This is a genomic window from Pantoea sp. Mb-10 (genome assembly GCF_021272205.1).
GTDB lineage: Bacteria > Pseudomonadota > Gammaproteobacteria > Enterobacterales > Enterobacteriaceae > Pantoea.
Map to the genome: position 1 here is coordinate 401,333 of NZ_JAJSDX010000003.1, position 57,671 is coordinate 459,003.

A 57,671-nucleotide genomic window follows, 5' to 3' on the forward strand; every position below is an offset into this window, starting at 1 on the left:
GGTCAGCGCAAAAACGTCCTGCATCAGCGTTCTGGCCATCTCTCCCAGCGGGGAGGCCAGCCGGGAAGGTGGCAGCTCAACGCACATCGGCGATCCGCATCGTTCCGGATCTTCGCCGACCATATCCAGATTAATCACCGCAAGCGGGCCCGGCAGATGGCGTCGTTGATACTGCATGGCCGCCACGCCCAAAAACTCCGGTCCCCAGATCACCCGAAGCGGATAGCGCAGCGTGTTAGACCGTGCCGTGAGATGCTGCACCAGCCTCGCGACCTCCAGCGCAGCGCTCACGCCGGAGGCATTGTCGTTCGCCCCGGCGCGCGAATGGCACAGATGGGCGGTGATCCAGATCTCCCGTTCACCCGGCATACCGGGGATCGACGCGCTCACCACGGGCATGATCGCTTCATCATCAATCACAATTTCAACGTCCGCCGCGATGTCGGCGCGCGCCAGATCGCGCAGCTCGTCCGGCAGCACGCTGAACGCGAATAAGCGACAGCCGGGCGGCAGTTCCAGACGCCCACGCCAGTAACGACCACTGTGCGGGTCAAAACGGGCAAACGCATCGGTGATCACGCCCGCTGCGCCCCGCTGCTCAAGGTGCGCCAGCAGACCGGCGGTCGGATAGTCTGCCGCCGGAATCAGAACAATTTTCCCGTTAAGATCGGTGGCCGCATCCAGCCACACCAGCGGGAACGCACCGCAGGCTGCCGCCGAATAGGTGGCGAGCGTAAACGGCTCACGCTGGTGATCCAGCGTGCAGGCCGGATGACGTAGCGACAACGTCGCCTTGACCGGCGTCCAGGCCATCGGGGCCTGGAAATCCCACCAGCGCTGGGCCCCATCCGCCGCGAAAGTCTGTATCTCGACGTCGCGCATCCCTCGCGCTTCCGCCGCCCGTGCCACCACCGTTGCCGCTGCCATAATGCCTTTTGAGGCTTGGTAACGGTCAAATGCCCCCAGCGCATGGATCACGTCAAACATCTCGCCTCCACTGCTCACCCTCAACGCCCATTCCAGCCAGTTCTGCGTCATGCTTCGCCTCGTGGTCAGTAATTGTCCGAGAGTTTTTCCTGCATGCTGAGTGCGCTGGAGGCCAGCAGCACCAGGGTGCCTGACACAAACAGCGCTCCCATCACGCCCAGCACCATGCCGGTCGAGACCTGATTGCCCCACAGGGCATACAGCCCCAGTGACACAGGAATGAACATTTTGAAAATGCTGCCGGTGATCCCATTGATCTTGCCGAGATCCTCTGCGGGGGCCACCACCAGGCGGTAAGTGCGCACGCAGACGATATAAAGAGAGAACAGGAAGGATTCACAAAACAGCATGGCACCCAAGGTGACGGGCGTAACGTGCAGACTGGTGAACAGGTAGGCGACGCCAATCAGCGGGATGCTGTAGGCCAGCACCCGAATCACGCCGACGCGTTGCTCAATATATTCTGACAGCCAGGAGCCGCTGAGGGCCCCCAATCCGCCAACGGCGAACAGCAGCCCCACCTGAAAATCCGTGAACGCAAAGCTGGATTTCGCGCAGTACATCACCACCACTTCAGACACCACGATCACGGCATTGGCAAAAGCCGTCCACCACGACAGCACCCACAGATTACGCAGGCGGTAGAGCGCGCGGAAGCCGTAGACTACATCGGGGATAAACGGCTTTTTTGCCCTGACAGGCGGACGCCGAAAGGTCGCCATGCCCAGCAGCAGGGCCGCCGACAGCAGCACCCAAGAGACGTGCAGCGCCTGGGTGTAACTCAACAGCAGCAACAGCGCCCCAATGATGGCCGGCCCGGCGCTCTCCATGACGTTGGTCACCATATTGGTATAGCGGTTGTAGGCAATCAGTCGGTTATCGGGCAAGGCGGTGCGCGACTGCACAATCAGTGCGTTGTTGGCAAAGTAGGTCATGCCCATCAGCATGAACACCAGCAGGAAAAGCAGATGCGGGGCGGGCGCACCGTATCCCGCCAGCAGCACCAGCACCGCCGCCTGCCCCAGCGTCCCGAAGGTAAACCCCCGGCGACTGCCGACCCTGTCCACCAAGGCACCAATAATGAACCCCAGCACCATAAACGGCAGGTATTCAAACAGCCGCACGTAGCTCATCAAATCATTGGATTGCGTCTGCTGAAAGGCCCAGAGCGGCAAAATAAAATTGCTGATTTTCTCCGCAACGGCTTTCAGCATGGCAATGATGATCAGCACGGTCATGACGCAGCGCTGTCCCGCATAAAATGGGCCACAAACGCACGGTCTTCCATAAACACGGGGAGATCGGCCTGGCCGAGCAGTTCGCTCACCTCATGGCGCAAAGGCGTGTCCGGCATCGCCTGGCAAACCGAGCGCAGAAAGGCGAAAAAGCGCCCCTCCCCGTCCAGCATGGCGATGCGCCCGCGCGTGACAATGGCCCGCTGCGGGAACGTCAGCGGCGTTTCAATGCCCTCCTGCAGCGTCATTCTTTTCCATACGCCGCGCAGATCCACCAGCGGCTCCGCTTTAATGGCAATGCCAAGGCTTATCATTTGAAACATCATTGATTGATACATAACCGCTCCTCCACCGCCTGTTCGTCGCGATACACCGCATACACTTCATCCTGCATGTCGTAAAACAGGAAATTGAGATACGCCATGTCATCCAGAATTTCATTCTGCTGCTCGTGGGTAAGCAGTGAGATTTCCGAGAAGTAATGACGTGAGAAATCGGCGTGATCGCCCTGCACATTGATGCGGGCATGGGCCAGATGGCTGTCACGTATCCGACGGAAACCCGGAATATCGGGAATACGCTCGGAGAACATCAGCATATCTTCGTCATCCCCTTCATAGAAAAACAGGCTGGCAAAGAACGAATGCGGCCGACGGAAGGCAATATCCTTGAGGAAATCCATATAGGCTTGAGTTGAAGGAAGCGGGCGCGAGGCAAACACCTGGGCTTCATCCCACGGCGTATCCAGAAACGCTTTGGCCATGATGCGCTCATGGAACAGCTCCTCTTTGACAAAATCGCGGGCCAGTCCGGCGAGGGCTGGCGAGAAATTGTGCCCCAGAATCCCAATCAGTGAGGTGATGGCCAGATGGGTGACGTGGAAATATTCCAGCGTCCAGCCCAGCAGCAGACCGCGGTGCTTTTCCGGCTCCAGCAACGCCACGGCCAGGGGAGTTTCGCCTCGCTCTAACAACCATTTATTATTGACGATGTTAAACAGCCGGTTATAAAACGCATTTCCGGTGCTCCCCAGCGCACTAACGGGAGCAAAATCGGCGGTATGTTCAAAAACCAGATTGTTTTCCAATAGATATTCGCAAAATGGCGTTGAATCACGATCGGCGCGTCCTGTATTCACTAACGTATTCGCTAACTGCTGTGCAGCAATAAACTGCGCGTCATCATCGAAGCTTATTTCGAATACCTGTTCGAAAACATGAAATAAAAAAACACGACCGCGGAATTGAATTTTGACATCGGAGGGTAAATAGATCATCAGCAGCCCCTAATAAAAGGCAACAACGGAAATATTCAGTAATAATTAATGGCACAAATCCCTGTGCCACTAATCCGCGTTAATAGCTATTACAACGCTGCACTACCACGACGTACTTTTTTCAGTTTCTTCGTATTCATAACGACTCTCCTTAAAAGATATTCAGGTTTATGCATTACGTTCCGTTCATTCACGCTGAGGAGAATGAACTGAGGTTAGTCTTATCACACCCAAAACAAATGTCAAACGAAAGTTACTAACCAGTATCACCTAACACCAAGAGCGGCCTCTGCACCTCTCGCAGTTGACGGCTTTATGCAAAAAGCATGCTAAACACGGGCAGCAAGCCCGCGCCGCATAGGGGCGCTCGAAATCTCGCGCAATGATACTAAGTAGTAACATTCATGCTTGACAAAGTATTTGGAAGGGATATAACTAGCCTTGCTACGTAAATGTTAACGGTTGTTTATCATACGTGGCTTAACAGGTATTCCACTTTCAAATGAGGATGTGAGAATGAAAACTGCTTTAAAACAGAACCCAAGCAATAATTTCAACCTGAAAAATGAAGCTGTAAACCTGATCGGCCATGGTGCACAACATCAGATTGCCGATCTTTCCGTAAGCGAGCTGGAATCAATGCGTGCCAACCGCGCATTTATTCCGGCTTCCCGATACGGGATTGAAACCATTTGCGGTGCAAGCTGCGAAACCGGCGCACAGTAAATAGCAAAGGCCACATTTCTGTGGCCTTATTTCCATTACACATATCAATCGAGAATTAAATAATCCTATAACGACTTACTCTTCAGGGTAATGCGAGGTGATGTCATGTCAGCAAATTTATCGTTAAATTCAGAGGGGCCGTCAATCTCTGTTATCACGGCGCACGGTCGTCAACAGCTTATTAGTAATAAAGATGAGCGCTTAATTGACGTCCTGAATCGCAATAATGTTCCGTGGTCGGCGGTCTCTATTTACCAGCGTAATGAAGATGACGAGACGCTGCACCTTTGCTCCGGCCTGGAGAAGAGAATGGCTGAGTTTGATGCGGACGAGCTGTTGCTTTACTTCAACCGTAACGTGAACCCGTTTAAGTTCTCCCCTGAAAACTTCCGCATTGTGCCCGCGTCTGAAGGCGAGCAGCAGTCCACGGAGTACATCTATCAGGATTTGCAAAACAGCGACGCCAGTGCGCAAAGCTACCTGAAAAAACTGACGCCGGAAGAGTGCCAGACCATCATTGCCCAACGGGTTGCCGATACCATCAAAGCGCATTTGCCGGAAGGCGCGCACCTGGTGGTCGGCGTCAGCGGTGGCGGTGACAGCAATGCCATGCTGCACGGCCTGAGCCTGATCCGCGACTACGTACACGTTCATCCCGTGATCATCATGGGGATCCCAGACTGGGATAAAGGCGTGCCGCGCGCAAAAGCGCTCTGCGAGAAATACCAACTCGACCTCAAAGTGTTTGATGAAACCGAAGTGAAAGCGCTGCTGGGGATCCCGTCAGACGGAGAAAGTCTGATTGACCGCTTTGAGCGCCATTTTGTGGGCGACGATTTTGAGTTCCTCGGCACGCTGCTGATACGCCTGTCGCTGACACGCTATGCGCGCGAGTTAAATACCACGTTCATCAGCACCGGTCTGAATCTGGAAGATGTGCTGTGCGAAAACCTCTATCGCATGACCACCGGCTTAAAGCCTGCGTCCAGCCCGGCGCGTAAAATTGGCGATATGACGCTGGTGATGCCGCTGTGGATGTGTCCCAAACGGATCATCGACGGCTGCTTCCCGAAATACTCCCTCGACAACTACGAAGCACGCTATCCCTGTTTTTCGCTGGGTCGCAACCTCTACTACAGCGTCATTTACACCTTGCAATCGGGCTACCCCGGTTTTCCTGAGCAGATGGCTCGCGGGCTCTCCCTGCTGGCGGAGCACGATCCGGTGGAATACCACCTCGATGAACAGCTCGGTTTTTACGTTGAACGGCTGGTCCCGCTCGCGTTACGCCATCAGTTCAAAAAAATGCTTAACGATGCCCAAGGCGCGAGCCTGGACGAACAGGCAGAAGGCATTCTGCGCACGCAGCCCTGATCCCCGCCCCGACGCACCGCGTCGGGACAACATCACCCTGAGGTTTCTATGTTGATTAATCTGCTGGGTTGCGATGGCTGTGGTAAATCAACCCAACTGCGTCAGGTCATCCCCTGGCTGGAAGCCCACTACGATCGGCCCGTTCGGTCATTGGCCAAGCGGGATGCGCTTAACCTCGCGGCGATCCCGGAGGCGCGCTACTTTGGCTGCGACTATCGCACCCTTATGTACGAGATCCTGCCGGAGATGCGTGGGGCCAGCCGGGCGCTGTTTCTCTTTAACCTGCTTGCCATTCCGCTTTGTCACCAGCCGGTACAACCCGATGAGATTGTTATCCTGGACGGCGGCTGGCAGAAACATGTGGCCACCGAGATGGCGCTGGGCCTAGATGAGCACTGGCTTACGCAGCTGATCAGCATTTTTCCCCAACCGGATCTGACGATTTTTCTCGATGTCGAACCCGCCACCATCCTCGGCTGGCGCAGGCACAACCACGAGACCCACGCCCCCTATGAGTGTGGCAACCAGCCAGACTGCAGCGACGCCCGTTTTCTGGCGCACATGAACAAGGTCTACCGCATTTTGCACAGGCAGAGCCAGGAACAAAACTGGACGCGAATCGACGGCAAGCAACCCGCGACGGCGGTGTTTGAGGCGATCACCCGCACCCTCGCCGCCACCTTTGAACCCACACGCTGACAGCGTGATATTGATCAGGAGTCAGTTATGGATATTGAAGTCTCGTTAAGCGGCGAACTCCCCGACGCGCGTATTTACGAAGAGGTCTCGGCGGTGGGCCTGCTCCGCGGTGAATATATTTTTCGCCGCGCCGGAAAATACCTGACCGCCCCCGACGGGCGTCAGATCATGGAAGAGTATATTGAGAACGTTCTGCGCACCTTCCCGGATAAAGATGTCTGGTACCGTTTCGTGGATGCGCCAGCCAATGAAATCAATATGCTGGAAGGCTACGACGAATATGTCTTGGAAGAGTTCCCCACCATCGGCTTGCGCGGCATGCGTCGCGCGATGGAACTGCCCCGCACTTTCGATCTGGAATTCGACGTGATCACCACGCTCGCCAGAAAACATAAAAATCTGCACATCATGTTCCCCTACATCTGCGAAATGTCAGAAATTGAATTTGGCATGGATTATGTGCGTCGCTTTCAATTCCCCAACAAAGTCTCCTGCATGATGGAAACCCCGGCCGCCCTGTGGCACGCCAAAGATATCCAGCGGCTCGGTCTGGAGAACTTCTTGGTGGGCATGAACGATCTCAGCAGTCTGGTGGTGGGAGCCAGCCGCGGCAGCGGTTTCGATCGCCATAACCATCCGGCCATTATTGGCCTACTGAAAACGCTGCGCCAGACGCTCAGTGACGGACGTCTCAGCATCGCCGGCTATATGAAGCCTGAATTTCTGGATATCGCTAAAGAGACCGGGATGGATGCCATTACCGTGCATTACTCCTCTTTCCCGGCCTTTTTTGGCGACCGCTTTGCTGACTATCAAGACATGGACTTCATGCTGAACTTCAAAAAGCAGGATAACCGCAAGCGTCTGAGATTGTGGGCGCAGTCTCTGCTGGATGTCGCTAATGACACCAGTTCCATGACGATTCAGGGTCTGCACTGGCATAAAAAAGCCAAATCGTAACGGCTGGGAGGCGTATGGATAACGTGGTGGTGGCCATCGTCGGCGGCGGTCCTCGCGCAGTGTACGCCCTGGAGCGTCTGCTGGCGCTCTTGACGCGCCATCCGCCTGCCCATCGGCTTGCGATACATGTTTTTGATAACACAGGACGCTTTGGCGCAGGGATGGCGCACAGCGATCGGCAGAGTAAAAGCTGCTATCTCAATCGCCCGGTTGATCAGATTGCCTTTGCCGCCGATGAATCGGTCAGTGCGGCCAACGCCCTGCTTCCCGCGTCGTTGCGCCGCAATTTTTATCACTGGTGTCGCCAGCGTTTTTACGCCACAGGCGATGCGCGCTTCAATTTACAGCCCCATGATATGCCGCATCGTTATTTACACGGCCTGGCGCTGCGTGACTATTTCGAGACTTACGCTAACGCGCTGCGGGCGCTGCCTGGCGTCGAATTGACAACCCATGCTGAAGCGGTGATGGGTGTCACGCGCGCCTCCCCTTTCTTTCAGCTGCATACCCGTCAGTACCCGAGCGGTTTACGTGCCGACTATGCGCTCTTTGTGACCGGACATACGCCCTGTCGGCCCCACTGGCAAACGGCGGAAGCGCGTTATCAGCGCGGCTTGCGCTATCACGCTTACGCCTATCCGCTAGATCGGCTGGACAGCGTGCGCGCCGGGAGCCGGCTCGCCCTCAGCGGGATGGGCCTGACCGCCATCGATATCTGCCTGCATGTCACGGAGGGGCGCGGCGGACGGTTTGTGCGGGATGAGCAGGGAACCTTGCATTATCACGCCAGCGGCAATGAGCCGGCCCACATTATCGCGATCAGCCGAAGCGGCCAGTTGTACACCGCCCGCGCGCGCAATCAAAAAAGCGCCGCGGATTTACACCGACCGCGCTTTTTTAGTGAAGAGGCAATAGCCACACTGCGGCGTCACCGCGGCCGCGCCACCACGCTCCGCGATGGCAGCGTTTGCCGGCAGCTCGACTTCCGGCAGGATATCTTTCCGCTGATCGTGCTGGAGATGGCGTGGATCTACTACCGCACGCTGCTGGGCGAGCGCTTCGTGCAGGATGCCAGTGCAAGGCTCGCCCCGCTTTATCAGGCATTTTTAACGGCCTCGGTCTCAGCATCGGTAAGAGAGAATGCTATCGATACGCTGATGGCGTGCTGGCAGGACGCGTTTCGCCAAATGGCCAACGCGCTGAACCAGGCTATTCAGGGCAGTGTCACTCCAGGCCCGGCGGTACAGGCCGCCGCCGCCGCATTTGTGCGTACGCTGACGGACGAGACGATCGCCCCCGAGCACGCGGTTGATCGGCTGCGATCCCTTACGCCGTCGGCGATCAAATGGCGCCACGACCCGACGATTTTTCACCATCAATTCCACTGGCAGACGCTGTTTTATCCCCGCATGCGAGGGCATCGGCCTGGCAAAGCAGCACACCTGGAGGCCCTTGCGCGCGATCTGGCGTATGCCGCACAGGGCAATCTCGCGAATCCGCTGAAAGCGGCCTGCGACGGCGTCTGGCGCGATCTGCGCGCCGTGTTCTCCGCGGCCACCGATTTCGGCGGGCTGACGCCGGCCTCGCAGCAGGATTTTATGCGCCACTGGCTTTCACACTATAACCGTTTGTCCAATGGCGCCGGGCCAGACGCGATGGAAAAGCTGGGCAGCCTGATCGCCAGTGGACGGGTAATTATCGCCCCGGGCGGAACCCGCGTCAGCGCCTGCGGCCCCCTGCGCGGGTATCGGCTCACCGGTCGGCACTTTCGGCAGCAGGTTGATCACCTGTGCTGCGCTCGGTTACATCCGTTTGACGCGCGTCGCCAGCGTGATCCGCTCTACCCGTCCCTGATCGCATCAGGGCTGGTGCGCCTGTGGGAAAACCGCGGCGCAGACGGCGCGCGCTTTACGCCCGGTGCCCTGGATTTAACGCGCGACTTTCACCCGGTAGATAACCAAGGCCACGTCGAGCGACGCCTCACCTTTCTGGGCGCGCCGGCTGAGGGACTCTGTTTTTTCCAGAACGCCGCCGCCCGTCCCGACACCAACAGCGCCATTCTCAGCGCCGTTAACCACTGGGCAACGGATCTGCTGGCGCAGATAGCAGCCCGCACCCAGCCGATCACAGCAACGGAGCGACTATGACGGCGAACCCAGCATCATGTTCAAGCCAACGGCAGTTTCGTGAGCGCCTCCGGGCGCGCCTGGCGCGAAACACCCATCAGATTGTGTTTGCGCTGGATGGCATCCCCGGTCATCTGGTGGAGACGCTGTGGAACACGCCGGTGATTGAGCGCTGGCGCGCGGTTTTTCCCACAACCTCCACCACCGGATGGCTCAGTAGCCTCACCGGACTCAGCGTGAAAGCGCACGGTATTCCCGGCGTGGTGTTCCGCGCCAGCAACCAGCCGGATTCGCTGATCAATCTCTGCCAGTATCAGGGGGAAGCGCTGGACATCCCCACCGAGAACATTTTCCATGATGCGCGCCGCAGCGGTTACTTATCGCAGGCCGTGATAGGCGATCTGCTGCCGATAGAAGGGGCCTGGACGCGGGCATTACTGGACGGCGCAGCGATCCTCGACCGGACCGCATTTTTTACGGCGCCGCCGCAGTCGGTTCAGGCGCGTCTCGACGCACTTGACGCAGCCATTGAACGCGCACTCCAGCGCGCCGCGACGCCGACTGTGGTCTGGGTGTTTATCGACGTGGATCAGTACATTCACACCCACGGCTATGACGCGCACGTTCTCGCCTTTTTGCGCGGCGTTGAAACGCGCGCCGTCGCGCTGGCGCAGCGGGGCATTGATGCCATCGCCCATTCCGATCATGGCCTGGTGCCCGTGATCCACGACGCGCAGATCGCCCACCACATTGCCCGATTGTGTCACACCTTCGACGCCACCATGGGGGGCGCCGGGCTGACGCGCTGGTTCTACGTTCCCGCACCTCACCTCACCGCCTTCCAGCGTGCCCTGACGGCGTGCCTCGGCGAGGTGGCCGACGTTATTCCTGCCGCAGAACTGGATGACGTGCCCGCCCGCGCGGGCGATCTGTTTCTGATTGCGCGGGGTGAACGCTTTATCGCCCCGCCGCACTACCGGTATGAGCATGGCGCACGCCAGCCGGATGAACTGGACGTCTTTTATGCCGTATGGGAGGCACCATGCTAACGCGGGCCATTGATTCCTATCGCGATCTCAAGCTTGACGATACGTCAGCGCAGCTAAATCTGGCCTGGACCCAGGATGAGCGGGAGTGGATCACCCCTTCGCTGCACGGCGTGATTACGCGCAGCCTGGAAGCGGAAATCCAGGGCCAGCTGCCTGCCACGTGGCATTACGCCGTGGATGATCCCTGGGGAGAGCAGCGTCTTGCGCCTGCCATTGCCCACTACTTTGGCCTTCCGGCGCAGGCGTTTTCCCTGACCTGCGGTGCGGGCGTGATTCAGCTGTTGAGCGTGTTACCCACGTTGAGTGCCGGGCGGCACGTTGCCATCGCAGGCGAGGTCTATCCGGACTTTCCGTGGTGGTTACGCCAATCCGGACGGCATGCCGAACGTCTCACCGTCGAAACCGTGGCAGAACGCGTCCAGCAGGCTCGTCGGCTGGCGTGCGATCTCTTCTTCATGGAGCGGCCTGTACTCATGGACGGTGCCGTGATGACGCTGGAGAGCGTGTATGAACTTGGCGAGGCGCTGGCGCGTGCGGGGATCACGCTGCTGATTGATGAATCCAATGCCAACTACCTTCCGCCTGCCGCGAGCGCGGTGCATCTGCTGAGCAGTCTGCCTAACCTGATTGTGCTGCGCGGCGTGTCAAAAGCCTGGGGTTTGGGGTCACTGCGCATGGGGTTGTGTCTTTCCTCTCCCGCGCTCAGGAACAGGCTGCGGCAGCGGATTCCCCCCCTGCTTAATCCCTCTTTGACGCTGCGTATTGTCTACGAGGTGCTGATGGCCGGAGACAGTACCGCCGCACTGCGGGCGCGCATTCAGCAACAGAAGCACCGCGCGATCGCGCTCTTCGCTGGCTGGCCCGTGATCCCCTCCTGCGAGGCGATGCCCTATCTCTTTCTTCCCCCTTGCCAAGCGGCGGCGCTGCAAACGCGGGGAATCAACGGAAAACTGCACCATTTCTGGCGGGAAGCCGACACCTCCACCTCCCTGCTGCGCCTCAGTGTTCCGCTGGAGGCCAGCAGAATGCAGCGGCTGGAAAAAGCCCTAAAGGAAGACACGCGATGACAGACACGCAAGCTGACCTGGATCACCTTTTATGCTGTTTTTTGTTTGCCCCACAGCAGGCCAGAGAACGGGCGCAAACGCTCACGGCCGAGCAGTGGCAGCACTGCCTTGAACGCGCCGTCAGCCATAAAATTCTGCCGGATATTGCAGCGTACTATCAGCAGTATCAGCCCTTGCCGCTGCCGGCGCGCTATCAGGCGATTCTGCGTACCCATACGGTTGAGCGCGCCAGTTGGCTCACGGCCCTGCGGCTTGCCGCGCCGTTTAGCCAACGCGCCCAAGCCATGTTAATGAAAGGGTTTGGTCATGAAATCCTCTACCCGGAAAAACGGGAACGGTTCGCAAAAGATCTGGATGTGGTGGTGGCGGATTTCCCTGCCTTCTGCGAGATCGCAGCCCACTTGTTGAGGCATGGCTTCCATATGCCCTTTATGGCGCAGTTGATCTGGCGTAAGAAAGCCCGCTGCTGGGAGGGGTTGGCCCGCTTTATTCACCACGAGGGCAACGACGACGGCGGCGTGGAGCTGCATATCGGTGAGTTTGTGGTGGATGAACACCACAAACTTCGTTGGCCTGCGCTGCGCGCGCAGGCTACCGACGCCCACATTGACGACATTCCGCTCTGCGTGCCGGATACGCCCATGATGCTCACTGTTTTCTTCATGGAGCTGGCCACGCGCCCGGAATGCATGCTGCGGGATCTCTACGACGGCTACTGTCTGGGCATGACGCTCACCGATCGGAATCAACACACCGCCCTGGCGGCTGCCTTAAACCGTGAGGGACTGGGCGACCAGGTGAGCAAACTGATGGCGGCGTTCGCGCGCTTCCACCTCACTCCCCCCGATGGGCTGGTACAGCTTGCGGAACAGGTTCATCACACAGGGACCCCGACCACCTCCGGCTGGCGCGATCGGTTACGCAAACGTCTCGATGCGGCTTGTCAGCACGCCCCCGGTTTACTGCGGGTATTCAGTCTTCTCGATCGCCCCTGGGCCATTGGAGTGGCGATGCAGTTTGCCATCCCGATTTACGGGATTTTGATCGCGTCGGATCCGCAACCTTTGCACCTGCAGAAAATAGGACGTTACCGGCTACTGATGACGCCTGCTGGCACCTTTTTGCTGGGCGGTGTGGGCTTATTCAGCGATGAAGAGATCGCGTATTTAGAGTCGGTGATTGCCTCGTCGCCCTTGCCGCTTACCCCAGAGCCGGAGCCCTGATATGCAACCTGCCAATGCCATGATGAAATTGGGTGCGTTCTGGTATCCCACCGGTTACCACATCGCCGCCTGGCGACACCCGGACGTGCCCGCCAACGCGGGCGTGAATATCGACCACTGTATGGCCTTTGCGCGCCAGGCCGAGCAGGCCGCGTTTGATTTTATTTTTTTGGCGGATAGCCTGGCAGTCAAAGGCGACGATTGGGAGACACTGAGCAAAGGCGCGCACCGCTATGTCGGGCAGTTTGAGCCGCTGACGCTGCTCTCGGCGTTGAGTGCCGTCACCACACGCATCGGGCTGGTGGCTTCCGCCACCACAACCTACAACAGCCCTTACACGCTGGCACGGCAGTTTGCGTCGCTGGCGCATTTGAGCCGAGGAAGAGCGGGCTGGAACCTGATCACCTCACAGAATCCTTTTGAGGCTGGCAATTACGGTCTGGAGCATCATCCTGACCATGCCGATCGCTATCAGCGTGCGGAAGAGTTTTGCGATGTCGTTAAGGGGTTGTGGCACAGCTGGGATGCCTCGGCGTTCTGTTACGACAAGCAGAATGGTCAGTTTTTTGATGTCGCTGGGCTGCATATTCTAAACCACGAGGGTGACCATTTTCGGGTTAAAGGCCCGCTGAACGTGCCCCCTTGCCCGGGCGGCGATCCGGTTATCGTGCAGGCGGGGGCCTCGGACGCCGGGCGCAGGCTTGCCGCGCGCACCAGCGAGGTCATTTTCTCCGCCCAGCATGACTTCTCCTCTGCCCACGCATTTTATCAGGACATCCACGACCGCGCCGCGCAGCTCGGGCGCCCTGCGCCAAAAATTATGACGGGTCTGTTTCCCTTTGTGGGACAAAGCGTTCAAGAGGCGGAGGAGAAACGCGCTCGGTTACAGGCGCTAATCGACGATAACGTCGGGCTTTCCCTGCTTCAGGTGCAACTCGGCGGCGTCGATCTCACAGCCTGCGCCATGGATGCCCCGCTTCCTCCGCTTCCCGCCGGTAACGCCAGCCAGAGCCGCCGTCAATTGTTACTGGAATTGGCCGAGCGTGAGGGCTATACCCTGCGTCAACTTTGCCAACATGTGGCGGGGGCAAGAGGTCACTGGCAGTTAGTGGGGACAGCATCAGACATCGCCGATGAGATGGAGTATTGGTTTCGTCAGCGGGCCACCGATGGGTTTAATATCATGGCCCCCTGGTTACCGGGCGGATTCGATGATTTTACCCGCTGGGTCGTGCCTGAATTAAGGCGGCGGGGCCTGTTTCGCGAGCGCTATACGGGAACAACTCTGCGCGAGCATTTGGCCTAAAGAGAGAAACCCGCCGGGCAGTCCCGGCGGGAAGGGATTACAGGGCTTTTAACGTGCGGAGCACGTTGTCGTAATAATCCTGACAGGTTTGCAAACGTAACCGTGCACCAAAATAGATCTCTTCCATGGCTTGCGGATAGCGTTCAGCCACGGGAACAATCACATTATTAAGCCAGCCATCCGCATGATCGACATCCACAGAAATATGCTCACTGTAATAATGCACATCACGCTCCGACAGGCCAAGGCGACGACTGCCGTTGACGAGCTTTTCGTACTGCGACGGGTCAAGCAATTCCGTCATCGCCATCATGCCAATGAATTTATAATAATGGCTGCGCGTAACGCCGCCCATCATAAACAGGTTATATCCGGCCAGGCCTTGCCAGTCATACAGGTGAGTGTAGTGATCGTCGGGTAGATCGATCCCGCGTCGCTGAAGCAAATCCTTATATAAATTCACATGGGTAAATTCATTGCTCCCTTGTCCGATCTCATCCCACAAATTCTGGCTTATTTCACCACGTGTTTCCGGGAAAGATCCCACCAAGGTCATCGCAACCAGATCGAAGAAAAGTAAATTTAATGCGCTGTCGCTTTTGAAGAAATAATAAAGCTGCTGGCTATTGGCTTCATGTTCGAGGAAATCAAACAGCGCATGGGCGGATACGGCGTGGTTTTTCCACAGCGCCTGAAGTTCTGCCACGATGTTTTTGGGCGAGAGCGAGCCGTGTGCGCTGGCGCGCCGTTTTTCGCTGGCCAGCCATTGTGATTCCAGGAAACTGCGCACCTGTAACAATACGGGATGGTATTGATTTCGACTTGAGCACGACAGCGGCTCGGCAAGGTGTGCGTGGTAAGCGTAGAAAAGCGTCTGATGAACCTGACGGAGCGCCTCCGCATCCTGATGCTCAAAGGCAGCACGGCTTGCGTGTGACGCTAGCTGCATCAACTGTGCAGGCCGCTGCGGATACTGTTGAAGGATTGCATCAATATCATTACTATCAATTAATTGCAGAAACACCGTATCTAACGTCTTTTCGCCTTGTGCGGCCGCTGCCCGGTCAATAACCGATAATTCTTCATGTTGGCTCATCATCATCCCCCCTCACTGTCACAGGGTTTCGACTTTACTCAGGCAGAAACATGCATGCAACACAAATGTTACACACACGTATCGAAGGGTGGAAACGTGCCTGCTGAGGCGGAATGGGTGCGGCAGTCAGAGGGAAACGCCGAACGTCGGGGTATTGTTGCCATTTATACGATAACTGGAGCAATAATCACTCTAACTGACCGCCTTCGGAGTAAATCACGGTTTTTGCTGCCGCCCAGGCCGTCATCGCTGCCGGGTATTCCTTCACCTCTTTATCCATGGTTTGGCTCACTGAAATCGCGCCATCAATCAACATGATGAGAACAAACGCCACGCGTTCAGCGGGCTCAGGCTTCAGGCACGTTTTCAGAATATTCCGTACCACGGCCAATAAGTCACTTTTGAAATCAAAAACGATATGACTTAGCGTCGGCATGCTATTTCCTAATTCCACGACAGCGCGGGAAAACATACAGCCATGAAAAGAGTGGCGGGAAAACCATTCATGATAGAAATTAAAAATCGCAAAAAGTTTATCTTTTGGCGTTTTTTCTTTTTCTGTTATCTCAACAATTTCAGCAATAAACTTTTGGCGTTTATCTTCGAGAATGGCTTTGATGAGTGCCTCTTTATCGTTGAAATAACGATAAAAGGTCATCTTTGATATACCAGCAGATTCAGATATCTTGTCAATACTGGGTAAGACATAGCCTTCAATATTAAAAAGAAGGGCTGATGAATTTATAATATCCTGATATTTAGATTTCATACCCACAACATTTAAAAGGCAAAAACATGTCAATAGAGTATAATTTAAAAAAGCCATGAAGTATAGCGCAGGCTAGATAATGCATGGATTTGCAAGGCTAGCCAGCCACACTATACTTGCAAAATATTATAAGGGTAACGGGAGATGTGCCGCTTGAATAATATAACTTCTACGGAACCTGAATTAGAAAAATGGTCCGCTGTTGACGCCTGGTTTACCGCACTTTTTGCACCCGCAGAGGATATCTTCGAGCGAGTGCTTGCCGCCAACGTCGAGGCCGGTTTGCCCGCACACGATGTCTCGATGATGCAGGGGAAAATGCTCGCGTTTTTTATCACGCTTATGCAAGCCAAAACCATTCTTGAGATAGGGACGCTGGGAGGATTCAGCACCCTGTGGATGGCACGCGCCCTGCCCGCCGAGGGACGCATTACCACCCTGGAAGCTGATGAACAGCATGCGCGGGTAGCGCGGCAAAATATCCATAACGCAGGCCTGAGCGATCGTGTTGATCTGCGCACCGGCAAAGCGCTTGAGGTATTGCCTTCCCTTAGCGGGCCGTTCGATATCATCTTTATTGATGCCGATAAGAAAAATAATCCCGGCTATCTGGATTGGGCCCTGCGGCTCTCCCGCCCCGGCACGCTGATCATTGCTGATAACATCGTGCGCGGCGGCGCGATCCTTGAGGCACAAAGTCCCGACGATAACGTTCAAGGGATCCGCACGTTCCTTTCACGCGTAGCCAACCACCCCCACCTTACAGCGACAGCCCTGCAAACCGTGGGCGCAAAGGGATGGGATGGATTCGCGCTCGCCGTGGTAACCCCTGCTAAAACCTGACGTTACGCCGTGCGAATTGCTACGGCAATCAAGGACAAACGCTTCTTCATCGCCGCATCGTGACCGATTCCTCCCATCTCCCGTCACGATGCGTGCATTAATCTGTGAGCCGCGACCGTGCGGCTTACTTCGCTAGCCGCCTTTCACCCGCGCACCTAACTCACCGCCACAGCGCACGCTATGTGCGTTACACTTAAAAGCATTGCTTATCATTTTAATGCTAAAATCCTTACACGCTTAACGCTGCCTCCATCAATACGTTGCCTTTCAGTACGGAATCATGATGACACACGAAAAAAATCCCCCTTTGGCACTGCTGAAAGCATCGCTGCAGAAAGAAGTCATGATGAACGATAAACCCTTCTCGTGGCGGAGGGTTCTGCATAAGGCGATTAAATGCCCTGAGCGACGTTATCTCTTCTGGTGGCGCATTGCTTCCTATCTCTTTCAGAGCCGAAATAGCGTGGTGAAGAATGTCGCGCGCAGAATCAACCGGAAGTTAATTCAGAAATACGGGGCGGAAATACAATTAGGCGCAGCGATCCAGCCGGGCATGAAAATCACGCATTATCAGGGCCTGATTATCAACAGCGCCGCGAATATAGGCCATTCATTCAAGGTCAGGCAAAACACCACTATTGGCATTACCGGTAATAACACCGCGAACCTGCCTATCTCAATCAACATTGGTAATAATGTCAGCATTGGCGCGAGCAGCTGTATTATTGCCGATCAGATCGAGATTGGTGATAACGTGGTCATCGGCGCCATGTCATTTATTAATAAAGACATCCCCAGCAACAGCACGGTGATAACGGAAAAAACGCTGAGGATTATTTCGCACTCGGCGTAAATTAAGGTAAGCGTAGCGAGTGAATACCGCGTGAACCCTCAGATTGGTTTGCATTCTGTCTCTAACAGAACGCAAACCAACAATGAAAGCGACGCCAACCCGCCACGCAATGGAGGATATCCGCGATAGGTATAGGTATAGGTATAGGTATAGGTATAGGTATAGGTATAGGCTTCCGTTTATATCTTTCGCTGACAGCAACGCAATCACCCTATCTAAACCGGCATGTTTTCCGGGATTTTCGAAGAAAAATCAGGATCTGACGGGGGAGATTTGCGGGTTTTAGGTTCATCTGTGCAGACTCTGATTTTTGGCGCTACCGATATCGAACCACTGGTAACTTCCATTTGCCAGTACGTCGCACCGAATCAGCAAACGAATGCCCTGACCTATACCAAGGCGTTATTCCTTTATTTATGATTAGAACCCTTTCCCTTTTTTCGAGCATTAAAATAGTCAATCGTATCGGAGAGCAAGGCATAAGAAGTCATTGCCGTTCCGCCTACAACACCAAACACCAGCGCCCTTTTCATCTGATAAACCGGTAAAAATAGAAATCCCTTAGTAAACCAAATATAGGCAGCCCCCCCATAAGGAAAAGCATAATAAAACACCGAATAGACACGAAAATATCCACAACTTGAGATAATCAATCATTTTTTATTCTTTTGTTGAGTGTCGCCTGAAGACTGTTGAATTGTTCCACTATCTTTAGGGTACCCGCTGAGATATTCATTACCAAGCGCGCTGGTAGTATCAATGAAAAAGCTAGGTACTTTTTTATTGGTAACTTTGTTTACCCCGAGTGGTAACATATAGCCGTAGAGGACGCCGACAGTAGCGACATCAGCCTTAATCCCCAAGGCTTTAGCATCCGGTCCGTTCGTGAACATCGTGCCGCCCGAAGCGATGCCAAGCTTGGGTAAAAATTCACACCCCGGCGCCAGCGCACCCGTCATAGCTGCAGACGCACTTCCCCAGTAATCCCTAGTTTTCTGCTGATATACAGGCAGACTCTGATTTGTGGCGCTATTGATGTCAAACCACTGTGCAGATACTAAGCCAGGCAGCCCCATAACCACAATCAGCCGTTACACTGTGGGTTGTATCCGAGATTCACGAACGTTTAGCCCCCTTATCCAGCATGGCCTCGGCGAGCAGCTTCTTGAGTCTGGCGTTCTCTTCCTCAAGTGACTTCAGGCGCTTAACCTCAGGCACTTCCATGCCGCCATACTTCTTACGCCAGGTATAAATCGTGGCATCGGAAATGGCGTGCTTACGGCAGAGTTCCCGGGCAGAAACTCCGGCTTCAGCCTCGCGGAGAATACTTGAGATCTGTTCGTTGGAAAAACGCTTCTTCATGGGGATGTCCTCATGTGGCTTATGAAGACATGACTAACATCGCGGTGTATTCATCAATGGGGAGAAGGTCAACACCACCAGAGGCAATGTTAGAGTCCACGAGTAAGGTCTTATCTTGGCGATTGAGCACGGTCAGCTGGTGATCCGGTCAGTGGCTTAGTAATTAATGAAAAAAACCCCGCCACCGAGAGCTGGAATTTATCTAAATCTTAAACACAGCAGATTCTTTTTCTAAGTAATTTTTCCACTTATCCATTAAATGATTAATGTTTTCCATCTGAGAATGCATTGATGGATCATATCCATCAGAAGGAGGCATATACTTAATAAAATCTTCTATTTCAGGAGGATAATCAAAATCAGCATAAATTATTTCAACTTCAGCTAGTGGATCTTCAAAACTCTTACGGTTACTCCAAAGCCAGCTTAGAACAATAAATAACCACTTTTTTTTTATCTTAGAATTGTCTTCCTGTTCAATTTCCGGACATAGCTCCTTCAAAAAAGAAACTACATGAGCTGATTCACCAAGTGTAATGAATGATAATTCAAGCTCTGCTTTTTCATAACTACCTGTTAACACATTATTTTCTGCTTTTCTAATTAGCACATCTGAGGTAATTAGGTTATTTTCATAGCCCCACTTCACATCACACCATGAAAGATGGGCATAGTTTTTAATAAACTCGAAAGGTATTGGATATAAATTCATGTCATTTTACCTTTGATGGTCGTTGGTTAGGAGTACCGGTAACAGTGCCACCTTCAATAAATCTTTGATGTGTTACATTTCCTTTATTATCATAAATATACTCAAATATACCATTTTTATCATTAAAAGAGCCTTCAGCTTGTAATAATTTTCTTTCTATTCCATCACCACCTTTAATAGTGAAAACTTTTCCATCCATTAACTGCTCACGACTCAGATAACTTGCGCTTCTATGAGTAGGATCTGGTTTTAGTCCACTACCAATTCGGTCAGCCTCAAGAATTTTATTAACAACCGAAGATTTTAACGTTGTTTCCACCATATCGGTGGTTTTCGCTACAACCTTCTCCGTCAGTACCGCGCCACCTTTCACCACCCCGGCACCGCCAGCCAGCAGCCCGGCGATGTCCGTGACCAGCTTACCACCCTCAACTCCGGCATTAAAAGATCCGCTGGCTCCGGCTTTCTGGTAATCCGCTTCCATCCGGTCAATGCGGTCAATATAAGACTGCTTCACCGCATCTGAGACGTTACCCAGCACATCACCGCTGTTAAACAGCGATTTCAGCGCCTCATATGTCTCCATCGGGCTGCTGGCCGTTTTCACGATGCCGTCAACGGTGTCATACAGACCCGCCGGAACGCCGGCTATCATCCCTGCCGCAAAGCTGACATCCTGATTCAGGTCAGTCGCCGCCCATATCGCCTGTACCCTGGCTTTACAGGCTGCGTTCTGACAGGCAGCAATTTCTTTATCCTTCTGAGCCTGCTGTTTCTGGCTCAGATAGTTATTCTCAACAACAAAAAACCGGCTCGATGGCCGGTTTAATTTTTGCAGAATCTAAGCTATTTGGTCGGGAAGTAGCGCAATTTGTGAGATGGTATTCCCTTCATCGTCACAAAATTCGACTTCATAGGCTTTCTCCGGTTCCTCATAGATGTCGATAACCACACCTTGCATCCCTCGATACAATTTTTCACCTGGCAAATCGACCCTTAATGTAACAACATCGAACGGTGTAAAGCTCACCTGTGACCTCATTTGTTAACGTATATAGTTGTCATTCGCGGCGTTGTGGATCCTACATCGTAGATCCAGCCAGTCCTCACTATTGCAGTTTTCCCGTTAGGCCCGGTAATCGGCATATCAATTGTCATTCGCTGACCGAATTTATCTGAGGATCCCATTTTAACTGGATTAGATTTCACGCCTTCCTGTACTTTCGCAATCAGATCCGCTGCATTTGACTGGTTATAACCCAGCGCTGATTCAAAAACCTTTGCTTTGTTACCTCCGACAGGATGCTCTGAATTTAGAGCATAGGACGTAACTTTATTAGGATCGATTACAGCCTTATCTGCATTGACCAACCTTCCGGTTGCAGACGTTTGTGCAACAGTTTCAGCGTAAGTATAATTTTTCCAGTTCTCTGTAGGGCCTGAGAGTTTGCCTGAAGATACAGATTCAGCAGTGGCAGCCATTTTATCGGCATTAACAGCCGCTGATTCAGCCTTACCCGCAACCTTAGCAACAACCTTCTCCGTCAGTACCGCGCCACCTTTCACCACCCCGGCACCGCCAGCCAGCAATCCGGCGATATCCGTGACCAGCTTACCACCCTCAACTCCGGCATTAAAAGATCCGCTGGCTCCGGCTTTCTGGTAATTCGCTTCCATCCGGTCAATGCGGTCAATATAAGACTGCTTCACAGCATCTGAGACGTTACCAAGAACATCACCGCTGTTGAACAGGGACTTCAGGGCTTCGTAAGTTTCCTGCGGATCACTGGCCGTTTTCACGATGCCGTCAACGGTGTCATACAGACCCGCCGGAACGCCGGCTATCATTCCCGCTGCATAACTCACATCTTGGGCTGCGCTTGCAACGGCCCACCTTGCCTGAACGCCAGCTTTACAGGTAAGCAGCGCGAGCTGATGGAGCTGATTCAGGTGATGGCGAAGCCGAAGAAGCGAACTGCCAACTAACCGTTAAAGTAAAATCCCGGCGCAATGGCCGGGATTCGTCTTTACGAAAGAAGCTCGAACAGGTCGCTTCTGAGTTGATCTAACTCATCATTTTCAATCAATAACACCTTTCCGTCTCTGTGCAGCACAAGATCGTTTAGAGATCCCATTCCACCATAAAAATTTCGGAAAGCTTGTCTTGTGTTATCAGGATCGATTTCATATTCCTTAGCCAGTTTAATAATACTGACAGACCAGTCTGTATAACCGCCTGATTTTAATAAATCAGCCATACGTTCCATTTTTTCTATAACAATTTCTGTTTTATTTTTCGTCATTTTAATGGCTTAATCTCCACAACTTCAGCGCCTTTAATAGCCCAGGCTTTTGGAATAACGATTTGCTGAGTTCCGCCAGAGTATAAATCGGTTTGGAAATTCACATCTCCCACATAAATTTTAGTACCGGCAGGTATTTTTATCGCTATTGGCGAGGTGCCGCCTTTAGGCCATTTTGGTAATACTGCCTTATCAACTCTGGTTTGCAACACTCCTTGAGGTGGTTCTGAATCGCCACGAGTTTAACAGACACCTCAGAGTGATTTAAGATGACTTAAAAGAGAGGTGCATATGAGCAGTAAGCGTTATCCCTAAGAGTTTAAAATTGAAGCAGTCAAACAGGTTGTTGATCGCGGTCATTCTGTTTCCAGCATTGCAACACGCCTCGATATCACCACCCACAGCCTTTACGCCTCGATAAAGAAGTACGGTCCGGATTCTTCCATTAATAAAGAACAGCCAGATGCTCAGGCCGGGATCCGCCGTCTCCAGAAGGAACTGAAGCGGGTTACCGACGAACGGGACATATTAACTTCGCAAAGCTGTCCGACTGAGGTACGGCTTTATCCGTGACAACGCCCGTTGCTGATTCGCCTGCTCTGTCGGGTTCTGGATGTTCATCCCAGTGGCTTTTACGCCTGGCTTCAGCAGCCGTATTCACAACGCCATCAGTCAGACCTGAGACTGACAAGACAGATTAAACAGTTCTGGCTGGAATCAGGATGCGTCTATGGGTATCGCAAGATCCATCTCGATCTGCGGGACAGCGGGCAACAGTGCGGAGTCAACAGAGTCTGGCGACTGATGAAACGTGCCGGAATAAAGGCTCAGGTCGGCTACCGGAGCCCGCGGGCAAGTAAAGGCGAGGCTAGTATCGTGTCGCCCAACAGGCTCCGGCGACAGTTCAATTCGGATGCTCCGGATGAGCGTTGGATAACGGACATAACTTACATTCGAAACCACGAAGGCTGGCTTTATCTTGCCGTGGTAGTTGATCTGTTCTCACGCAAAATTATTGGCTGGTCAATGCAATCCCGGATGACAAAGGACATTGTCCTGAACGCACTGCTGATGGCTGTATGGCGGCGTAATCCTCAAAAAAGGTGCTGGTTCACTCGGAACAGGGCAGCCAGTACACAAGCCATGAGTGGCAGTCGTTCCTGAAATCACACAGCCTGGAAGGCAGCATGAGCCGTCGCGGTAACTGCCACGATAATGCGGTTGCAGAAAGCTTTTTCCAGTTGCTGAAGCGTGAACGGATAAAGAAAAAGATCTACGGAACAAGGGAAGAAGCCCGCAGCGATATTTTTGATTACATTGAAATGTTTTATAACAGTAAGCGTCGGCATGGTTCTGGCGATCAGATGTCACCGGCAGAATATGAAAACCACTATTATCAACGGCTCGGAAGTGTCTAGATTACCTGTGGCGATTCATTGCGACCGATACGCCGATTACCGTCACCGTTGAGCGCGGACAGCTGGTTGTACGACCTGTTGAGTAATGGATAAAATATCCCGGCTCATATTTGCCGGGATATTTATCAAGGCCCTTGCCATAACAGTCTGGTTCTTAAACTATCAGGGACCATTTTAAATAATGACTTAATATATTCTATGTGCTGATTATAATTAGGTGATATGTCCGCGCTGCATTTCTCAAAATAATATTTTGCTTGGTTATTTAAAAACCATAAGTCATGCTCAACAAAGTCTGAGGTAAGCAGCGTATGCATCAGGTTATGCACCAACTCAGCTTCAAAATAGCATGATATATCTCGCCCCTTGTCTTTCTTCCCCAATGACTGGATATTTCTAATGTAAGGCAGAGCAAGAGATAGCATTTTTACATATATCTCATTCTTTTTCATAGTAATAAACCTCCCCATAAGATCATCACTTTCTTGTCGGCATAGGTTTAGCCCCTACTGGAGCATTCTTTGTCTGAGTCCATGACCCGTTTTGCAGTAATTTATCTATGTAAGATTTATCCCCTGTCTTTTTATATATTTCCTGAGCAGCTACCATACGATGGTTACCTTCCGATATATAATAATTCCCCTTGCTATCTATATATCCAGCGATACGGCCTTCAGGAGCATTAAATCTATAATTTCCTGACGTCATGTCATTTTTTATCTGATCTACTTGCTGAGGGTTTCTCAGACCAGTTTGCATACTCTTTATGCCCGTTGATACTCCACCTTGAGCTATATTCGAAACGGTTGTCTTAGCAAGCTTAAGAATATTTTTGCCCAGTATTCCCAGTGATGCCACTGCTGCCTGGTTCTCGGGATCTGATGCAAACGCCGCAAACTTCGTCCATCCGGGGCTGTTTACATCTATTTTCGCCAGATCCTGACCGTTCCACTGCTGGACGTAAGCTTTGGCTTCTTCGCTGGTCATCACATCCACGCCGGGAAGATTACCTATCCAGCCGGGACGCTCTGCCATGTCATAACCGCCCTGAGCAACTTCCTTATCAATAACCTGTGCTTCCAGTGGGCTATCTTTCAGCTTCTGATCGGTTTCGGCACTCTGCCTGTCACTGACTGCTTTCCATTTATCGATAACGGCCTGACAGTCACCGCCCGATTTCCGGCAATCCGACAGTTCTTTATCGAATGTCAGTGCCTGAGTGCTGCTCAGCGAGTTATTCTCAACCGCATTCTTACCCCCCTGCGCGCCCGCAATCGCGCCGGACGTGCTGTCGCCTGCCACGCCGCCGGCCAGTCCGGCGGCCAGCGTGCTCAGCGCGCTGACGGTCTGCCGCTGCTGCTCGGTCAGATCGCTGCGTTTCACGCCCGGGTACATCTGCTGGGCGATGAATTCACCCGTGGTGGCACCCGCCGCGCCCGCCAGCGCGGAATTGCCCTGCAGCTGCGCCACCACCGCGCCCACCACCGCGTGCGCCATCAGGTTGGCTTCGACGTTAACATGGCCCTGCGCATCGGTGGTCATATTATGGATGACCTCCGCTATATACGGTGCCACGCCGCCCGCAATCGCCGCCTGCATATTCCCGGCGGCAAGGCCCTGCACCGCGGCGGTAGCCGCCTGGATCCCCTGCTGAACCGCGCTGCCGGTTCCCCACTGCTGCTGGGCCGCTTTATAGCTCTCTGTAGCGGTGAGCAGTTGCTGATAATTCGCTTTCCTGGCCGCTGAGTCCGTGGCGGCCGGCTCGTAAATGTTGTGCTTCGCCAGTTCGGCGCGGCTGGCGTTCAGGGCCGCGATATCCCCTTCGGTGCGGGCGATATCGCCCACCTGATTGCCGATCTCCCCGATCAGCTGCGCCTGCTCCAGCCGCTTCTGCTCTTTTTCCTTATCGTTAACCAGATCCGGCGCTACGAAGCCGGATCGGCACAGCCCACGCTGGATGCAGTTATCCGGCTTGCTAAGGTGTTGCGGGTGTCTCTGGACAGTCTGATGTTTGACGACCACGAACGCGGCCCGTCTGACGATCTGGCTTTGCAGTTCGAAGCGGTAAGCGGGATGCCGGAGGGAGAGTGCCGTATTATTAAGGCGTTACTGAACGGAATGATATTGAAGTATCAGGCTAAACAGATTACTGAGCGCGGTTAAAGCAGGCGGCAACCTGCTTTAACCGCTGACCACAACAACTCACAGGAATAGTTGATTATGGCTGACACACATCATAAGCCAGAGAACCGCACGCCCACAACAACAAGGGCTTACACCGTCGGTTACGTCAGCGATGCGAAGTACCAGCCCGTTCCGGCAGTCACGCTTAAAGGACACTGGCTGGCTGAGGCGGGATTTACCACCGGCACACCGCTTGATGTGCGGGTGATGCCGGGTTGTCTGATACTGACGGCACGCGAACCAACATCGCCGCCCGAACCAGAGATTATGCAGACGCTGAGGAAGGTCTGTAAGCTGTCGGCACGCAAACAGCGCCAGGTGACGGAGCTGATCGAGGTGATCAGTAGATCGAAGGACAGGGCTGGTAACTAACTGAAAAAAAGATAAAAAAATCCCGGATTGGTAGCCGGGATCCGTTTTGGTTGATACTTAATAAAAATCGTCTTGTGTGAGCTGTTTACCCATTGGGATAACTTCATCTTTATCAAAGGACAATAGATATTCCTCATCATAAAGCTTTATTGAGTAACCATAAAGTATCCCATCCTCTTCGCTTACTCCCATAACACCACCTTTTTTACCCGCGTATTTCTTATTTTTTTCTTTGCAGTTAGGCGATATTTCCACTTCCTGATAAAAACCGATCTTATTTTCCATAAATACTTACCTTGGTTATTTATGTGTTATTCGCCCATCAAGAGATATATTTAGGTGCGAACCATCTCTTGTTGCCCAGCCAAGTTGAGCTTTACCCTTTGGTGATAACTGTACATCCCATTCAAAAGCCTGTCCTGCGGTACGCGAGGGACCTTTCACCCATTCATTACCGAATTTATCAAGATAGCCGTTATTAGGTCCACGTGGTAATGGATTACTAGGCGAATAATTGCTATCAGGAACAAAGCGGATTTTACCTTGCGTTGGAAGTTCTACATATTTTATGCGACCTTTAGTCGACCATGGTTGTGCAGCACCACCTGTACCCGAAGGATTAAAAGGAGGCTCTTCCACATAAGCAGGGATTTTACCTGTATTTATTACTGCCGATTCAGCCTTACCAGCAACCTTAGCAACCACCTTCTCCGTCAGTACAGCGCCACCTTTGGCAACGCCGGCACCGCCAGCCAGCAATCCGGCGATATCCAGTCAAGGCTTGCTGAGATGATTGAAGTTTTGCCTAGGGTGTATAATCGCTGGGAACGCGGTCACATCGTGCCGCAACTGGATGCGTTGCTTAAGCTGGCCGACGTATTACAGGTTTCTCTGGATGAACTGGTTGGCAGGGTAGATACCAGCAAAGATGTGAAGATCCACAACCACGTTTTGCATGAACTTTGGCGACAGGCAGATTTATTACCGGATGAAGAGCAAAAGGCATTGATCATGGTGATTGACAGTTTTGTCACCAAGACAATGATGGAGAAAGTCGTACTGAAGAGCGCCAAGCGCTGAGATAGCGCGGTTGCCGTGAGTTTGCACCTCACAACAACCGCTGACCACAACCAACTATACAGGAGTTGATTATGGCTGACACGCATCATAAGTCAGAGTCCCGCACGCCCACAACTGTCGCCAGCGAATCGCAGGCGCATTATTACAAAGTGGGATACCGGCCTAATAAGGGCCAGCCGAACCCGCTGCCACAGCTCACTATCAAAGGCCGCTGGCTGGAAGCGCTGGGATTTACGACCGGGCAGAAGATCGAGGTGATAACCGGGCCGGGACAGTTGATTATCCGGCTGGCGACTGAAGGGTAACTGGCTGACCCATAAAGTAAAATCCCGGTAATAAGGCCGGGATTCCTTATTTTAGGATGGGAGCTTAGCCAGTAATTCACTCACTTTATTTGCATCTTCAGGATGGAGTTGCAGATATTTTTCGCAGGCTAAGCGAACATACTGATAACAGGTCTCTTCGCTGACAACGACTGTATCATCTTCTTTTGGCGGATAGCCTATTGCAAATTCAACTCCCTCAAAATGTTCACTCTCATCATAACTATTCATGTCGGGAAAGTTACAATAGGCACCATCAACATTAAACGTCCATTTCCTAGATAATAACTCTATGGCTTCCAATAGGTTATTATCCTCATAAAGCCTGTCAAAATAGGATATAACGATCAGATTTAACCCTGCATCGATATCCTGTTGACTAAATAATTCTCTTTTCATTACAAACCTCAATTAGGATGAAAATTTCGCACTGTTCCAGTAGACTTATCCACGTATATTCTGAAGCTAACGCCATCAACAGTTGCCGTGGCTTGCCCATTTTTACTCGCCATTGCATCTTTATAACCTTTAGCTGATGCTTGTTGTCCAAGCTCTAACATTTTCTGATCAGTGAATATATTAGGATCGTAAATAGTTTTTGTTTCAATAGTGCTCTTATATTCTCCCGTGAGATTCCCTGCGCGATCTTTAGTGGGTATTTGATATTTAATCTCTGTAATGCCTTTCATAGCAGTAGGTGTTTCACTAATAACTTTCACGCCATATTGTTTTACAGCCTCATAAAAAGCGTTTGCATTATGTCCGCCTGATATTCCTGTTTTTTGTGTAAATCCATCAACAGTAGCTAAGTGTTTCGGCTGATCAATCTTAAAGCTAACCCCTGAAGGATAAATATTAGCTTCTTTAACCATCGCGCTGAGTTTATTCGCCGCTGGCGTTCCCAGCACGGGCGACACTGAAGCCGCAACGATCTTCATTCCATCATACGTTGATACGTACTGCTCTGCCGTCGCCTTATCGACCCCAAGCTGAACCATGGCATAGTTCACCATCGCATCTTTCACCTGCTGCTGATTCTGTGCATCAACGCTGGTAATGTTCAGCAGGTTTACTATCTGCCCGTACGCATCCGGGTACATATCGCTGACTTTGTTATTGTAGTTCCCGGTTTCGTACTCACCCCTGGCCGAATAGGCTTCAAGCCTTGCAGAAGCACACCCGGGGCTGGCAGCCCGGCCATTACCACAGGCATTAATAACCTTCAGGTCACGGCTGATATCTTTCTCACGCAGATCATTTATCTTCTGCTGTGCCTGCTCACGCTCTGCCGGGTCATTGCTCCTGAGTTTTTGCTTCGCTATCTCAAGCTCTGTCTTTTCATTAACGTGCAACCAGTTATTCTCAACCGCATTCTTACCCCCCTGCGCGCCCGCCACCGTGCCGGACGTGCTGTCGCCTGCCACGCCGCCCGCCAGCCCGGCGGCCAGCGTGCTCAGGGCGCTGATGGTCTGGCGCTGCTGCTCTGTCAGATCGCTGCGTTTCACGCCCGGGTACATCTGCTGGGCGATGAATTCACCCGTGGTGGCACCCGCCGCACCCGCCAGCGCGGAATTGCCCTGCAACTGTGATCGGTATCATTTCAAGATATAATCGAACTTATCATCGAAGTTTAATTCGATATCCTGCTTTCTTACCCTCTCTAACACTTCCACTATTCGATTAAACCTATCTCCTAAGCGCTGTCGGGTTGTATCTGAGTTCGTCCATACCAGCGTTACTGGCCGCTCGACGTCATTGCTTAATCGATCCCAGAGCGCATTAAGATTTCTTCCATAATAGGGACCAAAATCTAATTTCTCGGATAGAACACCATGAACATCAGATTCGGTATATATGTCTAAACCATCTAAAATGATTTCGCGTTCACTCACTTCCATTTACCTATTGATGTTGCTGTTTCATAGTGGTCAGTAGTGATATACAACAACCCATCACTCGAATATAACAACCTTGTTCCAGGCTCATTGCTTCTCGACATCGTATTATTCAATCCTATATCAGCCTCGCGCCATACTCTTCCTGGTGAAGACGGTAACAGGTTATTTGAATTTTCGAATATATCACCGCCTAATTGCCCACCGGGGTTTGTATTATTCAATGCTTTCCCAGGTTTCCAGCCATTAGCAACAGCTTGGGCCTTATCTACATAATTCGATGGTAATGTTCCGGTAGTCCGCAAGCTATCCACAACATCATTTGCTGCTTGAGTAGTCTGTAAGTCCAATTTTAATCCAGCATAGCTTGCTGCGTTATGGGCTTCATTACCTATAAACCCAGCCGCCGCCGATTCAGCTTTACCCACTACTTTACCCGCAACTTTGGCAACGATCTTCTCCGTTACGCCTGCGGTCACTTTTACCACACCCGTACCACCGGCAAGCAGACCCGCTATATCCGTGACCAGCTTACCACCCTCAACTCCGGCATTAAAAGATCCGCTGGCTCCGGCTTTCTGGTAATTCGCTTCCATCCGGTCAATGCGGTCAATATAAGACTGCTTCACCGCATCTGAGACGTTACCAAGAACATCACCGCTGTTGAACAGGGACTTCAGGGCTTCGTAAGTTTCCTGCGGATTACTGGCCGTTTTCACGATGCCGTCAACGGTGTCATACAGCCCAGCCGGAACGCCGGCTATCATCCCTGCCGCAAAGCTGACATCCTGATTCAGGTCAGTCGCCGCCCATATCGCCTGTACCCTGGCTTTACAGGCTGCGTTCTGACAGGCAGCAATTTCTTTATCCTTCTGAGCCTGCTGTTTCTGGCTCAGATAGTTATTCTCAACAACAACGTCATCCGTTGCGAAGTCAGCCGTCGAACCCACTTTTTCCCTGCGCAGTCAGCCGGTTACAGCCAGTTTTCCCTGAAGCGTTTCGATACCCGGACACCGAAGCCCCGATACGCGGTTTTGGCCCCCGACACGCTACCGCCCTGCCGTGGCTTTCGCCTGCAACACACGCATCATAGCAGCGGCGGCGGCCGCTGCTATCCGGTGTTGGGGTTCAGTTTGGGATTCCATCGCAACCCGTGACGGGGCCACAGCTTGCCTGTGGCGTCGGCGCGGGTTCTACCGGTGCGGACGCCACAGAGTCCGCAAGCGACGCCCTGCGGCGCTCTGTGACTCCGACGGTTAAGGCGAAGAGGCAACTGCATGACCACGCCATACCGGGGCGGGGGCGAAGGCTGCCCGGCACGGGAACGAGCAAGGAGGGAACCGACTGCGAGCCGTGACGGACAGATGCAGCGGGTGGGCATGAAGCCCTTCAGCAGAGGCCCGACGGGCCGACTTCTTTTTTGGGGTGGATGATGAGGATAGCGCAAGGGGGGGGTGATACCGGATGACGTCTGGACTCGACGCCGGTGTTTCCGGCAACACAAGGCGGCCAGGAAGCCGAAGAACGCACACCGCCGCCGACAGCGTAAGGCGCAGCCTTGCGCGCCGCGCCTCACCCGCGATGCCAGTGGCGGGGGCGCAAGACATAATGCGGATTATACGATACGAGCCGCACCTCGCAGCGGGAACGGGCGCTGTCGTTACCCGGCGAGCTTCGTATAATCCCCCGCATTATGTTGAACGGCTGGCTGGTGATTGATACGGAGCTGCGGTTCTGACTGGCAGACAAAAAAATCCCGGCCTGTTAAAGGTCGGGATTTTTTAATTCAACGGACTCATATGGGAGTTCGTCATTAACGAACACCACCCAATTCATTCAAGAACAAATTGAAATTCTTTTCCCTGCCCTTTACCCTGATATCTATCTTTAGTTTTCTCAAATAGTTCAATGATAATATCAAAAGTAACTCCCAGTTTTTCCCGGGAAACGGCTGATTTTTTCCAATGTAAGCACACACCGCAAGCCATCCCTGAACTTAACATATCCCAAAGGGCATCAGTATTGTTACCGTAATATGCCCCAAACTCTAAAGCATTCGCTATTACACGATGAAAATCGTACTCTGAATTTACTTCATCACCATCTATTGTGACATTGTGGCACATACATCCCCCTTATTATTTCCATTTTCCTATTGATGTCGCCGTTTCATAATGGTCTGTAGTGATATACAGTAATCCATCGCTAGAATACAACAAGCGTGTACCTTCCTGCTTTGCTCTTGACATCGTATTATTTAATCCAATATCAGCTTCATACCAAGACCTGCCTGGAGCTGAAGGTAATAAATTGGTCGTATTATGGAATACATCACCGCCTATCTGCCCACCAGAAACATAATTATTTAAGGCTTTACCACCGGCCCATCCATTATCTTCTGCAACTTGTTTGGTTACATAATTTGATGGTAATTTCCCAGTAGTCCGCAAGCTATCCACAACATCATTTGCTGCTTGAGTAGTCTGTAAGTCCAATTTTAATCCAGCATAGCTTGCTGCGTTATGGGCTTCATTACCTATAAACCCAGCCGCCGCCGATTCAGCTTTACCCACTACTTTACCCGCAACTTTGGCAACGATCTTCTCCGTTACGCCTGCGGTCACTTTTACCACACCCGTACCACCGGCAAGCAGACCCGCTATATCCGTGACCAGCTTACCACCCTCAACTCCGGCATTAAAAGATCCGCTGGCTCCGGCTTTCTGGTAATCCGCTTCCATCCGGTCAATGCGGTCAATATAAGACTGCTTCACCGCATCTGAGACGTTACCAAGAACATCACCGCTGTTGAACAGGGACTTCAGGGCTTCGTAAGTTTCCTGCGGATTACTGGCCGTTTTCACGATGCCGTCAACGGTGTCATACAGACCCGCCGGAACGCCGGCTATCATCCCAGCCGCAAAGCTCACATCCTGATTCAGGTCAGTCGCCGCCCATATCGCCTGTACCCTGGCTTTACAGGCTGCGTTCTGACAGGCAGCGATTTCTTTATCCTTCTGAGCCTGCTGTTTCTGGCTCAGATAGTTATTCTCAACCGCATTCTTACCCCCCTGCGCGCCCGCAATCGCGCCGGACGTGCTGTCGCCTGCCACGCCGCCGGCCAGTCCGGCGGCCAGCGTGCTCAGGGCGCTGAAGGTCTGGCGCTGCTGCTCGGTCAGATCGCTGCGTTTCACACCCGGGTACATCTGCTGGGCGATGAACTCACCCGTGGTGGCACCCGCCGCGCCCGCCAGCGCTGCAACTGCGCCACCACCGCATGCGCCATCAGGTTGGCTTCGACATGTAGCGTTCGTTGTCCGCCTGAGCGATATCAGCGAGAGAGTTATTCTCAACAACAAATTAGAAGTTTTTTAATTTCAATACTCTAGCTATCCACATCCCTCCCCCGACAAAGCTTCCGATACTAAAACTAATCTTACCAAGCAGAAATATATTATCCATAGTGAAATGCATTGGTATCCCTTTGAAAAAAAAGAACAATAACTCTCCTGCCACGTATAAAGTAATTGATGTCAAAAAAATAGACACAATGCTTAATACGATAAAAAGAGCCAAGTGTAGAAACACGTTTTGCTGTCTCATTTTTTGAGATTCTCCTGAGAGGATTTCTGCTCTATATACTTCCCGCTGAGCTCTGAGCCCAAGCTACCACCGATATCTCCAGCCATGCCGGGGAAATAACTAGGTGTCATTTCTTTTGAAAGCCCAAACTCTCCTTTAATATCAGTATATTTTTGAAGCGTTGGATTGAACTTCGGATCCCAGCCACCTTTCCACCAGTTTGCCCCGGCATTAACTCCCCATGAGAGCCCTTTACCAATGCCATAACCGATACCAGATCCAGCACCATTGATAAGCGCACCAGACACTGAATCTTTATCATCAATCCAGTTACCCAGCGCACCACCTGCGGCGTTCCAGCCCACGGTACCCGCCAGGCCATTACCCATGCTGATAACATTCACCCAACCCGCTATCGCTGCGTTTGCTGGATCTATCGTGCCATCCGCCAAATAACCGATACCTGCATTCGCGCCCGCACCCAGTCCCCACATTACCTGAGCACCACCAGGTAGCAACGACACACTTCCCGTTGCAAGTGCCAGCCCCACAGCGTCTCGTTCATTAATCGCTTTCTTGCAGCTTGCAGAGCCCGGAGCATCAGCACAACTTGCCATATCAATACCATGCTTGCGTATCCAGTCAGTCTGTGACTCTTCATTACCACCGAATAAATTATTCTCAACCGCATTCTTACCCCCCTGCGCGCCCGCCACCGCGCCGGACGTGCTGTTGCCTGCCACGCCGCCGGCCAGTCCGGCGGCCAGCGTGCTCAGGGCGCTGATGGTCTGCCGCTGCTGCTCGGTCAGATCGCTGCGTTTCACACCCGGGTACATCTGCTGGGCGATGAACTCACCCGTGGTAGCACCCGCCGCACCCGCCAGCGCGGAATTGCCCTGCAGCTGCGCCACCACCGCGCCCACCACGGCGTGCGCCATCAGGTTGGCTTCGACGTTAACGTGGCCCTGCGCATCGGTGGTCATATTATGGATGACCTCCGCCATATACGGTGCCGCGCCGCCCGCAATCGCCGCCTGCATATTCCCGGCGGCAAGGCCCTGCACCGCGGCGGTCGCCGCCTGGATCCCCTGCTGAACCGCGCTGCCGGTTCCCCACTGCTGCTGGGCCGCTTTATAACTCTCCGTGGCGGTGAGCAGTTGCTGATAATTCGCTTTCCTGGCCGCAGAGTCCGTGGCGGCCGGCTCGTAAATGTTGTGCTTCGCCAGTTCAGCACGGCTGGCGTTCAGGGCCGCGATATCCCCTTCGGTACGGGCGATATCGCCCACCTGATTGCCGATCTCCCCGATCAGCTGCGCCTGCTCCAGCCGCTTCTGCTCTTTTTCCTTATCGAAAATGGGATCGATGCTGCCGTTGGCATGTTCAACGTCGCGGCTCAGATCGCTCACGCTCTGGCGCGGGTTCGCGCCGTCACGCACGGTAATCGTGCCGTCGCTCACCGCCGAGCGGGTGGTGCCGTCATCGTGGCCGCTGTTGTTGCCGCCTGCCAGCAGGGTGTTGGCCATGTTACCGGCGAACTGGCTGCCAATGGAGCCGCCGGTGCTGAACCCTGCGCTTTGGTGTTCGGTCTGGAAATCTGCCTGGTTATGGATATCGCTGAAGCCCAGCGTGCCGGTATCCAGGCGATTCTTGCCGGCGTCTGCCGTGCTGCCGATCACCGCGCCGTTGAGTTGGGTATGGTTCCCTACGGTGACATCAAAGCCGCCGCTGCCAGCAAACAGCCCGGTCTGCTCATTTACCGACTGGTAATTGCTGTGAAGCTTGTCGCGGCTCATGTTGACGCTGGCCGAACCGGTCATCGAACCAACGTTAAAGCTCGCGCCCGCGCTGGCGTTCTGCTGCTTGCTGTCGTAGGTGTCCGTGTCCTGCTGGCTGGTCAGCGTGAAATCACGGCCAACGTCGGCCACGATGCGATTGCCGCTGACCTGCGCGCCCGTGAGGGTGGTGTCGCGACCGCTGACCATGTTCACCTGACGCCCGGCATCCACGGTGGTTTCACTCCAGGTTGTGCCGTTGCCGCGTTCGCTGCCTTTGCCTTGGTTCACGCTGGCGCTGACGTTGATGCCCCAGCCGCCCGATCCCGCGCCAATGCCCACGCCCACCGAGCCGCCTTTGCTTTCGTTTTTACCGGTCAGCGAGGAGGTGTTTTCCCCGGAGAACAGATTGACGTCGCGGTTGGCCGAGAGTGACACATCGCGACCGGCCTTGAGCTGACTGCCGACGACCGTGATGTCGCCATCGGCACCCGGTGCGCCGCTGCCGCGCGCTACCACGTCCAGGTTATTGCCCGCCGTCAGACTGCTACCCTGCGACGTGCGCTGCTCAGAATGCTGGGTCGATTTAGACGACTGGCTGCCGTACGAAAGGCTGATGCCCACCGTATCGTTGTTGGTGGCGTCGGACGCGCCTTTGGCGGCATCCAACCGCACCGCTTGCTCAGCCTGATACCCCGTCAGCGCCGCTTTGGTGGCCTGCAGGGCCGCCAGTCGGCTGTCATCCTGATCGCGGGCGGCGCGACTCTGCTGCACGGCGTTATTCACCGCACTGCCCGCCGCACCGGAAAGCGCCAGCGTCAGTCCGCTGGTCTTCTGTTCAACGGTGTGGGTCTGGCTGGTCTGTTCTTGCGCCGCCAGTACGGATATCTCTTTGCCGCTCAGCAGCATATCTTGCTGGGCGATGAGATCGGAGCCTTTGACGCTCAGTTGATTGCCCGCTTGCAGCGTCAGGCTGCCCTTGCTGCTGCCCAGCGTGCTGCCGCTGCTGGTGAGGCTGTTGCCTTCGTCAGTGGTTTTTGTGCGCTGCTTGCCGTAGCTCACGCCAATACCGCCGGTGCCAGAAAGCCCGCTTTTGGTCTCGTTGACCATCGCGTAGTCGCGCTGGCGGGTCACCGCATCCTCCACGGTCAGGTCATGGCCCGCATCCAGCAGCACATCGTGCGTACCGGCGACGCTGCTGCCGGTCACGCGGATATCGTTGCCCGCGCCGACCTGCACGCTGTCGCCGCTCAGCAGCGTGCTCACCCCGTTTTCAGTGTGGGTGGTGAGCTGTTTTTCACGCGTGCTCTTCGACAAGAACCCGCTGCCGTGCGTTTTCAGGTACTGGTCAACGTCCGCCGTGTTCACGCCGTTGTTCAGGGTGACAGTGTTGCCCGCCTGCAGACGCAGGGCATCGCCCGCCGAGGCCGTGGCCGCCGTCAGGCTGGCATCGCGGCCCGCCAGAAGCGTGACGTCGCCCTTCCCGGTGACTTCGCTGCCGACTTGCTGCGTGCTGGACGCTTTGCTCCAGTCGTTGTCATTAAACAGCAAATCATCGCGGCTGCCGGTGTTGACGGTGTTCAGCGTGAGATCGCGCCCGGCGCTGAGCTGCGTCTGGCCGTTTTCGCCGCTGTTGCTGACCTGAGCGGCGGTCAGCGTCAGGTCACGCCCCGCCTGCAGCACCAGCTTGCCGTTGTCGCCCTGCACGTAGGTGCCCGACACGCTGTCGATGGCGCTGCGGGCGAAATTGCCCTGCTCAGCGCTGCGCGTAGTGGTGACCAAATTGATGTCGCGCCCCGCGCTGACTAACAGCGCATTCTCGCCCTGCATGATGCCGCCGAGGTTATTGATATCGGTGCGCGCCGCCAGCGAGACGTCCGCCCCCTGTAAGGTGCCTACCTGATTGGTGATGTTGTCGGCGTTGATGACCAGACGATCGGTGGCGGCAATGGTGCCTTTGTTCAGTAATCCACCGCTCAGGCCCATACCGAGGTTTTTGCCCGCCAGCAAGGCGCCGGAACCGTCGATATCGCCGCTTTTCACTCGCGCATAGACCTGCGGCACCAGCACGCGCTGCACGCTGCCGTCCGGCAGCGTCACGTCGCGGTTTACCAGCCACACGATGTCGCCGGTCAGCAGCTTCATCTGATCGGGCGTCAGGTCCACGCCCAGCGTCAAGCCATACTCGTTGGCAAAACGGACGCCGTTGTTCATCAGCGCTTTATACTGCTCTTCGTCGCTGGCGTAGCCGTTGAGATAACGCTGCCCGGTAAGGCTGATGATCTGCTCGCGCACCAGGCGCTGCTCGTAGAAGCCGTCGCCCAACCGCTTCTGCGTTTTGTTGGGATCGCTGACGATCTGCTTCAGCATGTAGTCGCTGCCGAGCCAGATCTTGTTGTTGGTGAAACGGGGATCGGTCTCGACCAGGTACTGGGCGCTCGGCGCGGGATCGGTTTTAAACAGGCTGTTGTCGGGCAGGCGCGTATCCGGTCCACTGATGCGCACCTCGACATCGTCCGCCTGCGGCACCGTGTATTGCTGTCCTGGTTTGAGATCGCGGGCATCCAGCGGCTTCACGGCGCCGATCGCCGGGTTGATCTGCGCATCGGTGTGCTGCGCCTTCAGCGGATCGGGGGTGAAGCCCGATCCGGCTACCGCGCCGTGATCGGTCAGTTCACTGGGTTTCAGGCGAATGCTCTGGATCGTCGTCGGCGGCACATAATCCGTGACGTCTTTGCCCTGATCGTCACTGTGCTTTTTCTGGATACGGTAATAGTGAGTGACCTCCCCCCGATCCGTGACGCGGCGTTCACCGTCAATCTCGACGTTGTTCACGTTCGCCGCGTTGATCACCAGATTGTTGCCCGCCACCACCTGGCTTTTATCGTTCAGCAGCGTATCGGCATTGATCGTGAGGTCGCCACCGGACAGGATTTTCCCCGGATCGCTCTGGGTGACGCGCGTCTCCTGCGTGGTGCGATGGTAGCTGTATTTCAGCCAGTCATCGCCGTCGGTGCTGTGGCAGATCACGCCCTCGATGCAGAGGATCTTCACCTCATCCTGGTAGGTATAAATGGTGTAGTCGTCTGGGCTGTAGCGCACACCGCGAAAACCGTACTCCACGATATCTTCGTCGCCCACCGTGACCAGCTCTGTGGCGAAGTTGTCGTTAACGTTGTTGAGCTGCGCGGCGTTGAGCTGCATATTGCCGTCCGACTCCAGGGTTGCGCTGTGGTTATTGATCACGTCCGCACGCCCTGTGGCGCGGAAGGTGTCGTCCAGTGCGCCGCCTATCGCCAGATCGCCCGCGCTGTAAATCAGCGCGTGACCGGCGTTATTCAGCGTGTTGACGCCGAGATCCACGCGCTGGCGTCCTGCCAGTACCGGCGCCACGCCGTTTTCCGCCTGATGGGTAAAGGTGGCGGCACTAAGGGCGATAGCATCGCCGTAGATACGCCCGGTCCCGATGTTATTGACCGTGTTCGCCTTGATGCGCGTCAGCCCGCCATCCAGCAGGCCGTAGTTGGTGAGCGTGCCGTCCACCGTGAGCTGATTTTGCGCGGCGTTGATTTCGCCGTTTTGCTGGTTAAGCAGCTGCGCCGCCTTGAGGGTGAACCCACCGCCTGCCAGCAGCTTACCGCTGTTGGTCACCCTGCCCGGCGTGGTCAGGCTGACATTGCCGTTGGCAATGACCGTGCCGCTGTTGGTGAAATCCTGCTGGCTGGTGAGCTGCATATCGCCAAGCGATAACAATTGCCCGTTTCCGCCGAGCGACTGCGCGGCAAGCGTCAGCCGCTCGCCGGCGTTGAGCGTGCCGCCGCCGTTATCAAGCGCCAGCCTGTCACCCGAAGCCGAAAGCGTTTTACCGGCGACCAGTTGTCCGTTGCGGTTATCCAGCGCACCACGGTTAGCCACGGTAAGCCCTGAACCGGCCAGCACGCTGCCGTTTTGGTTTTGCAGGGCGTTGCTGGTCAGGCTGACGGTTTGCCCCTCAATGCCCTGATCGGTACCCTGCGTATCGGTGTTGTTGAGGGTGTCGGCACGCAACACGGCGCTGGCGCCGCTGCGAATTAATCCGGCGATGTTGTTGATGACACCGTTGGCGCTGGTCAGGAGCAGATCGCCTACGGACTGAATTTTGCCGCCGCGATTATCCAGGTCACGGCTGGTCAGGGTGCCGCTGCCACCGGCGATAATGCGGCCGTTTTGCTGGTTATTCAACGCGTCACTGGTAAGCGCGATCGCCTCTTTTGCCCCGACGCTGCCGCCCTGATTGGTGAAGTCGCCGCTGGTTATGGTCAGCGCGTTCTGGCTGTAGAGCGTGCCATCCTGGTTATCAAACGCGTGCCGATCGCTGTTCAACGTGACGCCGCTGCCCTGAATCAGGCCGCGCTGATTGCTGCCGCCGTTGAACAGATCCAGGTTCATCGCCGACTGTGCCACCAGCGTGCCGTCATCGTTATTCAGCGTCTGCCCCTGATAGCGCAGCGCGCCGCCTGAAAGCAAGGCGCCGCGCTGATTATCCAAGTCGCGGCTCTGAAGGCGCAGGTCACGCTGGGCGATGATACCACCGTTGTCACCGCTGTCGCGGTTGGTCAAGGTGGTGGCTTGCACGTCGAGATCGCCCCCGCTCTGGATCAGGCCGCCGTCGCTGTTGTCTAGCGTCGCACTGTTCAGCCTCATCTCACCCAGCGCCACCAGTTTTCCTGCCTGGTTGCTGAGGGTTTGACCTTGATAATTCAACGCCCCGCCGGAGAAGGTGGTGCCGTTCTGGTTATCCAACGTACCGCTCTGAATGCGCAGCGCGCCCTGGCTACGGATGCCGCCGCGCGTGCCGCTGTCGCGGTTCGTCAGCGTCGTTGCGTTAAGCGACACGGCACCGCCGCCCTGAATCAAGCCGCCGTTGCTGTTGTCCAGCGTATCGCTATTCAGGCCCACGTCGCCCTGCGCCAGGATATTGCCGTTCTGGGTGTTGAGGTCGCGGCTCGCGATGTTCAGATTGCCCTGCGCGCGCACGCCGCCGCGATCGCCGCTGTTACGGTTGTCCAGCGACGAGGTGTTCAGCGTCATCGAGCCGCTGCTTTGCAGCAAACCGCCGTCGCTGTTGTTAAGCGCCCCGCTGTTCAGGTTGACGTCGCCCTGCGCCACGATGCTGCCGCGCTGGTTGTTATGTGCTGCGGAGGTCAACGTGGCGGCCCCCGCGCTGATCAGCTGGGCGTCCGTGGTGGAGAGCGTGCCGCTGCCGGCGTCAACGTTCACGCTGCCCGCCGTGGTGCGGCTGCCGCTGAGATCCACGCCTTTGCCACGTGCCTGCAGGGCGCCCCCCGCCTGGTTACGGCCCTGTGCGCTCAGCGTGCCATCGGCTTGTAGGGTCAGCGATCCCGCCGGGGTTTGGTTGCCTTGTGCATCCACGCCAGCGGCCAGTACGCTGGAACCGCTGTTGCTGACATTCGCGCCCTGCACCGTGAGGTTGTTGCCTGCCACCAGCGTGCCGCTGTTGCTGATATCCCCGCCGCCGATCGCCACGTCTTCGCTGCCGCGCACCTGTCCGCTGTTTTCAATGCGGCCGTCGGCGCTGATCGTCACGCTGCCCGCCGACGCGCCAATCTGTCCGGCATTGCGCACCCCAACGCCCCGTTCGGTGCCCACCAGACGGATCTTCCCGGCATACATCCCGCCCAGACTGGAGACATCCAGCGCCATCTGCGGCTTCGCCGAGCCGTCGTCCCCCAAGGCACTGACGGTCTGATTGCTGGGGTCGACCTGGTTACGGCCGGTGGTGACAGCGAGATTTTTCGCGGTGATCTGCGCGTTCACTTTCACCGAGCGAGCAATGATGTCGGTGTAATCCTGGCGGGAGCCGTCAAGACCGGCGCCATCAATGGCCACTTCACCGCCGTTGACCACAAACCCCTTCAGGTTGCCGTTCTCCATCTGCGGCGTACCGGTGGTTAAGGTGGAGCGATTGGCGTTGATAAACCCGCAGCCGCTGCAGGTGATGCCAGAGGGGTTGGCAATGATCACATCGGCTTTGCGCCCGGCGACTTCAACGTACCCATTGAGACGGCTTGGATCGCGCGAGTTCACTTCGTTGAGGATCACGGTGGCTTCGCCGCGCGCCAGCGCGGGGTTGCCTGCCACCATGCCGCCCAGCTGCGTTTGGACGTTGGCGTGCGAATTATTGAGAATCGCGCCCTTTTGATCGACATCGAACTGAGAATAGGTGTTGTGCGAGACCCCGGCGGCGCTTGGCGTCTGGATGTTGACCTGCGGCGTCCCGTTGGCGCTGCTGATCACCGTGGGCTGCTGTGCGCCCGGCGCGCTGCCGTCCGCCACGATAGCGGCATGCGCCGGGATCACGGCGCCCAGCGCCAGTAGCACCGCAAACCCCGCCGGGCGAAGCGCCGCGGCCAAACGGCTCATCAGATGACCGCGCCCGCCTGCCGGTGACGTTACGCTGCGGTGGCTGGCGGCGTTTTCCGCCACGACCATCAACAGGCCGCGCGCCTGGTTAAATACGACGCGATAAAGGTGTTTATTCATGACACTGTCCTTGTGATAAACGGCGCGACGGCGTCACAGTGGCCGGCTGTTGCTGGCGCCATTGGTGGGCTGCCGCGCGGCTCACCTGGCTTCCGTGGAAATCGAGAATGCGCTGGCCGCGTTCGGCCCCGCGATGATACTGCGCGCGAAAGCAGTGGTGCGGGAACAGCTCCTGCAGCACAAACTGGCGCATCAGAGAGGTATCGCCGAAGGGGGCGATCCAGTCGCGGATCCACAGGCGATCGCCGCTTTGCCAGTCTTGCTGGCGGGTAAGGATGGCGGGCTGCGTGAGATAGCGCTGTTCTGCCTCCGCATCCAGCCACATCCAACTCAGGAAAAACACCGGCTGGTCGCCGCGGCTGGCAATCACGAACTGCCGCGCTTTCACGATCGGTAACAGCAGATCGGGTAAGGTGTGCAGCGGCGCGTCACGGTGCTGCGCCGAGTGCATCCACAGCCACACGGCGGAGCCGAACACTTCGGCTTCGTTAATGTTGCCGTCGGCAAGAAACGGCGCGGTGAGATGGTAGTGACGCCAGCGCATCAGTAGCTCCAGCTGACGGAAAAGCCGAGCGTAACCGGGCTGGTTTGATACCCTTCTGGTTTTGAGAAAGGCACGCCCGCAAACAGGTCATAACCAAACTGGCCCATCGCCCCGCGTAATCCCACCACGCCGCCTGCCAGATGGTGGCCAATGACATCGGCATCGCTGCCGCCCACTTCGCCGTAATCCGCGCCCAGATAGAGCTCCTGATTAGGCAGGGGCGTGCGCCAGGCGAGATCGTTGCGCACATACCATCCTCGGCTGGCGCTGAGATTGCGCTCGCCGTCAAAGCCACGCACCGTCCAGCGGTTGCCGATGGCAAGCTGCTCTTGCGGTGTCAGCAAGGTATTACTGGTCTGGCGCAGATACTGCACGTTGTAGCGAAACGGTTCGCCCGCGAGCGTAAACGGCACATCCAGCTGCGCGCTATATTGCAAAATCTTGCTGAGCGCCGTGGCTTCGCCAAACGCCTCTTCGGGCGCCGGAGACGCACCAAACCAGCGCGTGCCGCGCTGATAGCTCACGCCTGCATCCAGCGTCGCCGAACCAAAATAGTGTCGATGCTGGAGCCCAGCACGCCAGCTGGCGGTGTGGCGGCGCTGCACCTCAATTTCCGTGTCGTTGATGTAGTTGCGCGACTCGCGGGCGATGACATCGAAGCTGGCCGTGGTTTTTTGCGTTCCGCTGCGATGCAGCACGCGGCTGAGCTCGGTGGTAATGCTTTTACTTTTGCCGCTGTATTGAATGTCGCCGTTCTGGCCAGCCACCGTCTGGTGGTAGTCATAATCATTGGCGGTCACGCCCAGCTGCCAGTAGCCAAACGGCACCGAGTAGTGACCGGTCATGTTTTGCGTACCGCGCCCGCCGCCGCTGTAAAGGTCGTGACTGCCGGAAATATAAAACAGGTCACTCAGCGACAGCGGATTGTCCAGAAAGAGCGTCATTGCGCCCTGATAGCGCCCGGTGCTTTCGGTGCCTGAATCATCCAGGCTTGCCGCCACGCGCCACATTTTTTTCTGCTGCCAACGCAGGGCAATATCACTTTCGCCGGGCTGTTCACCCGGCACGATTTCCATGTCCGCCTGAACGGTGGGCAGGCGCTGGAGGTTTTCCAGCCCTTGTTCAATGTCCCGCAGATCCAGCAGATTGCCCTTGTGGGCGGGGAAGGCGCTGTACAAGGTAAGCCAGCGGTCGCTGTCCGGCGTAAGTTTGACCTGGTGAATTGTGCCCGGCAGGATGCGCAGCCGCAGCGTGCCGCTTTTTAAATTCTGCGGCGGCGCCAGTACGCGACTGGTGACGTAGCCGTGGTCGATCATCCGGTTTTGCAGCTGGGTCATCAGCAGATTGATGCCTTTCCCGCCTAAACACTGCCCTTGCGCTTGGTTGGCAAGGTGCTGAAGCGGAAGCCATTCGGGCATCCCCGCTTTTCCCTCTAACACGACTTGCTCGATGCGGAAACACGGATTTTCCGTGGGAAAGTGCAGCGCGCCAAAGCTGGTGGCTGGCGGCGACAGTTTTACATCCGGTGCAGGCGGCGCGAGTTTTTGTTCCAGCGCCTTTTGCTGTTCCTGCTGGCGGGTAAACTGCTCGTCACCGGGTGCGGCTAACGCAGGGAGAGCAAGAGGGGCAATAAATACGGCAAGCGTCAAACGACGCGCGTGGCTGCGGGGCATAGTACGATTCCTTTCATATCAATCAGCCACTATTGAATATGTTGATACATTCTTTACATAAACTTAATGTTTGGCCGGGCGAATTATGCAAATTTGTATCCAGATGAAAACCAGGAAAAATCTTAAACAGGGCCATTTTTTAATCAAGTATGAGTAGGTAAAGCGTGCTCTGGGCCGGAAAGATAAGGCATTGGACAGATAAACCTCTGGCTGAGCCGTACCTACTTAGCCGCAGGTCGGGCTGACGCCGTTCTGCTCACGCGCGGCGCATAAAAAAACCCGCCGTAGCGGGTTTACACATTTTTGCTGGCGCCTTGCGTGAGCCAGCGGCTGAGCATACCGGCGCTGAAGTAACCTTGAATGACGGCGCTGTAGCTGTCGAAGCGGTTACTGATCTCGCTGACCTGATTATTGTACAGGTCACTTTCCGCGCTCAGGACATCCAGCAGCGTCCGTCGCCCAAGGTGATACCACTGGTCGTAAAAATCCTGGCGAATACGATCGGACTCCACCGTTAATCCTTTATAGAGCGCGGCACGTTCCGCCATTGAGAACGCATCCTGATTGGCGGCGCGCACTTTGTTTTCCAGTTCGCGACGCTGCTCCTCCTGCTGCTGACGACTGGCATCAGCCTGTTTACGAGTCGCTAACTCCTGCGCGCGAACTGAACCGCCACGGAATAGCGGCCAGCTCACGTTCAGACCGGTCTGCCAGGCCTGCTGGCGCCCCAGGCTATCTTCGCGCGTATTTTTACTCACCGTCCAGTTGAGCTTGGGCAAGCCCGATGCGTTGATGGCTTCTGCTTCTTTCTCGACTGCGCGCGTTTCGGCACTGGCGTAGAGAATCACCGGATGCAGATCCAGCTGATTAAGTTGCTGCTGCAGCGCGCCTGGGGCCAGCAGCCATTTATCGCTGGCAGGCAGTGCCATCTGATTTCCGCCTGAGAGCCGATTGAGCGTGATTTCTACGTCACGCGCACGTGATTCAGCGCTTTCCAGATAGCTGCGCGCCTGTAACAAACGCCCTTTTGCCTGCGTGAGTTCGCTGCGCCGCCCGGCATCAGATTGCACGATCCCGCTCAGCATATTCACCAGTTCCGTCATGCGGGCCATATATTGCTTGCTGATCTCGATGATGTGCTGCTGCTTCGCCCACTCGATAAGCGCATTATTCACCTGCATAGCCAGCTCTTCGCGGTGCGCCTGCACCTTATATTGCGCCGAGGTAACGCGCTCTTCACGGCTTTCTATGGTATGACGGGTCTGCCCAAAATCGATTAAGTTGGTGGCCACAGACACGCTCAGAGCGGGAATATTGCTCTGATTCTCATAGTTTTTTACGCCCCCGCCAAACTCCTTGGTCGCTGAACTGGCATTCAGATCAACCTGCGGCCAGCGCTGCCCCTTGGCTTCGTCAACGCTGGCCGCTGCCGCTTCACCTTGCGCAAGATAGGACTTCAACACCGGGTTAATACGCCAGACGATTCGGGCTGCGGTGAGGAACTGCCGCCGCAGTTCATCTTCCATAACGGTGTCGGTGGGGCGGCCGTACAGGCTAACCTGCGCACCTTCGCTGGCAGGCATTGCCGCGCGCGCGGTCTCTGCTGGCAGGGCCGCCGCGGTAGCAGGAATCTGAATGGGCGTCTCGCTCGGCGCGCTGCGGAGCGGGGTTGGAGAGACGGGCTTACTGTCCACCACGGCGCGCGCAAACGGTGCCGGGCGACGCTGCTCCTCGGTGAGGAATCCGCCCCCTACTGGCGCGGCGGCGCGCGGCGGCTGAGTCAATGGTGAAGAGGGCGATGGTAAGGTCGCGGTTGTCATCCCGGCGTTATGGCTCGCCAAAGTCGCAGGCGTGTCTGTTATAACGAACGGTTGCGCAGGTGCCACCGATTTCGCCCCAGAGGCGGCGGATGACGCGGGCGTATCCTGGCCGCTCAACGTCGCAAACAGCATAAGTTCCTGGCTATCGTTCGCCTCGGCGCTCAGGCTCGGCATCGCGGCTGTTGCGATACAGAAGGCAAGCAGCGAGAGGCGGCGCGCCCTGTAATGGCGCGTCGTATTCTTATTTTTCATGACGGTTAACGCTCGCGGAAGGCTTCTTTGGCTTTCAGCACGGGCTTCAGCAGGTAATCAAGAATGGTTTTCTCTCCAGTACGGATTTCAACCGTGGCGATCATGCCGGGAATAATCGGCAGATCTTTGTTACCCGCATGCAGCGTGCTTTTCTCGGTGAGAATCAACACCCGGTAATAGGTGTCATCCGGTCGCCCGCTGGCGGCCTTTTGTTCGTCTTTTAAAGTATCAGGACTGATGTACTCAACGTGCCCCTCCAGCCCGCCGTAGATCGCAAAATCGTAGGCAGTGATTTTAACCTTGGCCGGCAAGCCGGGACGCAAAAAGGCAACATCGGACGGGCGAATCTTGCCCTCCACCAGCAACTGCTCTTCCAGCGGAACGATCTCCAGAATATGTTCGCCGGGCTGAATAACGCCCCCAATGGTATTGACCCGCACGTTTTTCACTGTGCCGCGCACCGGTGCGGTGATAGTGGTGCGATCCACAACGTCGGCGCGGCCAATCAGGTTTTCGCTGATCTGACTTAGCTCCAGCTCCAGCCTGGCCAATTCGGTATTGGCTTCAGACTGATAGCGGTTACGCCGCTCAATAATTTGCGCCTGAATATCATTGGCCTGTCGCTGCATGCGCAGCAGTTCAACTTCTGACAGGAGCCCTTTTGCTGCCAGCGGTTCTGCCAGATGGATCTCCCGCATTGAGAGTGCGTAGCTGCGCTGCAGCGAGTTGATACTGTCGTTCAGCGCCCGCTTTCGCGCTTCATACGCTTTGGTCTCTTGTGAGACGACGGCGGGATCGCTTTTCACCTGCTCGTCAAACGTCAGCGGTTGCGAATAGGCTTCTGCGCGCAGGCGCGCAATACTGCCTTTGAGGCCGATAACTTTGCTCAGTCCTTCCCGATAACTGGACTCCGCACGCGTGGGGTCGATTTTTAACAGCACGTCGCCGCGGTTCACCACCGAGCCTTCGCGCACGTTCATTTCAGCGAGAATGCCGCCTTCAAGGCTCTGGATCACCTGTTCGCGGCTGCGGGAGATCACGTTGCCATCGCCTTTGGTGATCTCTTCCACGCGGGCAAAATGCGCCCAGGTCAGCCCGATAACGATGACGGCAATGATAATCCACAACACCAAACGCGATCCCGGCGTGGTTTGCGCCAGCAGTGAAGCCTGCACATCGTTCATGAATTCGCCATCGGCGGCTGACAATGGCTTTTTACGGTTACGCCCAGGCAGTAAAGCGATCATGCTAACGCCTCCTCAGTGGCCGCGGCTCTCGCCGCAGAGGCTGACAGCAGTGAGGCCGATGCCTGTGGGGGGCGTGTCTCTTGGGGAGACGCCGCTTTTGCCGCGCTCTCTTCTACCGGTGTTGATGGCTTCTGACGCGGCTTGCCCGCCTTGTTTTCCAGCCCTGCCAGCACCTGCGCTTTGGGGCCATCCGCCACGATTTTGCCGTCCTCAACAACGATAATGCGGTCTACTAGCGTCAAAATGGAGGGGCGATGCGTGACGACCACTAACGTATGACCTTCGCTGGCGCGACGCAGGTGCGCCAGAAACAGGTTTTCTGTCATGCTGTCCATGGCGCTGGTCGGCTCATCCATCAGCAACACCTTGGGCCGCGTCAATAGCGTCCGGGCAAGCGACACCAACTGACGCTGTCCGCCTGATAACGACTCGCCGCCTTCACCTACTGACAGATTAATGCCTGCCGGATGACGCGCCGCGACCTGATCCAGACCGGTGAGGTTAAGGACGCGCAGCAGTTCGCTGGCGGTGGCATCCGGACGCCCCATCATCACGTTTTCACGCAGCGTGCCGTAAAACAGGCGCGCACTCTGCCCGACAAATCCTACGGCCTTACGCCAGTCCGCCGGATCAATCTGGTTGACATCGAGCCCATCCGCGCAGACCTGGCCTTTAACGGGCTGATACAAGCGTGCCATCACCCGTAACAGCGTCGATTTCCCGCTGCCGATGCGGCCTAAAATCGCCACGCGTTCGCCAGCTTTAATGGTCAATGAGATGTCTTTCAAAATCTCTGGATTGGGCGCCATTGGCGGTGCAGGATACGAAAAGCTGACCTGTTTGAGCGAAATTTCACCGGTGAGCGGTGGCGTGGTGAGATAGGTTTTGCTGCTGTCGCGATCGACCGGCATCTCCATCAAACGATTAAGCGATGTGAGGGCAGCTTTCGCCTGCTGATAGCGCACGGCCAGCCCAATCACCTGCCCTAATGGTCCCGTAGCACGGCTGGCTAGCATCACGGTGGCAATCATCGCCCCCATGGTAAAAGTGCCCGCATCAATCAGGTAAACGCCTGCCACTACCAGCATAACGGTTTGAAACTGCTGTAAGAATGTAACAACGCCCGTAGCAAGGGTGGAGTAGCGTTTGGATTTCATGCTGTTGGCAGATTGCAACGCGCTAAAGTTTTCCCAGCGGCGCTGCATGTGCGCTTCCCCGCCCACCGCTTTCAGCGTTTCCATGCCCTCGACTGATTCAATCAGCACGCCCTGTTTCAGCGAGGCGTCGCGCAGATTTTCTTTCATAATGCGGGCCAATGGCCATTGGATCAGCGCACTGACGATGACGATCAGCGGGATCATCATCATCGGGATAATCGCTAGCGGGCCGCTGATAAAGAAAATGACGCCCACGAACATCAGAATAAACGGCAGATCGGAAATCGCCGCCAGCGTGGCAGAGGCCACAAAATCGCGCACTGATTCATATTCGCGTATCTGGTTGGCGAAGGTGCCCGATGAACCGGGTTTGTGTTCCATTTGAATCGACATCGCCTGTCGGAACAGCATGCTGCCCAACACCAGATCGGCCTTTTTACCGGCCATATCGAGCAAATGTGCGCGTACATAGCGCGTGATGGCTTCGAACACCATCGCAATAGTTACGCCGATGGCCAGCGACCAGAGCGTCACAAAGGCCTGATTCGGTACGACGCGATCGTAAACATTCATGGTGAAGAAGATACTGGCAAGCGCCAACACGTTGATTAAAACGGCGGCAATGGCCGCGCTGCGGTAGTAGCGGCGGTAGCGCCACAGCGTGGAGAATAACCAGTGGCCTTTTATCTCCGGCAGCATCTCACTGGCGCGCGCGTCGACCACAGCGGCCGGTTTCACCATCACGGCAAAGCCTGCGTAAATGTCGTTCAGCGCTGCCAGCGGCATCTCCACCGGCTTATCGCCGATATCCGGCATGATGAGCTGGAAACGCAGTTCACGCTTGTTCTCTTCATCCGTGTGAATGCGACGCGATAAAACAATACAGCCGCCGCCATTGCTACGCAGCAAGAGCATAGGCATCAACTGCTCTGGGAGATCCTGCAGGCGACGCTCCACCATCCCGCCCGTCAGACCGGCGTTTTCCAGCGCCATCATCGCTTGCGACGGCGACAGCAGCGTTGCCTTTGGTAAGCCCGCGACCAGCGCGTCCTCACTTTTCTCCCGCTGATAGTGTTTACATATCCATGCCACGCTTTTCAGCAGCGTGTCGTCTACTTTTGTCTCGATACGAGCGACTGAACGCGCATCCTGCTCTACAGCATTCTGCTTGTGCTCCACCATTTCCCACTCCTGTAAACTGACGAAAGCGGTAAGCCGAGGCTTACCGACGCCCTTTCTGAATGGGGAAAATTCTGTCAGATGGCAATAAAAATCCTGTCCAAGACTCGTCTCAAACGGACGCAGATAAATCTTACTCAATGCCTTCAGATAGGCGCAGGCGTAGCGCCGCGAAAAAAACGTTTCGGCAAGGACATTGAATAAAAAGAGGTACCAAACAGTCTGTCTGGCTTGCGGTGCGAAAAAAGGTGCGCCGGTGACGCAGCGTTCCGCGGCGCTTAGCCGCGGTGACGTTCAGGCCACATCATTGGCCGCCGCCTGCGACGCAATTGCCGGAGAAGTTTGATTGCGGCCATTGCGCTTGGAAAGAAAGAGATGCTTGTCTGCAGCAGAAACCAGACGATTAATCACAGCCGACCACTCACGCTCCTGCCGCGCGCAGCCGCGCGCCAGCCCGATACTGGCGGTGATGGTGACCGTGTTACCTTGGATCCAAAACTTCTCCTTGACCAGCGCATGCCGCACCGCCTCTGCCAGGTGATACAGCTGGGCATGGCTGTAGTCAAACACCACCACGACAAACTCTTCGCCGCCAAACCTGCATACCATGCCACGATTGCCCACCACGCGTTGAATCCGTCGCGCAATCTCTTCCAGCACGCTATCGCCCGCGTCGTGACCAAAATTATCATTGATGGCTTTAAAGTAATCGACGTCCAACATCATGACGCCGACCTCACGATTGTCAGAAAAAGGCTGCTGACGCAGACGCTCATACAGGCCGCAACGCGACAGAAGCTGGGTTAAGAAATCGAAATTGGCACGCAGCGCAAGGCGCTGGTTCAACTGACGGATGGCGTCCATGCTCACGGCAACCAGCAGCGGACTCAGCGCCACCGTCGCCACGCCCAAACGTGCCGAGGTGAGATGACTGATAGGCAGAAGTGCATCATCGCCCTGAATGTTCATTACGCCGTGTGAGACCAGAACAATCTCAGTGATACCGGTCAGGAGGATCACCAAGCTGGTCAGCGGAATAGGCAGTGCGATGGCGCACCAGATAAGTGCCGGCACGGGAAAGGTCAGGCTACCGGCCCCGCCAATCATCGCGCCCACCGTGAGGGAGAGTCCCACCGCAGCCAAAGGCAGCAACATGCGGGGATAGCACAACGTGCGCGGCGCGGCGCTGCGTAGCGGCGGTGCCAGCAGCACCGGCAGCAGCATCAGGGAGGTCGAAAACTGTTCGCTGAACCAGTCACCCCAAGCCATGAAGAAGCGCGTATTGAAATCAATGTCCTGCGCCCACGCCCCCCAGGTTGCACAGGCAGCGGCCCCGCACAGACAGGCTGGGAAGATCCGCATGGCGTTAAACACCTGGCTGTTTGCGCCTGGAGGCTGCAGATGGCGAATCAGTACGCTGACGCAGACCAGGATAAACAAGATGTTGGCAAAATTAACCGTCACCGCCGGCAGCGCCCAACCGGAAAACACCGTGTCGTTGACGATCATTGCGGCAAAGCAAACCAGATAACAGGAGAACGCGTGCAGAAAAGGATGACGCAGCATTAATCCGGCAATAATGGCGTTCACCGGCCAAAATAGGGAGAGCTCCTGAGGCACACGCAGGTGACTGCCAATAAAACAGAAAAAAAACGTTATCAGAAACAGCGATAGCGTGTTCTTTGAGGTGCTTTTTTCGTCAAACAGTGTAACGCGCATACGTCTGAACCCTGTAACCTGGAGATCCGTGCTCTTGCGCCTTGCGGCATAGTGCAGATCATTAGAGCTGAAAACCCGAGTAATGATCTTGCGAATAAAACAGCGTTCGTTGTGTTGCTCTTCGACTGGGACGCTAACCTCTCGCCACGGTCGCGTTCGCGCAGCGACACGGCAAAACAGCGTGGCGTATTATGCCCTGCAAATAAAAAAATCGGATATCCGAGATATCCGATTTTTTTTTATGCGTTGCGGCAGTAACTGCGTCGCACTTATTTCACCGCCACCGGCCACTGACTCAAGCGAATGCCGCGTTCACGCGCATTTTCGCCAAAATCCTGCAAGACCGCTTTAACGTCAGGATCCATGTATTTGGCGTTACCGTGATCGACGATAACCGTACTGTTTTCAGGAATTTCCGCCAGCAGCCCCTGTAACTTGGGATTGTGCAAAAAGGTGAGATTTTGCTGAAAGCGCAAAACGTAGTGGTCGTCATGACGGGTCAACTGCAGCGCATTACGGTGGCTTTTATAGAGGCTGCACACCACTTGGGTGGCAATACCAAGGCCAATTCCCGCCAGCATGCCAAACGCGATGATGCCGCCAATCGTCGCCAGAAACGGAATGGACTGCTGCGCCCCCATGCGAAACTGTTCCATAAACAGACGTGGCGTGGCCAACTTATAGCCGGTGAAAAGCAGCACGGCTGCCAGGCTGGCAAGCGGAATCGCATTGAGCAGTTCGCTAAACCACAGGCCGCAGATCAGCAACAGTACGCCGTGGATCAAAATCGAGAGTTTGCTTTGTGCCCCGACGCTGACGTTCACCGAGCTACGCACAATCACCGCCGTAATCGGCATGGCCCCCAATAGCCCCGAAGTAAGATTTCCCACGCCCTGCGCAAACATCTCTCTATTGGGCGAGGGTGCAGGATGCTGCGGGCGCAGCTTTTTCAGCGCCTCCTGACTGAGTAAAGTTTCCAGACTGGCTACCAGCGCCAGCGTAACGGCGACGATCCATACCGCCGGTTCCTGCCAGGCCATCCAGTCGGGCGTTTCCAGCTCGGCCGCCAGCGCCGCCACGCTGTCGAACTGGGGCAAGGCGATACGCGGCAATCCATCAGACAGGCCAGGCAGCAATCGATCGCCATATGCCGTCGCCATGCATCCCAACAGCACCGCCACCAGCGGCCCGGGGATCCAACTCAGCGCTTTAATCGCTTTGATCTGCGGCGTGGTCCATAGCCAGAGCACCACCAGTCCCGCAGCGGCCACCAGCGCGGCACTCGGTGACAAAGCCGTTTCACCCGTTGCCAGCGAGACCAGTTCCGCATCGCCCTGCGCGCCAAGCGCGACGGTAATTTGCTGCATAATCAGCAAGATACCAATTGCCGCCAGCATCCCTTTAATGACGCTTCCCGGCACCAGGCTAATAAAGCGCCCCGCACGCAGTATACCCAACGCGCATTGCAGAACACCGGCCAGAATCAGCGCGGTCAGAAACGCAGAAAAACTTCCCAGCGTTTGGATCGACGCCACCACAATGGTCACTAACCCCGCCGCCGGGCCACTCACGGCAAAGCGCGAGGGACTCAGTGCGGTGACCAGCAATCCACCGATGACGCCGGTAAGCAATCCGGCAAACGGGGGCAGTCCGCTGGCTTGAGCAATCCCCAAACAGAGCGGCAGCGCGACCAAAAACACCACCAAACCGGCGGGAATATCCTGGCGAAGCGTATGAAGATTCATGGTGAAGGTTCCTCTACAGAGGGCGTGATGAAGGCGTTTAAATGGCCGACGTCGCGGACATCATTACCACCAAAGCGGTGCGGCAAGCACCAACGGCAATGTTTCGCTAAAAAGGGGCTCAGGGTTGTCACAATTCTCTTCTCTCGTCGTTCGGGCAGCACACGTCAGAGTGAAAGCACCGGCTCATTAACCGCGCGGAATAAGATGGAAAAGGATAAAAGCAGCGCTTTCTCACAGAAATTGGTTATAGACGCTAATGCTTTTCAGTGCACTCAAAATATTTTATGAGCGCGAAAAACGGCATTTACCGTAAAATTATTGTCAATTAATGTGAGGTTAACGTAAGCTTTCGCAAGGAGAAAACACGTCAACTCTTTCTATTTTTTATTTATATAACAATAATTTAATAAAGAATTACCGGTAATAAAACAGACAAAAGAATACAAGTAGGCTTTGCGGGGATTTAGTCTTTGCGATGAAAAGCGCGTCTGGTTGATGAGAAAAATCTTAATTAAAAAATTTATCAATAGCGTTATACGCTAGTGATAGGCGTAGCGACCCGCATTTTGTCCTGCGGGAGCGTCTGATCCTCCTTATGAGATCAGGAAATTAATGAGCAGGTTAATAATCACAGGAAAAGTAAAGGCGACTGGCCCTGAATATCCAACCACTGCCCCGCTGACGCACGCGCAGTGGTTGGCCAAGCCTTATTTTCCGTTCCAGACTTTCATGTTGGCGTCCCGTACCTCAAGCTGCTGCTGCGGAGGAAGCTTGTTGTAATCTTTTGCCATGCCGCTTTCCCAGTCACCGTACAGCGGATTCGGCAGCACGATAAACTGCGTACCGAAGCGCTGATGATTTTGTTCAACGAAGGCGCGACGCTGCGCATTGCCTTGATGCCAGGTAGCACCACCAAAATCATTGAGGTTATCGCCAACGTAAAGCACCACGTTATAGCCGGCGTTTTTAATGGCATCGAACCGTTCCTGCTTATTGGAGTTACCGGTACTCAGGCGCACGGTATGTTCACTGACCCCGCTGAAGCCCAGCTGATTGAGGTTATGAACCGTGGCGGCGTAATCCTGCTTATCGCGGTTGGAGACATAAAATACCGTGCCGCCATGGCTATTCACGTAACGCGCAAACTCTACGGCACCGGGCACGGCACGCGCCTGTCGCGCTTGTGTCCAGGCGGACCAGGTTTTCGCGGAGAAAGGCTGCGCGTTTTTCGCCTGCCAGGCGCTGTAAGCGCTGTTGTCGATCATGGTTTCATCTAAATCCACAATCACCGCTTTAGGCTTGCCAGCAAGCGACGGCGCCGCATCAAACGCCATGCGCGCGCTGTTGAAAGCCTGCCAGGTTAACGCCTCGTACTCGCCGGACTGCTGAAACCAGTTCAGCGCCAGCACCGACTGTTGACTAAGCTGCTGCTGCGCCTGCTGCTTAGCAGGTTGCGCGCAGCCGGTAAGCGCCAGCGTTATCATGCCGGCAGTGGCCAGCAACGTGATGTTTTTCATCCGATCGTTCCTCAACGCAAAGGGTCAATTTTTGTAAAGCTTTAAAAATGTAGCAGTTAACGTAAGCTGTGAGCATCCCCTTTTCACTCGCTTTCTGGAGAAACGTATGGCCCACGTTCCCCCTTCTGGTCCACGATCCGCGCTGCTGGATGCCTTTTCATGGCTGGCGTACGCCTTCCCGTCGTCTGGCCTGCCAGCCCCCGATAACACCGCCTATGGACAGCAGCGCCACAGCGCCACGGTGGTAAAGGCAACCGCCAACTGGCCGCCGAAAAGCTGTGTCTCTGATGGCATTATTGCCGAACCGCAGCTGGCCGCGGCGGTCTATACCGCCGATTGTTTGCCCGTGCTGTTCGCAGACAGCACACAGCGGCAGGTGGCGGCGGTACACGCGGGTTTGCAGGGCACGCTGGCTGGCGTGCTGCACAGCGCGGTCGACAGCCTGCTGGCGCAGGGCGCGCGCAGCGAAACGCTGTACGTTGCCATCGGCCCCGCCATCGGTGCCTGCTGTTACGAGCTGGGTGAGGATCGCATCGCGCAGATGCAGCAGCGAGACGATCTGCCGCCGTTGCCGTGGTCGCGACAGCAGCCGATCAATCCACTTGCCGTTCGTCCGCAGGCGAAGGCCCATCATCAGGGCGTATGGTTTGATTTACCGCAGTTGGCGCGCGGGATACTTCAGCAGCGTGGCATTCCGGCGGCGCAGATCGAGTGGGTAAATGTTTGTACGTATTGCATGGCGGAGGCCGGATCGAGCTATCGCTATAACACGCATTTTAACAGCGGTTACGCTTCGCGCTTTTCCTGGATCCGCACGCTGCCGTGAGCGGCTGCACTTCCCTGTGCAGCGAGAGCATCAGTGAATGATGGCGTTGAGCGTTAGTACACCCGCCAGACCGAGCACGGAGATCAGCGTTTCCATGACGGTCCAGGTTTTCAGCGTTTCCACTACGCTGAGATTGAAATAGCCTTTGAATAACCAGAAGCCGGGATCGTTTACGTGTGATGCGATCACGCTGCCCGATCCCACCGCCAGCACCATCAGCGCCGGATCGGCATGGGTTGCCGCGATGATCGGCGTCACAATGCCTGCGGTGGTGATCGCGGCGACCGTGGCCGAGCCGAGCGCAATACGCAGCATCGCAGCAACCGTCCAGCACATCAGCAGCGGCGAGAGCGATGACCCTTTCATCATCCCCGCGATGTAATCCGCAACGCCGCTATCCACCAGCACCTGCTTGAACGCCCCGCCACCGGCAATAATAAAGATGATCATCGCGATGGCCGCGATAGAGTCGCCGCACATGTCCATGACCGCATCCATCTTACGCCCGTTGCGCAGTCCGAGGGTAAACACGGCTATCACCACCGCAATAAACAGCGCCACCGCCGGGTTGCCGACAAATTCAAAGAACTGACGCAGCGCATTCTCTTTCGGCGTGGTCAGCTCAAATACCGCCGCGATCGCCATCAGAATCACCGGGATCACCGCGGCAAAAATGCTGACGCCAAACCCCGGCATCTCCTCTTCGGTAAAGATCTTGGGATTGAAAAGCCCCTCCGGCGGCGATTTTTCGAAACGCTTCAGGAAGGTCGAGAAGAGGGGACCAGCCACGATCACTGTCGGTAGCGTAATGATCATGCCGTACAGCAGCGTGGTGCCCAGGTTGGCGCCAAAGATCGTGGCAATTGCCGTGGGGCCCGGATGCGGCGGCAGGAAGCAGTGGGTCACAGACAATGCGGCGACCATCGGCACCCCAACATACAGCAGCGGCAGACCCGCCGCTGCAACCACCGTAAACACCAGCGGCAGCAGCAGCACGAACCCCACTTCATAAAACATCGCCAGGCCGACCACCAGCCCCGTCGCCACCAGCGCCCACTGCAGCCGCTGCTTGCCAAAGGCCGCAATCAGGGTGGTTGCGACACGCTGTGCGGCCCCGGTATCTGACACCAGCCGTCCCAGCATGGCGCCAAAGCCCAGAATCATCGCCAGACTTCCCAGCGTAGAACCTATCCCTTTTTGAATGGAAGCCATGACGTTAAGCGGCGTCATGCCTTCCGCGATCCCAACGACCGCAGACACAAATACCAGAGCAATAAAGCCGTTCACTTTAAAGACGATCATTAAGACCAACAGCAGGATCACACCCAGCACAATGATGGTTATGGGCATTTTTATTATCCTTATGAACACAGAGGGTGATTAAGTTTTAGGCGCGGCCTGGTATTAACGCCAGCGCGCCGGGGGATTACACGGCGACGCGCATACCGCCATCCACGAACAGCAGATGACCATTCACAAAATCAGAGGCGCGCGAGGCCAGAAATACAGCGGCACCGATCAACTCTTCCGGTTTTCCCCAGCGCGCCGCCGGCGTGCGCTTCGTTAGCCAGCCGGTGAACGCGGGATCGTCAGCCAGCGCCTGCGTCATTTCCGTCACAAAGTAGCCCGGGGCGATGGCGTTGACTTGAATATTGTGGCGCGCCAGTTCGACACACATGCCGCGCGTCAGCATCGTGACTGCGCCTTTCGACGCAGCGTAAGGCGTGATGGTGTCGCGCCCCAGCTCGCTTTGCATTGACCCGATGTTGATGATTTTGCCCTGCTGACGCGCCACCATTTTTTTCGCCACGGTTTGCGACATCAGAAATACCGCCGTCTGGTTAACGGCAATCACCTCGTTCCAGTCTTGCTCTGGAAACTCAAGAAAAGGCCGACGTCGCTGAATGCCGGCGTTGTTCACCAAAATATCAATGGCGCCCCATTCAGCTTCAATCTCTTCCACCGCCTGGTGTACCTGCGCGGACTGCGTGACATCAAAGGCTTTGGCCCGCGCATGCAGGCCACCTTCACGCAGCAGCGCGGCGCCCTTTTCGGCTCCCGCTTGTGTGGTGGCGTTGATGATCACTTCAGCGCCCGCTTCACCCAAGCCTCGCGCTAACAGAAAACCGATGCCGCGCGCAGAGCCAGTGAGCAGCACGCGTTTGCCCTCAAGAGAAAATAACGGATTCATGTGGGTTCCTTAAAAAGTGAGCTGCACTTTGGCTGCACGGGTTTTGTCACCGGCAAATTGCAGCGCGGCGTCGATCTCCTGCATGGCAAAGGCCCCGCTGAAAAGCGGCTGGGGCTGGATAACGCCAGTGGCAAGCCACTCAACGGCGAGGGTAAATTCATGCGTAAAGCGGAACGAGCCGACCAGCTGGATCTCTTTGGCGATGAGCGTCATGATGGCAAAATCCGGCACGGTCCCGCCCATTCCCACCTGCACCAGCGTCCCTTTGGCGCAAACCACCTCTAAACAGCGCTGCAGCGATGCCGGATGGCCTGACGCCTCAAAAGCGACATCGAAATAGCCTTTGTCCGCAAGGTAAGGGGCAAAATCGCCTTCTGCGGCGTGAATGACATCGGTGGCCCCCATTTGTTTGGCCATCTCTAGCGAACGCGCGCTGATATCGCTGCACGTTACCGAGGCCGCCCCGCGCGCGTTGGCCGCCGCCGCAATCAGGCAGCCAATCGGCCCAACGCCGGAGATAAACACATGCTTGCCCGAGAGATCGCCCGCCTGGAAGGTCGCATGCAGGCATACCGCCAGCGGTTCGGCAAACACCATGACCGCCTCGTCAGCGTCATCAGGAAACGGGATGCACTGTGCACTGTCCACGACTTTGTATTCGGCAAA

General features: G+C 55.4%; 47 protein-coding genes and 9 pseudogenes (2 of these 56 running past the window's edge). 17 read left to right on the plus strand and 39 right to left on the minus strand.

Features of this window, described 5'->3' with window-relative positions:
* The 4 genes in view from LU196_RS07915 to LU196_RS07930 are tightly spaced (at most 14 nt apart) and all read right to left on the minus strand, a layout consistent with a single transcriptional unit that may run on beyond the window.
* A protein-coding gene (locus tag LU196_RS07915; RefSeq protein ID WP_232758422.1) for a M28 family peptidase crosses the window boundary here: on the minus strand, nt 1–1,038 show its 5' portion. Its footprint begins 600 nt before the window's first position; only the first 1,038 of its 1,638 coding nucleotides appear in the window; it begins with the start codon at nt 1,036–1,038; the stop codon falls past the left edge of the window.
* Between the two features lie 14 nt (nt 1,039–1,052).
* Nucleotides 1,053–2,225 (minus strand): MFS transporter, encoded by a 1,173-nt coding sequence (locus LU196_RS07920; RefSeq protein ID WP_232758421.1) that lies wholly within the window; start codon nt 2,223–2,225, stop codon nt 1,053–1,055.
* Entirely contained in the window at nt 2,222–2,560 is a 339-nt protein-coding gene (locus LU196_RS07925; protein WP_232758420.1) for a hypothetical protein, read from the minus strand. The genes LU196_RS07920 and LU196_RS07925 overlap by 4 nt, the downstream gene beginning before the upstream one ends.
* On the minus strand, nt 2,545–3,498 hold the full coding sequence (locus LU196_RS07930) for a hypothetical protein (RefSeq protein WP_232758419.1): 954 nt from the start codon (nt 3,496–3,498) through the stop codon (nt 2,545–2,547). The genes LU196_RS07925 and LU196_RS07930 overlap by 16 nt, the downstream gene beginning before the upstream one ends.
* 516 nt (nt 3,499–4,014) lie before the next feature.
* On the opposite strand from LU196_RS07930, the gene LU196_RS07935 reads away from it, so the two are divergent.
* From LU196_RS07935 to LU196_RS07975, 9 genes are all read left to right on the plus strand, one after another.
* The gene (locus LU196_RS07935) at nt 4,015–4,224 is read left to right on the plus strand and encodes a hypothetical protein (protein ID WP_232758418.1); all 210 of its coding nucleotides are present in this window, start codon (nt 4,015–4,017) and stop codon (nt 4,222–4,224) included.
* A gap of 105 nt (nt 4,225–4,329) precedes the next feature.
* On the plus strand, nt 4,330–5,598 hold the full coding sequence (locus LU196_RS07940) for a hypothetical protein (RefSeq protein ID WP_232758417.1): 1,269 nt from the start codon (nt 4,330–4,332) through the stop codon (nt 5,596–5,598).
* Between the two features lie 48 nt (nt 5,599–5,646).
* Nucleotides 5,647–6,297 (plus strand): hypothetical protein, encoded by a 651-nt coding sequence (locus LU196_RS07945; RefSeq protein WP_232758416.1) that lies wholly within the window; start codon nt 5,647–5,649, stop codon nt 6,295–6,297.
* A gap of 27 nt (nt 6,298–6,324) precedes the next feature.
* On the plus strand, nt 6,325–7,257 hold the full coding sequence (locus LU196_RS07950; protein ID WP_232758415.1) for a putative PEP-binding protein: 933 nt from the start codon (nt 6,325–6,327) through the stop codon (nt 7,255–7,257).
* 14 nt (nt 7,258–7,271) lie between these two features.
* On the plus strand, nt 7,272–9,404 hold the full coding sequence (locus tag LU196_RS07955; RefSeq protein WP_232758414.1) for an FAD/NAD(P)-binding protein: 2,133 nt from the start codon (nt 7,272–7,274) through the stop codon (nt 9,402–9,404).
* Entirely contained in the window at nt 9,401–10,432 is a 1,032-nt protein-coding gene (locus tag LU196_RS07960; RefSeq protein ID WP_232758413.1) for an alkaline phosphatase family protein, read from the plus strand. The genes LU196_RS07955 and LU196_RS07960 overlap by 4 nt, the downstream gene beginning before the upstream one ends.
* A complete protein-coding gene (locus tag LU196_RS07965; RefSeq protein WP_232758412.1) occupies nt 10,426–11,499 on the plus strand; it encodes an aminotransferase class I/II-fold pyridoxal phosphate-dependent enzyme in 1,074 nt (357 codons plus the stop codon). The genes LU196_RS07960 and LU196_RS07965 overlap by 7 nt, the downstream gene beginning before the upstream one ends.
* Nucleotides 11,496–12,722, plus strand: coding sequence for a nucleotidyltransferase family protein (locus LU196_RS07970; protein WP_232758411.1), 1,227 nt, complete (start codon nt 11,496–11,498; stop codon nt 12,720–12,722). Before LU196_RS07965 ends, LU196_RS07970 begins: the two co-directional genes overlap by 4 nt.
* A 1-nt stretch (nt 12,723) precedes the next feature.
* Nucleotides 12,724–14,028 (plus strand): LLM class flavin-dependent oxidoreductase, encoded by a 1,305-nt coding sequence (locus tag LU196_RS07975; protein ID WP_232758410.1) that lies wholly within the window; start codon nt 12,724–12,726, stop codon nt 14,026–14,028.
* A gap of 37 nt (nt 14,029–14,065) precedes the next feature.
* On the opposite strand, the gene LU196_RS07980 is transcribed toward LU196_RS07975, so the two are convergent.
* Nucleotides 14,066–15,124, minus strand: coding sequence for an iron-containing redox enzyme family protein (locus LU196_RS07980; RefSeq protein ID WP_232758892.1), 1,059 nt, complete (start codon nt 15,122–15,124; stop codon nt 14,066–14,068).
* Nucleotides 15,125–15,311: 187 nt separating this feature from the next.
* A complete protein-coding gene (locus LU196_RS07985; RefSeq protein WP_232758409.1) occupies nt 15,312–15,893 on the minus strand; it encodes a TetR/AcrR family transcriptional regulator in 582 nt (193 codons plus the stop codon).
* 144 nt (nt 15,894–16,037) lie between these two features.
* Between LU196_RS07985 and LU196_RS07990 the strand changes: the two genes are divergently transcribed.
* Both LU196_RS07990 and LU196_RS07995 read left to right on the plus strand, forming a co-directional pair.
* A complete protein-coding gene (locus LU196_RS07990; protein WP_232758408.1) occupies nt 16,038–16,736 on the plus strand; it encodes an O-methyltransferase in 699 nt (232 codons plus the stop codon).
* Nucleotides 16,737–17,043: 307 nt separating this feature from the next.
* Nucleotides 17,044–17,589: a serine acetyltransferase gene (locus tag LU196_RS07995; protein ID WP_232758407.1), complete on the plus strand. Its 546-nt coding sequence runs from the start codon at nt 17,044–17,046 to the stop codon at nt 17,587–17,589.
* Between the two features lie 410 nt (nt 17,590–17,999).
* Here LU196_RS07995 and LU196_RS08000 read toward each other — a convergent pair whose 3' ends face one another.
* The 9 genes and pseudogenes from LU196_RS08000 to LU196_RS08040 all read right to left on the minus strand — a co-directional run bounded on the left by LU196_RS08000 (nt 18,000) and on the right by LU196_RS08040 (nt 22,175).
* Nucleotides 18,000–18,242, minus strand: a complete 243-nt coding sequence (locus LU196_RS08000; RefSeq protein WP_232758406.1) for a hypothetical protein — start codon at nt 18,240–18,242, stop codon at nt 18,000–18,002.
* The gene (locus LU196_RS08005) at nt 18,243–18,548 is read right to left on the minus strand and encodes a hypothetical protein (protein ID WP_232758405.1); all 306 of its coding nucleotides are present in this window, start codon (nt 18,546–18,548) and stop codon (nt 18,243–18,245) included.
* 169 nt (nt 18,549–18,717) lie between these two features.
* Nucleotides 18,718–18,951 (minus strand): annotated as a pseudogene (locus LU196_RS08010) (transposase); the annotation flags it as partial.
* Nucleotides 18,952–19,153: 202 nt separating this feature from the next.
* Complete coding sequence (locus LU196_RS08015) at nt 19,154–19,663, minus strand: DUF2247 family protein (RefSeq protein WP_232758404.1); 510 nt, start codon at nt 19,661–19,663, stop codon at nt 19,154–19,156.
* Between the two features lies 1 nt (nt 19,664).
* A pseudogene (locus tag LU196_RS08020) lies at nt 19,665–20,462 on the minus strand (filamentous hemagglutinin); the annotation flags it as partial.
* A 42-nt stretch (nt 20,463–20,504) separates the two neighbouring features.
* Entirely contained in the window at nt 20,505–20,693 is a 189-nt protein-coding gene (locus LU196_RS08025; protein ID WP_232758402.1) for a DUF4926 domain-containing protein, read from the minus strand.
* Between the two features lie 8 nt (nt 20,694–20,701).
* A pseudogene (locus tag LU196_RS08030) lies at nt 20,702–21,583 on the minus strand (DUF6883 domain-containing protein); the annotation flags it as partial.
* A 107-nt stretch (nt 21,584–21,690) separates the two neighbouring features.
* Nucleotides 21,691–21,966 (minus strand): DUF6966 domain-containing protein, encoded by a 276-nt coding sequence (locus LU196_RS08035; RefSeq protein ID WP_232758400.1) that lies wholly within the window; start codon nt 21,964–21,966, stop codon nt 21,691–21,693.
* Entirely contained in the window at nt 21,963–22,175 is a 213-nt protein-coding gene (locus tag LU196_RS08040; protein ID WP_232758399.1) for a hypothetical protein, read from the minus strand. The genes LU196_RS08035 and LU196_RS08040 overlap by 4 nt, the downstream gene beginning before the upstream one ends.
* 115 nt (nt 22,176–22,290) lie before the next feature.
* Between LU196_RS08040 and LU196_RS08045 the strand changes: the two are divergent.
* Nucleotides 22,291–23,384: pseudogene (locus tag LU196_RS08045) on the plus strand (IS3 family transposase).
* Between the two features lie 125 nt (nt 23,385–23,509).
* Here the strand turns inward: LU196_RS08045 and LU196_RS08050 are convergent.
* Nucleotides 23,510–23,836, minus strand: a complete 327-nt coding sequence (locus tag LU196_RS08050; protein ID WP_232758398.1) for a zinc ABC transporter substrate-binding protein — start codon at nt 23,834–23,836, stop codon at nt 23,510–23,512.
* Nucleotides 23,837–23,861: 25 nt separating this feature from the next.
* Nucleotides 23,862–25,292, minus strand: a pseudogene (locus LU196_RS08055) (VENN motif pre-toxin domain-containing protein); the annotation flags it as partial.
* Between LU196_RS08055 and LU196_RS08060 the strand changes: the two are divergent.
* A pseudogene (locus tag LU196_RS08060) lies at nt 25,293–25,547 on the plus strand (helix-turn-helix domain-containing protein); the annotation flags it as partial.
* A gap of 57 nt (nt 25,548–25,604) precedes the next feature.
* On the plus strand, nt 25,605–25,940 hold the full coding sequence (gene symE, locus LU196_RS08065; RefSeq protein WP_232758395.1) for an endoribonuclease SymE: 336 nt from the start codon (nt 25,605–25,607) through the stop codon (nt 25,938–25,940).
* A 57-nt stretch (nt 25,941–25,997) separates the two neighbouring features.
* Here symE and LU196_RS08070 read toward each other — a convergent pair whose 3' ends face one another.
* Entirely contained in the window at nt 25,998–26,225 is a 228-nt protein-coding gene (locus LU196_RS08070; protein ID WP_232758394.1) for an Imm31 family immunity protein, read from the minus strand.
* 15 nt (nt 26,226–26,240) lie between these two features.
* Nucleotides 26,241–26,699, minus strand: coding sequence for a polymorphic toxin type 17 domain-containing protein (locus LU196_RS08075; protein WP_304622726.1), 459 nt, complete (start codon nt 26,697–26,699; stop codon nt 26,241–26,243).
* Between the two features lie 9 nt (nt 26,700–26,708).
* Between LU196_RS08075 and LU196_RS08080 the strand changes: the two genes are divergently transcribed.
* Nucleotides 26,709–27,020, plus strand: coding sequence for a helix-turn-helix domain-containing protein (locus LU196_RS08080; protein ID WP_370640976.1), 312 nt, complete (start codon nt 26,709–26,711; stop codon nt 27,018–27,020).
* A 71-nt stretch (nt 27,021–27,091) separates the two neighbouring features.
* The gene (locus tag LU196_RS08085) at nt 27,092–27,325 is read left to right on the plus strand and encodes a SymE family type I addiction module toxin (RefSeq protein WP_232758392.1); all 234 of its coding nucleotides are present in this window, start codon (nt 27,092–27,094) and stop codon (nt 27,323–27,325) included.
* Between the two features lie 51 nt (nt 27,326–27,376).
* Here the strand turns inward: LU196_RS08085 and cdiI are convergent, their stop codons facing one another.
* The 17 genes and pseudogenes from cdiI to LU196_RS08160 form a co-directional block, all read right to left on the minus strand.
* The gene (cdiI, locus tag LU196_RS08090) at nt 27,377–27,742 is read right to left on the minus strand and encodes a ribonuclease toxin immunity protein CdiI (RefSeq protein WP_232758391.1); all 366 of its coding nucleotides are present in this window, start codon (nt 27,740–27,742) and stop codon (nt 27,377–27,379) included.
* Nucleotides 27,743–27,750: 8 nt separating this feature from the next.
* Nucleotides 27,751–28,932 (minus strand): annotated as a pseudogene (locus LU196_RS08095) (VENN motif pre-toxin domain-containing protein); the annotation flags it as partial.
* 6 nt (nt 28,933–28,938) lie between these two features.
* Nucleotides 28,939–29,235: a barstar family protein gene (locus LU196_RS08100; RefSeq protein ID WP_232778284.1), complete on the minus strand. Its 297-nt coding sequence runs from the start codon at nt 29,233–29,235 to the stop codon at nt 28,939–28,941.
* Nucleotides 29,232–29,666 (minus strand): ribonuclease domain-containing protein, encoded by a 435-nt coding sequence (locus LU196_RS20355; RefSeq protein ID WP_370640977.1) that lies wholly within the window; start codon nt 29,664–29,666, stop codon nt 29,232–29,234. The genes LU196_RS08100 and LU196_RS20355 overlap by 4 nt, the downstream gene beginning before the upstream one ends.
* A pseudogene (locus tag LU196_RS20395) lies at nt 29,640–30,149 on the minus strand (filamentous hemagglutinin); the annotation flags it as partial. The gene LU196_RS20355 and the pseudogene LU196_RS20395, both read right to left, overlap by 27 nt.
* Nucleotides 30,150–31,070: 921 nt before the next feature.
* Nucleotides 31,071–31,364, minus strand: a complete 294-nt coding sequence (locus tag LU196_RS08110; protein WP_232758388.1) for a barstar family protein — start codon at nt 31,362–31,364, stop codon at nt 31,071–31,073.
* Between the two features lie 12 nt (nt 31,365–31,376).
* Nucleotides 31,377–31,811 (minus strand): ribonuclease domain-containing protein, encoded by a 435-nt coding sequence (locus LU196_RS20400; protein ID WP_370640978.1) that lies wholly within the window; start codon nt 31,809–31,811, stop codon nt 31,377–31,379.
* A pseudogene (locus LU196_RS20405) lies at nt 31,785–32,510 on the minus strand (VENN motif pre-toxin domain-containing protein); the annotation flags it as partial. The pseudogene LU196_RS20405 and the gene LU196_RS20400, both read right to left, overlap by 27 nt.
* Before the next feature lie 327 nt (nt 32,511–32,837).
* Nucleotides 32,838–41,135, minus strand: a complete 8,298-nt coding sequence (locus tag LU196_RS08120; protein WP_232758386.1) for a hemagglutinin repeat-containing protein — start codon at nt 41,133–41,135, stop codon at nt 32,838–32,840.
* Nucleotides 41,128–41,679 (minus strand): toxin-activating lysine-acyltransferase, encoded by a 552-nt coding sequence (locus tag LU196_RS08125; RefSeq protein ID WP_232758385.1) that lies wholly within the window; start codon nt 41,677–41,679, stop codon nt 41,128–41,130. The genes LU196_RS08120 and LU196_RS08125 overlap by 8 nt, the downstream gene beginning before the upstream one ends.
* Nucleotides 41,679–43,352 carry a ShlB/FhaC/HecB family hemolysin secretion/activation protein gene (locus LU196_RS08130; protein WP_232758384.1) on the minus strand — a complete coding sequence of 558 codons (1,674 nt, stop codon included), beginning with the start codon at nt 43,350–43,352 and terminating at the stop codon, nt 41,679–41,681. The genes LU196_RS08125 and LU196_RS08130 overlap by 1 nt, the downstream gene beginning before the upstream one ends.
* A 293-nt stretch (nt 43,353–43,645) precedes the next feature.
* The gene (locus LU196_RS08135) at nt 43,646–45,424 is read right to left on the minus strand and encodes a TolC family protein (RefSeq protein ID WP_232758383.1); all 1,779 of its coding nucleotides are present in this window, start codon (nt 45,422–45,424) and stop codon (nt 43,646–43,648) included.
* Nucleotides 45,425–45,429: 5 nt separating this feature from the next.
* Entirely contained in the window at nt 45,430–46,671 is a 1,242-nt protein-coding gene (locus tag LU196_RS08140) for an HlyD family type I secretion periplasmic adaptor subunit (protein WP_232758382.1), read from the minus strand.
* Complete coding sequence (locus LU196_RS08145) at nt 46,668–49,010, minus strand: type I secretion system permease/ATPase (RefSeq protein WP_232758381.1); 2,343 nt, start codon at nt 49,008–49,010, stop codon at nt 46,668–46,670. The genes LU196_RS08140 and LU196_RS08145 overlap by 4 nt, the downstream gene beginning before the upstream one ends.
* A 291-nt stretch (nt 49,011–49,301) precedes the next feature.
* Nucleotides 49,302–50,726, minus strand: coding sequence for a GGDEF domain-containing protein (locus LU196_RS08150; protein WP_232758380.1), 1,425 nt, complete (start codon nt 50,724–50,726; stop codon nt 49,302–49,304).
* 269 nt (nt 50,727–50,995) lie between these two features.
* Nucleotides 50,996–52,471, minus strand: a complete 1,476-nt coding sequence (locus LU196_RS08155) for a SulP family inorganic anion transporter (RefSeq protein WP_232758379.1) — start codon at nt 52,469–52,471, stop codon at nt 50,996–50,998.
* A gap of 707 nt (nt 52,472–53,178) precedes the next feature.
* Nucleotides 53,179–53,988, minus strand: a complete 810-nt coding sequence (locus tag LU196_RS08160; RefSeq protein ID WP_232758378.1) for a 5'-nucleotidase, lipoprotein e(P4) family — start codon at nt 53,986–53,988, stop codon at nt 53,179–53,181.
* Nucleotides 53,989–54,094: 106 nt separating this feature from the next.
* On the opposite strand from LU196_RS08160, the gene LU196_RS08165 reads away from it, so the two are divergent.
* Nucleotides 54,095–54,814, plus strand: a complete 720-nt coding sequence (locus LU196_RS08165) for a polyphenol oxidase family protein (protein ID WP_232758377.1) — start codon at nt 54,095–54,097, stop codon at nt 54,812–54,814.
* A gap of 30 nt (nt 54,815–54,844) precedes the next feature.
* Here LU196_RS08165 and LU196_RS08170 read toward each other — a convergent pair whose 3' ends face one another.
* The 3 genes from LU196_RS08170 to idnD form a co-directional block, all read right to left on the minus strand.
* Nucleotides 54,845–56,179, minus strand: a complete 1,335-nt coding sequence (locus LU196_RS08170) for a gluconate:H+ symporter (RefSeq protein WP_370640979.1) — start codon at nt 56,177–56,179, stop codon at nt 54,845–54,847.
* A 61-nt stretch (nt 56,180–56,240) separates the two neighbouring features.
* On the minus strand, nt 56,241–57,005 hold the full coding sequence (gene idnO, locus LU196_RS08175; RefSeq protein ID WP_232758375.1) for a gluconate 5-dehydrogenase: 765 nt from the start codon (nt 57,003–57,005) through the stop codon (nt 56,241–56,243).
* Between the two features lie 9 nt (nt 57,006–57,014).
* Nucleotides 57,015–57,671 carry the 3' portion of an L-idonate 5-dehydrogenase gene (idnD, locus tag LU196_RS08180; protein WP_232758374.1) on the minus strand. 375 nt of this gene lie beyond the right edge of the window, so the window shows 657 of its 1,032 coding nt (coding positions 376–1,032); its start codon lies beyond the right edge, outside the window — the gene reads right to left on this strand; its stop codon occupies nt 57,015–57,017.

Excerpts from the sequence above, each read along its gene's own strand:
- LU196_RS07920 (WP_232758421.1), bottom strand. The coding sequence starts at position 2,225 with ATGACCGTGCTGATCATCATTGCCATGCTGAAAGCCGTTGCGGAGAAA.
- LU196_RS07925 (WP_232758420.1), bottom strand. The coding sequence starts at position 2,560 with ATGTATCAATCAATGATGTTTCAAATGATAAGCCTTGGCATTGCCATT.
- LU196_RS07930 (WP_232758419.1), bottom strand. The coding sequence starts at position 3,498 with ATGATCTATTTACCCTCCGATGTCAAAATTCAATTCCGCGGTCGTGTT.
- LU196_RS07935 (WP_232758418.1), top strand. The coding sequence starts at position 4,015 with ATGAAAACTGCTTTAAAACAGAACCCAAGCAATAATTTCAACCTGAAA.
- LU196_RS07940 (WP_232758417.1), top strand. The coding sequence starts at position 4,330 with ATGTCAGCAAATTTATCGTTAAATTCAGAGGGGCCGTCAATCTCTGTT.
- LU196_RS07945 (WP_232758416.1), top strand. The coding sequence starts at position 5,647 with ATGTTGATTAATCTGCTGGGTTGCGATGGCTGTGGTAAATCAACCCAA.
- LU196_RS07950 (WP_232758415.1), top strand. The coding sequence starts at position 6,325 with ATGGATATTGAAGTCTCGTTAAGCGGCGAACTCCCCGACGCGCGTATT.
- LU196_RS07955 (WP_232758414.1), top strand. The coding sequence starts at position 7,272 with ATGGATAACGTGGTGGTGGCCATCGTCGGCGGCGGTCCTCGCGCAGTG.
- LU196_RS07960 (WP_232758413.1), top strand. The coding sequence starts at position 9,401 with ATGACGGCGAACCCAGCATCATGTTCAAGCCAACGGCAGTTTCGTGAG.
- LU196_RS07965 (WP_232758412.1), top strand. The coding sequence starts at position 10,426 with ATGCTAACGCGGGCCATTGATTCCTATCGCGATCTCAAGCTTGACGAT.
- LU196_RS07970 (WP_232758411.1), top strand. The coding sequence starts at position 11,496 with ATGACAGACACGCAAGCTGACCTGGATCACCTTTTATGCTGTTTTTTG.
- LU196_RS07975 (WP_232758410.1), top strand. The coding sequence starts at position 12,724 with ATGCAACCTGCCAATGCCATGATGAAATTGGGTGCGTTCTGGTATCCC.
- LU196_RS07980 (WP_232758892.1), bottom strand. The coding sequence starts at position 15,124 with ATGAGCCAACATGAAGAATTATCGGTTATTGACCGGGCAGCGGCCGCA.
- LU196_RS07985 (WP_232758409.1), bottom strand. The coding sequence starts at position 15,893 with ATGAAATCTAAATATCAGGATATTATAAATTCATCAGCCCTTCTTTTT.
- LU196_RS07990 (WP_232758408.1), top strand. The coding sequence starts at position 16,038 with ATGTGCCGCTTGAATAATATAACTTCTACGGAACCTGAATTAGAAAAA.
- LU196_RS08005 (WP_232758405.1), bottom strand. The coding sequence starts at position 18,548 with ATGACGGGTGCGCTGGCGCCGGGGTGTGAATTTTTACCCAAGCTTGGC.
- LU196_RS08015 (WP_232758404.1), bottom strand. The coding sequence starts at position 19,663 with ATGAATTTATATCCAATACCTTTCGAGTTTATTAAAAACTATGCCCAT.
- LU196_RS08035 (WP_232758400.1), bottom strand. The coding sequence starts at position 21,966 with ATGACGAAAAATAAAACAGAAATTGTTATAGAAAAAATGGAACGTATG.
- LU196_RS08050 (WP_232758398.1), bottom strand. The coding sequence starts at position 23,836 with ATGAAAAAGAATGAGATATATGTAAAAATGCTATCTCTTGCTCTGCCT.
- symE (WP_232758395.1), top strand. The coding sequence starts at position 25,605 with ATGGCTGACACACATCATAAGCCAGAGAACCGCACGCCCACAACAACA.
- LU196_RS08070 (WP_232758394.1), bottom strand. The coding sequence starts at position 26,225 with ATGGAAAATAAGATCGGTTTTTATCAGGAAGTGGAAATATCGCCTAAC.
- LU196_RS08085 (WP_232758392.1), top strand. The coding sequence starts at position 27,092 with ATGGCTGACACGCATCATAAGTCAGAGTCCCGCACGCCCACAACTGTC.
- cdiI (WP_232758391.1), bottom strand. The coding sequence starts at position 27,742 with ATGAAAAGAGAATTATTTAGTCAACAGGATATCGATGCAGGGTTAAAT.
- LU196_RS08110 (WP_232758388.1), bottom strand. The coding sequence starts at position 31,364 with ATGTGCCACAATGTCACAATAGATGGTGATGAAGTAAATTCAGAGTAC.
- LU196_RS08120 (WP_232758386.1), bottom strand. The coding sequence starts at position 41,135 with ATGAATAAACACCTTTATCGCGTCGTATTTAACCAGGCGCGCGGCCTG.
- LU196_RS08125 (WP_232758385.1), bottom strand. The coding sequence starts at position 41,679 with ATGCGCTGGCGTCACTACCATCTCACCGCGCCGTTTCTTGCCGACGGC.
- LU196_RS08130 (WP_232758384.1), bottom strand. The coding sequence starts at position 43,352 with ATGCCCCGCAGCCACGCGCGTCGTTTGACGCTTGCCGTATTTATTGCC.
- LU196_RS08135 (WP_232758383.1), bottom strand. The coding sequence starts at position 45,424 with ATGAAAAATAAGAATACGACGCGCCATTACAGGGCGCGCCGCCTCTCG.
- LU196_RS08140 (WP_232758382.1), bottom strand. The coding sequence starts at position 46,671 with ATGATCGCTTTACTGCCTGGGCGTAACCGTAAAAAGCCATTGTCAGCC.
- LU196_RS08145 (WP_232758381.1), bottom strand. The coding sequence starts at position 49,010 with ATGGTGGAGCACAAGCAGAATGCTGTAGAGCAGGATGCGCGTTCAGTC.
- LU196_RS08150 (WP_232758380.1), bottom strand. The coding sequence starts at position 50,726 with ATGCGCGTTACACTGTTTGACGAAAAAAGCACCTCAAAGAACACGCTA.
- LU196_RS08155 (WP_232758379.1), bottom strand. The coding sequence starts at position 52,471 with ATGAATCTTCATACGCTTCGCCAGGATATTCCCGCCGGTTTGGTGGTG.
- LU196_RS08160 (WP_232758378.1), bottom strand. The coding sequence starts at position 53,988 with ATGAAAAACATCACGTTGCTGGCCACTGCCGGCATGATAACGCTGGCG.
- LU196_RS08165 (WP_232758377.1), top strand. The coding sequence starts at position 54,095 with ATGGCCCACGTTCCCCCTTCTGGTCCACGATCCGCGCTGCTGGATGCC.
- idnO (WP_232758375.1), bottom strand. The coding sequence starts at position 57,005 with ATGAATCCGTTATTTTCTCTTGAGGGCAAACGCGTGCTGCTCACTGGC.